Origin of the sequence: Gluconobacter sp. P1C6_b (genome assembly GCF_018811945.1) — a bacterium.
Lineage (GTDB): Bacteria > Pseudomonadota > Alphaproteobacteria > Acetobacterales > Acetobacteraceae > Gluconobacter.
Genome location: NZ_JACRVU010000001.1, coordinates 114424 through 172094, shown reverse-complemented (window position 1 = coordinate 172094; position 57671 = coordinate 114424). Strand labels below are relative to the sequence as shown.

The window sequence follows — 57671 nt, the reverse complement described above, 5'->3', positions numbered from 1 at the left end:
CCCTGTCTCTGGGTGGCGCGGCTCTCTGGATCTCGGCCTGTGCGTTCGTAGGGTCGCTGGAGCGCGATTTCCGGTCCTATGGGGCGCTTCTGGCAGGCTATACGGTCGCGCTGGTGGCCATCCCCACGATGGATGATCCGCAGAACATCTACCCTGTCAGCATCGCGCGTGCCTCTGACATCGCCATCGGCGTCGCGTCCATCGCCGTGGTGAACATCCTCTCCGGCTCTCCCGAAGCCTGGCGCAGACTGTCCACGGCCATGGAGACGCTGTCCCATCGCGTGCGGCAGACCGGCAAGTCCGCCATCATGGGCGAACCGATTGCAACGCCGGAAGAGATGATCGGGCTGAGCGGCGAGATTCTCGCGCTCATGACCCAGATTTCCTATGCGCGGACCGAAGTCGAACGCGGACGCCTGCGGATGGCGGGAGCGCGGCTGGGCATCATCGGCATGCTGACGGTTCTGACCACCAGCCGTGCGATCGCATGGCTTCTGGAAACCGGCGGCATTTCCGACATTCTGGTCCGTCACGTCCGGGCCTGGCACGAGCGCTCCGAGGACGGCACAACACGTCTTGAAACGATGGACACGATTCTGGACGGCATCCGCAAGGAAGACCCCGATTTCGTCCCTTCGGCGCGGGAAGCCTGGTTTTTCGAGCGCTGCTCGACGCTGCTCAGTAACCGTCTGCACATTCGAACCGGTATGAACACGCTTCTGCGCGCCACCCCGGCGGGCGATGCGCTCAAGCTGGCCCATCTCGAGAGCAATCCGGACTATGTGACGGCGTTCATCAACGCGATGCGCGTTCTGCTGGGCTTCAGCGTCGCGGCGGCGCTCTGCCTTGCATCCAGCATCCCGGCCTCTGTCACTGCCCTGTCCCAGACGGCGCTGGTTCTGACGCTGGCGTCCACGGCCATCGATACGGCGCAGTTCGGCAAGGGCGCGATCATTGGCATGCCTGCGGGCATTCTCGTGGCAGCGTGGCTGGATTTCATGATTCTGCCCCATGTTGAAAGCATGCTGGGTCTGGCGTTGGTGCTTTTGCCGCAGACTGTCATTTCCTGCCTGTTGCTGATGAATCCGAAAACGAGCGCCATCGGCTTCAATTACGGCGTGTTCTTTCTGGTGTTCATCGGGCTCGGCAATCACCACAATTACGACCCCCTGGCCTTCATCACCCGCAATACCTTCTATGCGATGGCGGCTGTACTCTCCTTCGTGCTGCTGGTCCTGCTCTGGCCTCCCACGGCGCGGCGGCACCGGTTCCGGCTGGCGGTTTCTATCGCCTATGATCTGGAGACGCAGCTTGCCGGGCATGGCGAGCGGATGGGGCCGCCGCTTCTCAGCCGGAAATACGAACGTCTGAGCCAGTTCCTGATGTGGACGGACCGGATGCACGATCCCGGTCTGCGCTCCCGGCGTGTCTTCAACCGCTTCGTCGCTCTGGAGGACTTTTCCAGTACGATCGCCCGCGTCCGGCACTATCTGGATCAGGCGGGGCATCTCCATGGCCTCAGGCCCATGGTCCGTCATGTCCGCCGCCTGCTGGCTCATGACCGGCTCGGCCTTCTGGAAGCCGAAATTCCCGAACTTCAGGCCATGTTCTTCGAGCGCCTGTCCGACGGTATCCGCGAAGAGCAGTCCATGATCATCAACTGTATCGGTGGTCTTGAAGCAGTGCGGACCATGGTGCGCCTGAACCGTTCCGCCGTGCATCATTATGGAATAGGACGCAAACGATGGTGATGACACAGGTTGTCGATCTCGATGGCGTGCTGGTTTCGGCGTTCGTCATCAATCTGGCGCTGGCGCTTCTGACGCTGGCCATCCTGCGCTGGATCATGGGCTGGTTCGATCTGTGGCGTTTCGTCTGGGATCCGCCACTGGCCCAGTTCGGTATCCTGATCTGCCTGATCGGTATCTACACACTGATCCTCTGACCCCTTTACCCCCGCTTCGAATTCCTTTTTCCGAAACCAAGGTGACCGTCCCGTGCTTGCCAGTGCCCATCGCCTGATCCGCTTGACCATCACGCTCTCCATTCTCGTGGTGGCGGCTCTCGTGGTCGTCATTCTGTGGGATTACTACACGGCCTCTCCCTGGACCCGGAACGGACAGGTGCGTGCACAGGTCGCCAACATTGCGCCCCGTGTGTCGGGACAGATCCTCGACGTGCGGGTGAAGGATAACCAGTTCGTCCACAAGGGGGACGTGCTCTATGTCATTGATCCGTTCGACTTCAAGGTGGCGCTCGATACCGCCAAAGCCCGTGTGGCCGAACGCAAGGCCGATCTGGAATTCCGCGTCGTTCAGGCCCAGTGGCGCAAGGCCATTCCCGGCACCGCCGTCTCCGTCGAGGAAAAGCGGCAGTACGAGGCCCTGTCCCAGCAGATGCAGGCCCAGTACGATGCGGCGCAGGCTGCCGAACGTCAGGCTGAGATCAATCTTGAACGAACGGAAGTCCGCAGTTCCATCGACGGCATCGTGACCAACCTCATCATGCGTCCCGGTGATTTCGCAACCGCTGGCGTGGTCAACATCCACATCATCGACACCAGTTCCTACTGGGTGGACGGCTATTTCGAGGAAACCAAGGTTCATGACCTCGACGAAGGTGATCTCGTCCGCATGGATCTGATGGGCTATCACGACCCGCTTTTCGGTCATGTCGAGAGCATCACCCGTGGTATCGCCAGTAATAATGCGCTGGTGAACAAGCAGGGCCTGCCGGAAGTGGACCCGGTCTATACTTGGGTGCGTCTGGCGCAGCGTATCCCGGTCCGCGTGAAGATTGACAAGATCCCCGATGACCTGACGCTCGCCGCAGGCATGACGGCCACCGTGACGGTCGTGTCGGAAGAAGGCAACCGCCGTCATCGCTCCACCCATGCCGCCTTCCAGCACTTTGGCGACGACATCCGCCACCTGTTCGGACACAGATAAGGATTTTGGAATAAAAGTTTTTGGTGAAGCTTTTTTCAAAAAGCTTCGAAGCTCTCCACCTTTTGGGAAAAAGGCGGAACCCAAAAACTCTTATTCACGGGTTCTGTTTCAGGCTCTGTTGATGGCCCAGATGGCGAAGGCCTGGACGAGCGCGACTTCTTCCAGCCTTTTAAAGCGGCCGGACGAGCCGCCGTGTCCGGCTTCCATGTTGATGCGGCACAGGAACGGGCCGCCGGACGTCACTTCCCGCAACTTTGCGATCCACTTCGCGGGCTCCCAGTAGGTCACGCGCGGATCGGATAGGCCACCCATTGCCAGAACCGGCGGATAGGTTTTGGCTTCGATGTTGTCATAGGGCGAATAACTGGCGATCAGGTCATAGGCGGCGGGATCTTCCAGCGGATTGCCCCATTCCGGCCATTCCGGCGGTGTCAGCGGCAGGGAGACGTCGGACATGGTGTTGAGCATGTCCACGAACGGCACCTGCGCGGCGATACCCGCGAACAGCTCTGGTGCCATGTTTGTGATTGCGCCCATCAGCAGACCACCGGCCGAGCCGCCCTGCGCGACGATGCGTCCGGCCGAACCATAGCCTTCCGAAACGAGATGCCGGGCGCAGGCGATGAAATCGATGAAGGTGTTGGGCTTTTTCGTCCCGCGCCCGTCCAGAAACCAGTTCCAGCCTTTTTCGGACCCGCCGCGGACATGGGCGATGGCATGGATCCAGCCCCGGTCCACCAAGCTGAACACGGTCGTGGAGAAATCGGCGTCCATGGCGATGCCGTAGGAGCCGTATCCGTACAGCAGCAGCGGCGCAGAACCATTCAGAGCCTGCCCTTTGCGCATCAGGACCGTAACGGGAACCTGCGCGCCGTCCGGAGATGTTGCAAACAGGCGGCGTGTCTCATAGCGGCTCGCATCATGGCCGGATGGGACTTCGCGGATCTTGCGCAGAACGCGCTCACCGCTTGCCATGTCGTAATCGTACCAGTGCGCCGGATTGGTCGGCGACTGGTAGATGTAGCGCAGGATAGGGGCATCGTATTCCAGCGTGCCCAGCATGGTCAGGTCATAGGCCGGTTCGTCCATGCCGATGGCTTTGGCCTGCGCGCGGATATCGCCTTCCGTGCCCTCGGGTACGACGAAAATATGGATGTTTCCGTCCCGCCGCTCGGCCCAGGCGAGATGCCCGCGTGAGGCGCTGGCCCCCAGCAGATAATGCCCTTCGCGATACGGCACGAACGGCGTCCAGTTCTCGCGTCCCGTGGCCGTGTCGGGCGTCTGCATGAACTGGAAGTCCACGGCCCCGCCCGCATTGGTCAGGATGATGAAGCGGTCGTTCCAGTGCGTCAGGGAATAGCGCTCGCCTCGCACCAGAGGGGCCGCCACGACCGGCAGGGCCGTCGGGTCGGAGGCGGGGATGAGCAGCGTCTCGTTCGTATCATGGTCGCCGCGCTCGATGAGGATCCATTTGCGGGATGCGCTGACGCCGATGCTCAGGAAGAATCCCGGATCGGTTTCGTCAAAAATCAGAACATCCTCGCCTCCCGTCAGCGGACGACGATAGATCTTGGACGGACGGCCATTGTCATCCCGGTAGATCCAGAACAGCCACTGGCTGTCGGGCGAAATGGCGAAGCTGCCCGTCGTGCTCGGCACTGGTGGAGCGCAGAGTTCGCCCGTCTCCAGATCTTCGACCTGAATGCGATAGACCTCGGAGCCCTGAATGTCCTCCGCATAGACGAAATAACGGTGATCGGGGGAATGGTCGGTCTGAGACAGTGCATAATAGTCGTGCTGCTTCGCCAGAGCATCGGCATCGAGCAGCACCTGCTCCTCGCCACCGCCGCGCGGGCGACGGACCCGCAGCGGGTGCTGCGCTCCGTCCTCGAAGCGGACATAATATTCCCACTTTCCGTCCGGGACCGGCACGGAAGACTCCGCCGGCGGGATGCGGCCGATCATTTCCTGAAGCAGCGTCTCGCGCAGCGGTTCCATGTCCGCCAGCACGGCCTCCGCATAGGTGTTCTCCGCTTTCAGATGCGTGGCGATGTCCTCGCGCAGAACGGACGGGTCCCGCAGGACCTGCTGCCAGTTCTCATCTTTCATCCAGGCATAGGAATCCGTGCGCGTCCGGCCAAGCTGCGTGGTGGTCAGCGGCTCACGGCGGGCGACGGGAGGAACGGGTGTGGCGGAGGGAGCATCGGGGGTCTGTGACATGGGGAAACTGTGACGCAGAAACTGCCGCCGTTCAATGCGCTCCTGTGGGGAAACAGACGTCTGTGATGCGTTCGGTAAAACGTGATGATCCAAAAGTTCCCGCATGGCGGCCATGAGGAAAAAGGACTGCTCCAAAGAAACCACGTTGGGTCTCGAGTGTTACTCAAGGCAACGGAGCATCCTTCACGATGTTCCAGACCGGATGATTTCTGTATCTCCTTCTCAGGGGCGCAGAGGACATCCTGTATATGGAAAGAAGAGTGCCATGATTTCGAACAAGTATTTCGCTGTTCTTGCTGCTGCTGGCCTGACCATTTCGGGTGCAGCTGTTGCCCAGACGGTACCGCCGATCCCGCAGAGCAGCCCCGTCCCGACGATCCCGGCCGGAACGCAGGCGACCCTGCCCTCCGCCAATCTTCAGGCCGTTGCCGGTGGTAAGAACATTCTGACCGCCGCATCGCCGGGCACGCTGGGCGCGGATGGTCTTCCGTCCATCGAAAACGCACAGGCCGGCAACGTTGCGGGGCTGAGCTACTACTGTGTGCAGCAGAAGCTGGTGCTCGGCACGTCGCCGATCGTGGCATCCCGCACGCTGGCAAAACGTCCGGACGTCCAGAACGACCAGTTCTATTCGCTCGGTGGCAAGGGTCTGCTCCAGACGGCTGGCGGCAATGTCTTCGACATCAGCACCCTGCCCAAGGACAAGCGCGTCACGACGTGTAACGACGTCATCAAGAAGGCTCAGTCCCTCGGCGACTCTGCCGTTGTCGGACACTGAGGCTTCATCGTCTCAACGAAAAACGCCCCGGCTGTCATGGCCGGGGCGTTTTTTTATGCCGTAAAGCGCTGCGGGTTTCAGGCCTTGAGCTGCTCCATGAGCTGGATGCCTTCGGGATTTCCCAGCACGGCGGCCTTTTCCTGACGTGAAAGGCGCTCCAGCGCGACCTGCAGGGATGGTGCCTCCCTCAGCTTGACCAGCCCGACAAGAAGATTGGCATCGATCGGACTGCCCGGCTTGCGGGGCGGGGGCAGGGCGCCTTCATGGGCTGCGAGAAGAGTGGCGTTCTGGCGGAGTGCGGCAAAAGCCTCTTCCGGCGGAGCGTTCGGCGCATGGGCCGCGCGTTCCCGTGCCGCGTCATTGGCCGCAGCGAGCTGAAGGATCGGCGGAGGTGCTGTTTCCTCTTCGATCAGCAGCAGCCCGGCCCGGCGCAGGCCCAGCCCGACATCCCGGCTCGCTGTCAGCGCGGCCAGCGGAATGGCAAGCACCAGTCCCAGCAACACCGGCGTCATCCACAGGAACAGCGCCTGCGAGACCGACCAGGCCGCGACCGCCAGAAGCAGCCCGAACACTGTGTAGATCCAGTAACCGTGCGCCACTTCCTTCAGCGAGACCCGGCCATCGTCACGGTTCTGGGCATTCCAGCCGGAATCCCGGCCCAGCAGGATCGAAATAACGCCGGAGGTCTGGATCAGCATGGCAATCGGCGCGATCAGGCCGCCGATCAGCGTCTCCAGCACGATGGAAACCGCCAGCCGGAAAATGCCGCCCGATCCACGCAGGGCCGCGCGGTCGAATATCATGGCGATGAATGCGAGAGCCTTCGGCGCCAGCAAAATCCCCATTGTTCCGATGAAGACGAGCTTCGCCTGGACCGGGTCGACGCGCGGCCAGTGCGGATAAAGCGTGGGTTTCGTGCCGAAATATTCGGGGTGATAGAAATGGGACTGAAGCGAGATCAGGATGCCGAACAGCAGGAACAGCAGCCAGAGCGGCGACATGATGTAGGAGCCGATACCGGTCAGCATGTGTACGCGGCTGACCCAGTGCAGGCCTTTCGTGCCAAGGATCTTGCTGTGCTGCAGATTGCCCTGACACCAGCGACGGTCGCGGATGGCGACATCCGTCAGGGACGGCGGGCTTTCCTCATAGGAACCGAACAGGCCCGGCACCATGTGAATGGCCCAGCCCCCGCGACGCATGAGCGCGGCTTCCACGAAGTCATGGCTCAGGATGTGACCACCGAATGGAGCACGGCCCTTCAAATGCGGCAGACCAGCCTGTTCCGCGAAAGCCTGCGTACGGATGACGGCGTTATGGCCCCAGTAATTGCCTTCCGAACCGTGCCACCAGGCAATGCCATGCGCGATCAGCGGCCCATAAACGCGGCCTGCGAACTGCTGCATCCGGGCAAAAAGTGTGCGGCCCCCCACGATAACCGGCAGGGTCTGGATCAGGCCCACACCGTCATGCTGCTCCATGGCCGCCGTGATGCGGACGATCAGGCTGCCATCCATGACGCTGTCTGCATCAAGCGTCAGCATCTGCTGATAGGCCGAGCCGAACCGCGTCACCCAGTCGCCCAGATTGCCGGCCTTGCGATCGACGTTCTTGTGACGGCGACGATAGAAGACCCGCTTTTCGCCATTCGTGGCTTTCCGGAACTCCAGAAAAGCCCGCTCTTCCTGCACCCAGACATCCGGATTGGTCGTATCGGACAGGATGAAAAAATCAAAAGCGTCGATCTGGCCCGTTGCCAGAATGCTGTCATGGATGGCGCGTAGACCGGCGAGAACCCGCGTGGGGTCCTCGTTATAGGTCGGCATCAAGACGGCGGTGCGGCTTTTCAGCTCCGGCAGCGGTCCCGTGCGATGGATGCCAAGCCCCAGTCCGCCCCGCCGGATCAGCGAGACGAAACCACCCAGGCAGGACGTGAAGGACAGGGCAATCCAGAACGCGAGAATGGCGAACAGGACCAGAATGATGACGCCCAGTGCCGAGACACCGAGCGAATTGAAGACCTGGTTGATCCTGTACATGCCGTAGCCCGTCAGCAGCAGCGCACCGCCAAAAACGAACAGGCGGCGCAGCCACAGGAAGGACGGCGTGGTCGGCAAGGTACGGAAAGATCTGCCGTGACGGTCCGGCTGCTGGTGGAGGTTCTGCGCCTTCATGGCCAGCGGCGCTTCCGGCGGCAGGAACGGGGCTGCGGCCGGCCCGGCGGAAGGGGAGAATTCGGTCACGGCGTCCAACGATACATCCATTTTTCTGAAATCGGACCCTGATCGCCGGCGAGCTGGGCCTGGAGTTCACACATTTTCGCATCCCCGGGCACGAACTCGAAGGTTGTGCGCCAGCCCTGGATTTCGGGGTTGGGCTCGACCACGACATTGCGGATCGTGCCGGGTGTGGCCTGCGAAATCAGATGGAAGTTCGTGCCCTGCGGCACGTTCTGAAACGGCGCGCCGGTAAAGTCGATCGCGAAGAACCGTGCATCGGCATGGTCGGTCACCCCACCGATCCGCGTTGCAGCAACCCGGGCCATCTGGGTCGGCCATGGCGTGTCCCAGCCCCAGTACATCCGGTAGATGTAGCTGTATTCCTGCCCGCCCTTCATGGGCTGCTTGGGACGCCAGAAGGAGACGATGTTGTCGTTCACCTCGTTGGGCGTCGGGATCTCCACGAGATCGACGGCACCATCGCCCCAGTTGCCGATGGGCTCGATCCACAGCGACGGACGCTTCTGGTAGTTGAGCGCCAGATCCTCGTAGTCGTGGAAGGACCTCTTGCGCTGCATCAGGCCGAAACCGTGCGGGCTGCTGTCGGCAAAGGCCGAGAACTGAAGGTCGGTCGGGTTGATGAGCGGCCGGTAAAGCTGCTGCCCCGCACCCGTCCAGATCTGAAGCGCCTCGCTGTCATGAGCGGCAGGGCGCCAGTCATCGACGTGATTGCGCTCGTTGGCGTCGAAATAGAACATGCCCGTGAGCGGTGCGATGCCGGATTCCGTGATGTCCTGACGCGGGAACAGCGAGGACTGGACGTCGAAGACGGTCGTATCGCCCGGACGGATGGTGAAGCGGAACGCGCCGGTTAGAGACGGGCTGTCGAGCAGCGCGTGAATGACGATGGATTCCACGCCCGGCTCCGGCTTTTCAAGCCAGAACTCGCGGAACAGGGCGAATTCCTCGCCCTTCGGATTGCCCGTGCCATCTGCGAACGCACGGGCGGACAGTCCGTAATTCTGGCCCTTGGCCACGGCGCGGAAATAGGATGCGCCGAGGAAGACGGCACATTCTTCCATGACGCCCGGCGTGTTGATCGCATAGCGCAGACGCAGGCCCGAGAAACCGAGATCATCCGTGACGCGCAGGACGGGGTTGGAATAGGTGAAGAGATCGGGATCGTAGGGAATGGGCGTGGACTGTCCGCCCGTGACCTCGTTCATGCCGATCCGCGGCTTGTACAGGAATCCACGCGGAAAGAACTCCACGTCGAACGCCAGATTCTGGTCGTGCCACAGGGCCTTTTCGGGATTGAAGGTAATGCTGCGGAACTGGTCGAAATCCATGTTCGCAATTGCAGCGGGCAGCGTCGGAGACGGCGGAGAATAGGGCTTTTTCGACAGGCGCTGCGCCAGAATCCGGACAGTGTCATTGTCAAAAGGCGCCGATTCCGGCGCGGAAGGCCCGGTCGGTGGAGAGGGCGTTGTGGCTGTGGACTGGGCATGGGCCATACGGGTAGCTGTTCCCAGAAGGGTCAGTCCGGCCCCAAGCTTGACCAGATCACGGCGCAGGATACTCATACTTTTCCCAATATCCCAGTTTCTGTCGGCGTCTCCGAAACGAAGACCGGTCTTTCAGCGATACGCTGGAAGACTTTCGTTGCGAAGAGCCCTTCTATGATGAGGATGCCATTTCACAAGGGCTGGCGCGGCCTTTTTATGGCATGCGCTCAGAATGACACATTATTGTGAAATCTGTTGCTGCAAGACATCAAGTAACGGAACATTGCCAGACAATCCGGCGACAGATGTTTCCGTTATTGCGTCGAGATGCGGAACCCGGAACAGGATCTGCGTTTTGCCAAAGCGCGAAATGTCCCGTTCATTGCCGGAATTCGGCGGTCCGACAGGCACCACGCCCGCCACGGGAATACCGCGCCGCCGCAGCGCTTCAAGGCTCAGAAGCGTGTGATTGATTGTCCCTAGTCCGCTGCGTGTGACCAGCACGACCGGCAGGCCAAGGCTTTCGATCAGGTCCACGATCATCATGTCTTCACGCACCGGCACCATCAGGCCGCCCGCGCCTTCCACAACCAGTGGCCCCTGCACCTGCGGGAGGACAAGCCGTCCCGGATTGACGGTCACGTTTTCCAGATCGCCCGCTGCGAGCGGGGCAAGCGGGGCCTGAAATGCATAGGCAGGGGGGATGATACGCGTAGGAGACAACCCGGCAAGGTCCCGGACGGTGGGCGTATCGCCTTCCTCATCCGCAAGACCGGTCTGAAGTGGCTTCCAGTAGGTGGCGTTCCAGGCGCGGCACAGAATGGCGCTGACCAGCGTCTTGCCGATCCCGGTATCCGTTCCCGTGACGAAAACCCCGCGTTGAAAATTCATGGCTCTGTCCTTTCCGTTTTCACGCCGGATTTTACGAATGACCCGATGCCGATCTGATAGGTCACGCTGGAACTCGTACGGTCAAAATGCCGCATGGCCCGGCGCAGGGCCGCAGTGCTGGCGGGGGAGCTATCGACGCGCGGAACCGATGCGCCGATCTGCCGCAGACCCCGCAGGAACATACGCGCGCTATCGACGGGATCATGCAGCGTCAGCACTTCCCATGTTCCTGCGCCACCGGGAGGCCATTCGGTTTGCACCGTCTGCGCGGATGGATAATCCGGCACCCCACAGGGCGCGCCTTCCGCCAGACAGGCCTGTTTCCATTCGTCCAGACTGTCCTGCAGCAGTGTCGTGACCATCAGCCGGCCCTGTGGTGCCAGCAGGTCGCAAAGCCGCCGCAAGCCGTCGCTCCGGTTCGAGAACCATTGCAGGCACAGGCTGGAGGCAATCAGATCGAACGGACCGGACGTATCCGGGTGTTCCGCGTCCATGACGTGAAAGCGGGTGGCCTCTCCCGAGAGTCGCTGACGTGCCCGCGCGATCATGCCGGGCGCCAGATCGGTGGCCAGCAGGCTGGCCTGCGGGAAATGGTTCGCCAGCTGCGCCGTCAGGAAACCGGTGCCGCAGCCAAACTCCAGAATGGACGTGGGTACATGATCCGCCGTCGCGGTCTGGATGCGGTCCATCAGCGCCGTAGCGCAGCGGCGCTGGATATGAGCGGCGGCGTCATAGTCCTCGGCGGCGTCAAATCGCGCGGCAATGCTGTTGCGGCGCAGAATGTCGTTGGGAGTATCAGCGCAGGTCATCGAGCCACCGCCGTATGAAATCTGCGCAGAGTCCGGGATGGGTGAGGGGCAGCAGATGCCCACCCTCAACCTGTTCGCCTGCTGTCGCAAAACCCGTCTTCGCCGCGCCGAACGGATCGTCGGTGCCCGTCATCCAGTGTAGCCGGTCTTTCCAGTCCGCAGCCTGCGAGCGATGGTCCAGAGTCTGAAGCGCGTCCAGTCCACGATCCAGTGCATCCACATCTGGCGTACCGGGAAGAGACGCATCCGTTCCACAAAGAGCGCGGAAATCATGCAGAACGGCAGCAGGATCACGTTTCAGGCGAGCCCGCATCCGGGTCAGAACTCGTTCAGGCGTCCCGTCCGGGAAATCTGGCGCGGCTGTGAAACGCGGAAAGCCGTTGAGAAAAACCAGCCCCTCACATCCCGGCAGCTCCTGTCCCAGCAGCGCTAGCGATCCGGCTGAATGTCCGACAGCCAGATAGGGCGTCTGCGGCAGGGCAGGGCGATGTTCCGAGCCAAAATACCCGCAATCCACGACCTGCGCGCTTACATCCGGCAGATGTGCCAGCATTGGCACCCAGAAGGAGGCGTCAAAGCCCCAGCCATGCACAAGATAAAGTGCCCGTGTCATGCGACGTCTCTTATCAGAGCGATGACGGCCTGCCCCAGACGGTCGATTTGCGCATCGCTCAGCCCGGCATGGAGCGCCAGACGCAGGCGCGCGGTTCCGGCTGGCACGGTCGGCGGGCGGATTGCGACTGTCAGGAAGCCCGCCTCTTCAAGCCCGGCGGCCACAGCCATGGCGCGTTCGGATTCCCCGATCAGGACAGGAACGATCTGTGTTGTGGAGTCTGCCGTGGACAGTCCAGCCCCATGCAGCATGGTCCGAAGCCGCTCGGCCTGCTCCAGCAGCACGGCGCGCTCGCCATCCAGACTCGGAACGACATCCAGTGCTGCGTCAATCGCGCCCAGAACCGCAGGGGGCAGGGCCGTGCTGTAAATAAAGCCCGACGCATGGTTCACCAGATAGTCGCAGAGCGGTTTCGAGCCCGCGATATACGCGCCCATCCCGCCCAGCGCCTTGCTGCATGTTCCCATCGTCAGATCGGCCATCCCGCAGGACAGGCCGCGACCCTGTGGTCCCAGAACACCGGTCGCATGGGCTTCGTCCACGTAAAGGAATGCTCCTGCCCGGTCCGCCAGCGCGCGGAGGGCCGGAATATCGGCACGGTCTCCGTCCATGGAGAACACGCTCTCCGTCACGATCATACGCAGGCCGGGTTTTTCGGCCTCACGGGCCAGCAGGCTTTCCAGATGGGACAGATCGTTGTGCCGGAACCGGATCTGCCGCACACCAGCCGCCGCGCAGCCATGATGCAGGCTGGCATGGTTCAGCCGGTCCGAAAATACCAGCATCGGTGCGCCCGTCCGGGCCACGGACAGGGCACACAAAGCCGGCATGACGGACGCATTGGCCTGCCAGCCCGAGGCAAACAGGATCGCGTCCTCGCAGCCCTTGAAGGCGGCCATTTTCGTCTCGACCTGCCGGTGCAGGTCCAGCGTGCCGCTGACCAATCGGGAGGCGCGCGCACCGGTGCCGAAGCGCAGCGCCCAGTCCGCCGCGCGTTCGCGCAGCAGCGGGTGATCCGCCAGCCCCAGATAATCGTTGGACGACACATCCAGCATCCGCCGCCCGTCGCGGACAATCATCCCGTCCTGCCGGACCACAGGGCGCAGGCTCCGGCGTGTTCCGACGGCCTCGCGGTCAGTCAGGGTGGCCGTGAAATGGCTGTCGAACAGGCTCATGCGCCCTCCCGCAGAACGTCCACGATGGCCGTCGTCAGGCATGTCAGTTCTTCGGGCGTGATTGTGAAGGCGGGCGTCAGATAGACGATGTTGCGGAACGGCCTGATCCAGACGCCACGCTCCACGAAGGCCCGGCGGAGCGCATCGGGATTGTCCAGCGTCTCAAGTTCCACCACGCCGATTGAGCCGAGAATGCGCACATCCCTGACGCCGGGCAGGGTGCGGCATGGCTCCAGGTCCCGCGCAAGCTGGGCCGAAATCGCCGCGACCTGCTCCAGTCGCGGCTCGGATTCGAACAGGTCCAGCGATGCATTGGCCACCGCGCAGGCCAGCGGATTGGCCATGAACGTCGGTCCATGCATCAGGGCGTGCCCAGCGCTGTCGGACAGGAACGCCTCGAAGACACCCCGCCGGGCCACAGTAGCGGCCAGTGCCATGGTTCCGCCCGTCAGGGCTTTGGAGAGCGCCACGATATCCGGCACGATCCCGGCCTGCTCGCAGGCGAACATCGTCCCGGTGCGTCCAAAGCCGGTGAAGATTTCATCGAGGATCAGCAGAATCCCGTGCCGGTCGCACAGTTCGCGCAGACGCCGCAGCACCTCGGGGTCATGGAACAGCATGCCCCCTGCGCCCTGAACCAGAGGCTCCGTGACCATCGCCGCGACGCTGTTGCCGCGTTCCGCCAGAAGGGCTTCAAGCCGCGCCAAGCTGTCCGCATCCACGGGCAGATCGGCCAGAACCTGTTCGGGCAGGACCCCCGCGAACAGGCTGTGCATGCCTTCCTCGGGGTCGCAGATGGACATCATGCCCAGCGTGTCCCCGTGATAGCCGCCGCGGAAAGACAGGATCTTCGTCCGGCCTATGGTGCCCCGGTTGATGTGGTACTGCAGCGCCATTTTGATCGCGACTTCCATCGCGACCGATCCGGAATCGGTGAAAAAGACCCGTTCCAGATCGCCCGGCAGTATGGTCGCCAGCCGTGCGGCCAGACGGATGGCGGGTTCATGCACCATCCCGCCGAACATCACATGCGGCATCCGTTCCGCCTGACGGACCAGCGCTTCATGAATATGCGGATGGCTGTAGCCGTGACACGCCGTCCACCAGGCTGCCACCCCGTCCACAAGCTCCCGGCCGTCCGCAAGCGTGATCCGGCTGCCGGACGTGCGTACGGCCTCGACGGGGAAGGGGGCGGTCTGCATCTGGGTGTAGGGCAGCCACAGATGTGGCAGGTCAGCGGCGGTCAGGGGAGGGGCGGAAGGAGCGTTGCGAGACATGATTTGCGTTTTCCCGCATGGCTGGGGGTGAGTCCATCCCCTGCCCCTTATGGAGCCTTGGGGAAGGGGCAGGATCGTTCCGCAGACGGCACGCCGTATCATAAAAAGGTCACGTTTTGTCAGGCAACGATGTGGCATCACCCCCGTTAGTGGAGCGTTCCTGACTAGTGGAACCCTGAACAGGGGTAAGTGTGGAACGTGGAAACATTTTGAGCTCCCGACGCGGGAGCCATGACGAGGTTGAAGACCAATGCTGAGTTCCAAGGTCATTCATGTTGATGGCGTCTTTCTGGGAACGGCCATCATGAGTGGAAGCCTGAACACCCTGCGTTTCTATGCCACGCATGAGAGCGTGCGTGCGCTTCACAATGCCTGCATGCCGGATTTCGGCGCGCTGTATGCCCAGGTCAGAAGCCTGTTCAACCGCAGCCGCCTGCTGACGCCGAAAGTCGCCTGATCCGGCCGTTCTGATCCTTATCCCCTGCGGCGCGTCAGGTGCCGCAGAATGTATTCATGACCCTTTCATGAGGCGCCGGGGGCATCCCGAACCCGTCTGCCGCATCATCAAACGGGTGTGACAGCGCCTCAACCAGACGGTGGAATGGCGCATAATCGCCTGCCACGGCCGCCTGGATCATCTCTTCGATCCTGTGATTGCGCGGAATAATGCGGGGATTCGTGGCCTGCATGTCCGTGTAACAGGTCTCGGTCGGGCGCTCTTCCCGACCCAGCCGCGCCTGCCAGTCCCTGATCCAGTCTTCAATTCCCGAACCCGGCCCGAACAGCGCCACGAGACTGTCCGTCTGTCCCGTCCGAACCACGTCGCCAAGCCGTCGGAATGTCAGCGTGAAATCTGCTTCTCCGCGATGCATGGCCGTCAGCAGGCGTCCCGTCAGCCGGGGATCTCCGTTTTCTTCCCGCCCCAGACCGAGCTTCCGCCGCCAGCCGCCGAGATAGGTGCAGTTGAACACTTCATCAAAGCGCACCAGCGCGTCCTTGGCCTGTTCGATCGCCTTCTCGCGATCGCTGTCGAGCAGGGGCAGGAGTGCTTCTGCCAGGCGCCCAAGGTTCCACAGCGCCATGTCGGGCTGGTTTCCGTAGGCATAGCGTCCGTTCTGGTCGATGAAGCTGAAGACCTTCGCCGGGTCATAGGCATCCAGAAATGCGCAGGGCCCGAAATCAATCGTCTCACCTGCGATGGACATGTTGTCCGTGTTCATGACGCCATGAATGAACCCGACCAGCATCCACCGCGCCACCAGATTAGCCTGCCGCGCCGTCACGGCTTGCAGAAGCGCCAGATAGGGATTTTCAGCCTCTGCCAGTTCCGGATACAGGCGCCCGATCACATGGTCCGCAAGAATGCGCACCCCTTCGATATCGCCCTGCGCTGCGAAATACTGGAACGTCCCGACCCGCACATGGCTGGAGGCGACCCGCACGATGACGCCGCCGGGCTGCATCGTCTCGCGGGCGACGCTCTCGCCTGTTGTCAGGGCCGCGAGCGCGCGTGTTGTGGGAATGCCGAGCGCATGCATGGCCTCGCTGACCACATATTCGCGCAGAACCGGTCCCAGAGCCGCCCGTCCGTCTCCGCGTCGTGAAAATGGCGTCGGTCCGGACCCTTTGAGATGAATGTCCCGCAGGCGCCCGGAGCGATCCGTCACTTCACCGACCAGCATGGCCCGCCCGTCCCCGAGGCTCGGGACGAAGTGCCCGAACTGATGCCCGGCATAGGCCATGGCCACAGGCGCGGCGCCGTCCGGTCGCAGGCCCTGGCTCAGAAAGGCGATCCCCGCCGGGCTGCGCAGCCAGTCCGGGTCCATCCCGAGTTCATGCGCCAGAGGCTCGTTCAGCGCCACGATCTGTGGATTGCGAAACGGCGCCGGGGAGAGGGGGGCAGAGAAACGCTCGGGCAGGGAGGCATAGATGCGGGAGAGCTGCATCAGAAATCCAATCGGGACTTGTGGAGTCTGTCTTCAGATGGGCCAGAGAGCCGCAAAAGGGAAGGGCAGCAGCCACTTTCCGGGTTCAGCTTTCGGCATCTCTGGGAAAACAGTGCGTGTCCAGAAGCCCGGTCAGCCAGTCCGTAAAGACTTCCAGCCTGCGGGAGAGATGTGTCCGGTGCGGGTATAACAGCGTCATCGGAAGCGGGGCGGCCCGCCATTGCGGCAGGATATCAACGAGTTCACCCCTGCGGATGTGGGGAAGCACGTCATAGGCGGGAAGCTGCGCCAGCCCCAACCCTGCCAGGCAGCAGGCCACGGCTCCTTCCGCGCTGTTGACTGTCACGCGTCCCCGGACCGGTCTGCTGTCTTCCCGGCCATCGTGCTCCCATTCCCAGTCTTCGATACGGCCCGTGGTGGGCGAGGCGTAGAGCAGCGCCTGATGCGCCGACAGATCGGCGGGAGTCTGCGGGGTGCCATGCTGCGCCAGATAGGACGGGCTCGCGACATTGAAGACCGGCAGCAGCCCCAGTTTCCGGCCAATCAGGCTCGAATCCTGCAAAGGCCCGACCCGCAGCACACAGTCCGTCCCGTCTTCGGCCAGATTGATGCTGCGATCCGTCATGCCAAGCTCGATGTCCAGCCCCGGATAACGGTCCAGAAACTCAGGAAGGGCGGGCGCGACGATCAGCCGTCCGATCCGGCTGGGAAGATTGACCTTCACATGCCCGCGCGTCTGGGAACTGTGGAGCCGGAACTGATTTTCAGCGTCTTCGAAGTCCCCAAGCAGCCGCAGGGCAGTCTGCTGGAACATCCGGCCATCATCCGTCAGCCGGACCGATCGCGTGGTGCGCGCCAGAAGACGGGTGCCAAGCCGGTTTTCCAGTTCCTGCACGGCGGTCGAAACCGTGGAGCGGGGCATCTGAAGCGTATCGGCCGCATGCGTGAAGCTGCCACTTTCCGCGACCCGGATGAAAATGCGGAGCAGGTCGATGCGGTCCATGATGTCTCCGGCATGCTGGGGGAGGCTGTTCGTTAATCCTGATAGATGATGTCAGGTTTTCATGCTTTTTCCGGATTGTCTGACAAATCATAGTCCCTGTCATCATCCATACAGCGCGAGGAACTCCTCAACATGGCCGATCACAGCATCAAGGGAAAAACCGCTCTCATCACGGGCGGTGCCAAGAATCTGGGCGGGCTGATCGCTCTCGATCTCGCCGCTCAGGGCGCAGCCGCCATCGCTGTTCATTATAACAGTGCCGCCACCCGAGCGGATGCCGAGGCCACGGTTACGGCCCTGAAAATGCAGGGCGTGCGGGCACAGGCCTTCCAGGCCGATCTGACGACGGCTGCCGCGAATGAAAAACTGTTTGCCGACGTTGTCGCGGCACTGGGAAAACCGGATATCGCCATCAATACGGCGGGCAAGGTTCTCAAGAAGCCGATTTTGGAGACGTCCGAGGACGAGTATGACGAGATGTTCGCCGTCAACGCCAAGGCTGCCTATTTTTTCATCAAGGAAGCCGGGCGGCACCTGAACGACAACGGCAAGCTCCTGACCATCGTGACGTCCCTGCTCGGTGCCTATACGCCGTTCTATTCGACATATGCCGGCTCGAAAGCCGCCGTCGAGCATGTGACGCGTGCGGCGTCAAAGGAGTTCGGTGCGCGGGGTATTTCCGTCAATGCGATTGGTCCGGGCCCGATGGATACGCCGTTCTTCTATGGTCAGGAGGCCCCGGAAGCTGTGGCCTATCACAAGACGGCCGCCGCCCTGTCGTCCCTGAGCAAAACGGGTCTGACCGATATCGAGGACATCGTACCCATCGTCCGCTGCCTGGTTTCGGACGGCTGGTGGATGACCGGACAGACCATTCTCGTCAACGGGGGGTACACGACGAAGTAACGGTCCCTGAAGGGGAGGAGAGGAAAGCCAACACTTTCTGAAAAGCCCAAACCCCGTGACGAAAAGGGAAAAGACAAAACACCCGCTCCGGAATAACAGGACACGGGATATGGTTTTCTCTGATCATATCCCGTGTTTTCAATAAAACGTCCTCGTGACGAGGGTGTTTATGCTTGAAGGTGTTAATGAGTTTTTGATCTGTCTGGAGTATGCTGGCATCAGGTATTTTTCAGTTCCTGCCTGCAGGGGTGGTGACGGAAAAGGGAGTCTTCTCTATTCATGAGAAGATGAACTGGCGTTCCTGCCTTTGGTGCCGCCCTTTGGTCCGCCTTGGCGCGACAACAGCATAGAGGACATTTCGTGGAGCATACCCAGAGCTTGTCAGGCCCCGACGGAAGAGTCAGTCCAACCGTCATCCGGCTTTACGCTGTCCTGGCCGCAGCCCGCTATCACGGCCTGGAACTGGATATCCGCGATTTTGCGGCGGAGCCAGGTGAGGATTCGCCGTCTCCCGCCACTCTCGCGCGCTGGCTGAACGAACAGGGCGCCGTTGCCAAGGGCATGCGCCTGCGGTGGCGTTATCTCGTCAAGATCCGCAATTCCCCGCCTGTTGTCCTGATGTTCAAGGATGGCTCGGCCGGTCTGATGGTCCGCGCCGATGCCGAAAAGGGCGTGGTATGGCTCCGTGATCCGATGGGTGGCGAGGGCGATACCCCCGTTCCCGTCGACGAACTGCGTCTCATGCAGGTCTGGACCGGCGATGTGCTGCTGGTCAAACGCCGGCGTGACGAATCCGAGGCGGACGCCAAGTTCGATCTGCTCTGGTTCGCGAAGATGGTGCTTCGCGAAAAAAAGGTGATGCGGGATATCGCCTTTGCGTCGCTGATTTTGAGTATTCTGCAGATCTTCCCCGCCCTTATCGTCATGCAGGTTGTCGATCGGGTGGTGAACTACCACTCCATGGCGACGCTGGTTTCCCTGAGCGGTTTTGTCATCATTCTCTCGTTCTATGAAATCCTGCTGACCTACGCCCGGCGCGAGCTGTCCCTGATCCTGTCAACCCGACTGGACGCCCGTATCTCGTTGCACGCTTTCAACAGGCTGCTTGCCCTGCCGCTCGAGTTCTATGAGCGCGAACAGACGGGTGAAATCCTGGGTCGTTTCATGGCCGTCTTCAAGGTCCGGGACTTCCTGACCGGGCAGCTGATGAGCACCCTGCTGGATCTCTTCACCCTGATCGTGGTCCTGCCCGTCCTGTTCGTGATGAGCCCGACTCTCGCATGGATGACGCTGGCCGCTGCCGGATGCATCGGTCTCATTGTGGTGGTGTTCCTGCCGCCTGTCACACGTGTCATTGGCCGGCAGGTGCTCGCCGAAATGAAGCGTGGCTCCATTCTCTATGAGACGGTTGCCGGCATCCGGACAGTCAAGACCCTGGCCCTGGAAACGACGCGGCGTGAACTGTGGGATGAACGTACGGCAGATGTGGTGCGCTGGAAACTTGCGGCCGGTCGTATGGCCAGCTGGCCCCAGACCCTGGTCATGCCATTCGAGATTTTCATCAACCGCGGCATCATCCTGGTGGGCGCCTATCTGATCCTGACGAATGCGAGTTCCATGCAGGCCGGTGCTCTCATGGGCTTCATGATGCTCGGTGGACGTGTCGCCAGCCCGCTCGTCAACCTTGCCAAGCTGATGGAGGCCTTCAACGAGGTCAGTGTCTCCCTGAGCGAAGCCGGAATGGTCCTGAACCAGCCGACGGAAACCAAGGCGCTGACAACGGGCATGCGCCCTGTCGTCAAGGGAGCGCTGTCGTTCAATCATGTCGACTTCTCCTACCCCGGTTCGACAACCAAGGCCCTCAATGACGTCACGTTCGATATTCCTGCCGGAACGATGCTGGGTCTCGTCGGGCGCTCAGGATCCGGTAAATCGACGATCACCCGCCTTCTTCAGGGTGTGAGTCGGAACTACACGGGGTATCTGCGTCTTGATGGCGTGGATCTGCGTGAAATCAACCTGACCCATCTGCGCCGTTCCTTTGGCGTAGTACTTCAGGACAACTTCCTGTTCCGTGGAACGATCCGCGACAACATCACGGCGGGCCGTCCGGGACTGACGATCGATGACGCGATCCGCGCCGCGCGTCTTGCCGGTGCCGAAGAGTTCATTGAGCGCATGCCGGCCGGGTATGATACCTGGATTGAAGAAGGCTCGACCAACATCTCGGGTGGGCAGCGGCAGCGGCTTGCCATTGCCCGTGCGGTCATCAGTGATCCGAAGCTGATGATTCTGGATGAGGCCACATCGGCGCTGGATCCAGAGTCCGAAGCACTCGTGAACGCCAATCTGCAACGGATCGGCAAGGGCCGGACGATGGTGATCGTTTCCCACCGTCTGTCGTCTCTTGTAAACTGTCACCAGATCGCGGTCATGGATCAGGGCAAGCTGGTCGATATCGCACCTCACCGGATCCTTCTGGAGCGCTGTGAAATCTATCGCATGCTCTGGCTGCAGCAGAACCGGCACATGACAGATAACGACGTTCCCGGTTCTGCCGGGCAACTGACGGAAGGAGAGTAATCATGAGCTCTTCCGACATGATCCCCAATGAGGGCCAGCCTTCCGGCCAGTCCGATGAAGACTTCAACCAGCATGTTCCGCGGACAGCTACCGATCCTTTCGCGCCCAACGACATGCCGCTGGCGTTGCTTGAATTCCATTCACCAACGGCAGGACTGATCAATCTTCCGGCTACCCCGGCCGCGCGTTACATCATTCTGCTGATCGGCGGCCTGTTCCTGGCCTGTCTTGCGGTCATGGCCCTGTTTCCGATCAATCGGGTCGTCTCCACACCGGGCCGGCTGATTTCGACACAGCCGACCATTGTCGTGCAGCCGCTTGAAACCTCCATCATCCGTTCCATCGATGTGCATGTTGGCGATTTCGTGAAAAAGGGTGATGTGCTTGCCCATCTCGATCCGACCATCACCGAGGCTGACATCACGAACATGCATCTGCAGCGTGATGCCTATCAGGCGGAATATGACCGTCTGAAAGCGGAAGCCGCGGGGCAGGACTATCATGTCAATCTGAACGATCCTGCGTCGGTCGAGCAGGGCGCCGCTTTCCTGCGCCGCAAGACCGAATACCAGGCGCATGTCGAGAACTATGCCCAGCAGATCGCCAGTCTTGAAAGCGATATCCAGGGCTACAGGGCCAATGCGGCCATGTATGGCAGCAAGATGCGCGTCGCCTCCGAGGTCCTGCAGATGCGACAGCGGGAACAGGCCGATCAGGTCGGCTCCCGTCTTTCAACCCTTGGCGCGCAGACCGAACTGATGGAAGCCGAGCGCGCGGAGATCGCTGCCCAGCAGAGCGCCAACTCCGCAGAGAAGAAGCTGGCCGCCATGAAGGCCGAGCGTGACGGATATATCGGGAACTGGCAGGCCAAGATCTATTCGGACCTGACCGAAGCCGGGCATCATCTGGCCGAATACCGCAGTTCCTATGAAAAGGCGCGTCTACGTCAGGATCTCGTTCTGCTGCGTGCACCGGAAGACGGTATTGTCCTGACCATCGCACAGGGCTCTGTCGGCTCTGTTCTTCAGTCCGCCGGACAGTTCATCACCCTCGTTCCCACGGGCTACGGTCTTGAAATGGAAGCCGTCCTGCGCTCGCAGGATATGGGCTTTGTTCAGGTCGGCGATCATGCGCTGCTGAAATTCGCGACCTTCCCGTACGATCAGTACGGCGGTGCGGAAGCGACGGTTCGCGTCATCAGTGCGGATGCTTTCACGCCCTCCTCGCAGAACGCCGGTGGTGGCAGTAACGGAAATACACCGTCTGATGATGCTACTGCTTCGGGGGTCTATCGTGTCCGTCTGCGGATCGACCGTTACACCCTGCATGGGCAGCCCTCCTTCTTCCATCCGATGCCGGGCATGTCCCTGACGGCTGATATCGATGTCGGAAAACGGACCGTGCTGCAGTATCTGTTCAACAAGATTACGCCGGCACTTACCAATGGTATGAGAGAGCCATAATAAAAGCACGGAGCGTCCCCAGAAGCGCTCAAAGGAACGCCCGGTACAGACCGGGCGTTCCTGTATGACAGTTATTCAGGACCTGTGTCGCTCATGTCGTTCAAACGTCGCCTTTCCGCTCTTCTTTCCTCTCGGGGAAAGCTGGAATATGCGATCCATCTCACGGAAACCGGTCAGGCTGTTCAGGGGTTCGCGCTTCTCAGCCGCCTCGCCGCCACAGGAGACGCAGAGGCTGTGTTCCGGGTCGGACGCGCCTATCTGGACGGGCTTGGGGTTCCGCCCAGTCTCGAAGATGGCGCTCGGTGGATCTATCAGGCCGCCGAGGCAGGGCATATCGAAGCGGCTTTCGTGCTGGCCACCCTTTATACGGTCGGCCTGCCCGAAGGATTTGAAATCCGTACGGCCAGCGAGGGGCTGGATCTCTCGCATGTGCCGCAGGTAGGCCCAAGACATCCGGATTTCCACCTTGGTCTGCGCTGGGCCAAAATCGCTGCGGATGCCGGCTCCCCGGATGCACAGGCCCTGTTGGGATATATCCTGACCAATGGACCGGAAGACCTGCGCGACCTGACGCAGGCCCGGTCCTGGTACGACCGTTCCGCGGCCGCGGGGTGTTCGCAGGGCCATCTTGGTGTGGCGCTTTCCATTCTCCAGGAGGCCCATTCAGACGAGGACCTGTCTGCCGCCGCCCGGCATCTGATCGAAGCGACAAAAGGTGGTCTCGGCACGGCTTTCGATATTCTGGGCAGGATGTACGAATCAGGTTCGGGCGTGCCCCGGGATCTCGGGAAGGCCGCCAGTTATTTCCATCAGGCGGCGGAACGCAACATCGTAACCGCTCAGGCGCGCTACGGACTGATGCTGCTGGAAGGAACGGGCACGCCCCGGCATTACGGCCGGGCTGAAACCTGGCTGAAGCGTGCTGCGGCGAATGGGGATACGCAGTCCGCCGCCCTGCTTGGTGATCTGTGTGCCAATGGCGGCGATCTGCCTCCCAATCTGATGGAAGCCTCCAAATGGTACCGCCTGGCTGCCGAGCAGAAACACGCCGGCGCTGCACGGGCCCTGGGGCTTCTCTATCTGACAGGAAATGGCGTCCATCAGGATCCCGATGTCGCGGCGCACTGGTTCAGGGTCGCGTCGGAAGCGGGGGATGCGCATGCGGATGCGGATTTCGGGAACCTGATTCTCGCCGGAGCGTCCGCCACCCCTGATGAAAAGCAGGCTCTGCATGCCCGTTTCGAAAAAGCCGCCGAAAAGGGGGATCTGGTCGGGGCCTATAATCTGGGTGTGTGCTTTGCCGAAGGCGTGACGGGCACGAAGGATGGACGTGAAGCGGCCCGCTGGATGCAGAAAGCTGCCGATGGTGTCGTCAACGCGCAGTACTGGTACGGCAGGATGCTGCTGGAAGGGCGCGGCGTGCAGCCCGATCCCACGCAGGCGCTCTACTGGATGGAAAAGGCTGCCGATGCGGGCATGTCCGAGGCGCAGGTTACCGTAGCGGGGCTTCTCGTGGACGGGAGCATCAACGGCCGTCAGGATCATGAGAAAGCCCTGACGCTGTACCGCAAGGCCGCCGAGAGCGGCAACGTGGACGCCATGTTCTCGCTGGCCGCGATGTATGGCGGCGGCCATGATGTCCCCGAGAACCGCCCGCAGGCGCAGCTGTGGTTCCGCAAGGCCGCCCAGCGTGGAAACGGCCTCGCCCAGATGATGCTCGGCCGCTATCTCGTGCGCGGACTGGCTGGCGTGACGGACCCGGTAGAAGGTCGCATCTGGCTGGAGCGTGCGAAAGCGCAGAATATCAGGGACGCTGAAGTGGAGCTCGCCCTTCTGGACGAAGCGCAGCCGGACGACGATGACTGATCTCCGTGTCTGCTGATCGTCCTCCCTCCGGTCCGAAGACCCCCGCTGCGGCGTTCGCGGGGTTTGGACGGATCGTCAGCGACGAGGACCGCGCCCTGTGGCGTGAGGCCATGAGCCGCAGGGCGCAGGAAGCCTTTGCCCGGGGGCATGCCGCCTTTCAGGCAGGCAACACATCGCTTGGCCTGTTTTGGCTCGAGCGGGCCGAACGGATGTCGCGGCATAACCCCAATCTGAAGTGGTCTGTCGGGCTGGCCTGTCTTTCCGCGGGCAGGCTCATGGACTGCCTGGTCCGCATGGAGGATCTGCGCCAGGATTTCGGGCTGCGGGAAGCGGCGTTTCTGGAAGTCGTCTGTCTGGCGCGGCTGCAGCGCATGGAGGACGCCACAGCCCGGATGCAGGCAGCCCTGTCCGTCTTTCATGCGACCCCGGAAACCTATCCTCTGGCGGAACAGATCACAGTTTCCGCAGGGCTGCCGGGATGGATGACGGCATCCAATGCAGGCACCGTCCATATCGGCACGTCCCGTCCGTTCCGTCTGTTTCTTGATGGGCGGGAAATTGCACAGGGTGCCTCGGGCGGCCGATATGACCTTCCGGAAGGCTGGCGCTCAGCACGGCATCTGGCGGTCCAGGTCGGACGCCGGCATGTTCTTGGCAGTCCGCTGGATATAGCCGCCCTGACCCGCTGCGAGTCCTTTGTGAAAGCGGAGGCGGATGGCTTGAGAGGCTGGATCTGGACGCCGGCCGAACCCGCGCATGTCCCTGCAATCACACTCTGGAACGGCTGCGTCCTCCGGGCCGAAGCCTTCGCGCAGGATGTGGACAGCGACGTCCCTCTGGCGCGCTACCGGGTGTTTCACGTTCCGGCCAAAGAGTGCCCCGACCGCGATGAGGGGCCCCTCGATTTATGGAACGAAAACGGCCGTCTTCTGACGGGTGCTCCCGTTGATCCTCTGGTGGGGAAGCTGGTTTCGGGACAGACACGGGATCTGCCGGCACGGTTACGTCCTTTGAAGATCCGTCCGGGCAGGATGCGTCCGCATCTTCCGCGCCAGAGTCCAGGCTGCGCGGTCGTAATCCCGGTCTATGCCGATCGGGTCCGGACCATGGCATGCCTGCGGACCGTTCTTGCGACATGCCCGGCGGATGTACCGGTGATCGTCGTGGATGATGCGACCCCGGAGCCACCTTTGGCCCGGGCGCTCGATCAACTGGCGGAGGACGGACGGATGACCCTGATCCGTCACGACCGGAACCGGGGCTTTCCGATTTCCGCCAATGACGGAATGCGGGCGGCGGCAGGACGGGACATCCTGCTGCTGAACAGTGACACGCTTGTCCCGGCTGGCTGGGTCGAGCGGCTGCGGGCAAGGCTTGCAGGAGCCGATGTCGGTACGGTCACGCCGCTTTCCAACGATGCCACCATCCTGTCCTACCCGTCCACGGACCGTCCCAACCCGGTTCCATCCCTTGCGGAAATGCGCGCGATGGACCGGCTGTGCCAGAAGAATGGGGCTCTCTCTACGGAGATCGACCTGCCCACTGCCCACGGGTTCTGCATGGCGATTTCCGCGGACTGTCTGGCCGAAACGGGCCTGTTCCGCGAAGACCTGTTCGCCCAGGGCTATGGCGAGGAAAATGATTTCTGCCTCCGCGCCACGGCCAGAGGATTCCGACACCTCGCTGCGCCGGAGCTTTACGTGGCCCATGTCGGATCCGCATCATTCGGAACAGCCAAGAACGCTCTCGGCGTGCGGAATCTGGATATCCTCAATGCCCTGCACCCCGGCTATCATGACCTCGTGGCGCGTTTCATCACCGCCGATCCCCTGCACGCAACACGTCGCAGACTGGATGCTGCACGGCTGATGCGGCAGGGCGCGGGGCGGCCTGCCATTCTCATGGTGCAGCATGACGCCGGTGGCGGCGTCGGGCGTGTCGTGCGTGAGCGTTCAGAGGCTTTCGAGGCGGACGGCGTTCTGGCTCTCGCGTTTCGTCCCCATGAAAGCGGCTGCCTGCTCGAATACGCCCTTGATGGAAAACGCTTTCCCAACCTGAAATACCGTCTCCCGGATGAACTGCCGTCCCTGCTGGACCTGCTCGCCGCCCTGCGTGTCCGGGCGGTGGAGTGGCACCATCTGATCGGGCACGCGCCCTGCATCCGGACCCTGCACGAGGCGCTCGGCGTTCCGTATGACGTCTTCATCCATGATCATGTCTGGTTCTGCCCGCGAATCTCGCTCTGTGACGGGGCAGGGCGTTACTGTGGGGAACCGGACCCAGCGGGATGTGAACTTTGTGTGGCACGATGGGGAAGCTATCTCGGCGAAGACCTCTCCATTGCCGCCCTTCTGGCCCGCTCTGCCCGGGAACTATCCGGCGCGCGCAGGCTCATGGCGCCTTCCGACGATACGGTCCGGCGCATCTGCCGACATTTCCCCGGTCTGAGCATCGAAGCCCTGCCGCTGGAAGATGACGCGGCGCTGCACAAAGACATCCTGCTGCATCGTCATGCGACCCGCGGAGAACCGCTCAGGGTCTGTGTCGTGGGAGGGATCAGCCAGTGGAAAGGGTATGACGTCCTGCTGGCGCTGGCGACCGAGATCCAGACCCATCGCCTGCCCATCGTGCTGTCTCTGGTGGGCCATACCCATGACGACGATGCCCTGATCTCGCGGGGTGTCCGGGTAACGGGAGAATATCGCGAAGACGAGGTCCAGGCCCTGATCCGCCAGCAGCAGCCGGATGTGGGACTGATTCCTTCCATCGCGCCCGAAACATGGTGCTACGCTCTGGGTCAGGTCTGGCGCAGCGGGTTGGAAGCGGTCTGCTTTGATCTGGGCGCGCAGGGTGAACGGGTCAGAAGAAGCGCGACCGGTCTTGCGGTGCCCCTCGGTGTCGCACCCTACCAGCTTGCCATGATTCTGTTGGGGCGATGGGGGGCAGTATGATGACGGGTGATTTACCTTTTTTATCGAAACAGCCCACTATAATGCCGAAAGAGAAGCCGGTATTTATGAAAACTGGTGCAACGCATCGTCGGGCTGCTGCTTGTAACTGTCATGACCACTCGTGACAGTTTATGAAACATGCCAGTATTATTGCCCGCAAGAACGGACGCAATTGGGAGTAGGGAATGTCTAACGCCGCCGAAGCACCACGACAGAACCGGGTCATCGACCTCAAGGCCGGTGCACACATGATGGTTCTGGATGCAGGTATTTTCTGCATCTTCCATGCTGCCGGCCAGGCGCCCGCGGGTCCGGCCGGACTGCCAGGAGTCCGGATTTCGCGCGCTCCGGGGACGGCGCCGGGGATCGTGACGATCAGCACCTTCGAGGAGGATGGCTGGATCGGCGGTTCGAACGGCGCTGCGCTGGTCCGGGTGATGCGAGGCCCGGCCGCTGTTCTCGTGACGACCTATCAGGAACCGGGCAGCACGCATGCCGCACCGCGTCTGCAGGTGGCTCAGCTTGCCGGTCCCGTGACCCCGGCTCCCGCACAGCCTGCACCCCAGTCGGCCGCGGCTCCGGCCCCTGTGGCCGCATCGGTCGTCGCTGAAGCGACTGAGACCGTTGCGGAAAAGATCTCGAAGGATATTTCCGCCCATATCCAGCGCCGTGGCGATGTCACGAGTGGCATCGGACACTGGATGGGTGTTCCCGGCAGCCAGAGCTGGATCGAAGGTTTCAGTGTCGCTCCCGAAGAGGGTATCCCGGCGTCGGACATCGAATACCAGGCCGTTCTCGGCAAGGGCTGGCTGTCTCCCTGGGCTGAAGGTGGCCAGTACTGCGGTTCACGGGGCATGGCGCTCCCGATTCTGGGCCTGCGCGTCCGCCTGAAAGGCAAGTCCGCCGAGACGCACCGGATCCGCCTGACGGCGACGTTCACGGACGGCACGCGTCTTGGACCCGTGGACGGTTCCGAAGCGCTGGAAGCCGAAAGCCTGGCGCCGCTGGAAGCCTTCCTGCTGGAAATCCTGCCTGCAGGTGAGGAAACCGCAGCGCCCAAGGCCGCCCCCAAAGCGACCCGCGCCAAGGCTCCGGCGAAGCCCCGCGCTTCGAAAGCCGCAGCAGCGCCTGCCAAGGCGGCATCTCCCAGAAAGCGCAAGTCCACCCCGGCATCCTGATCCGTCGCTGATGCCTGACCAAGTGACCGGCGAGGGAACTTTCCCTTTCCGGTCGTCTTTGAAAACCGCTGTCATCTGCTGTCCTCTCCGTGCGCGAACAGGAAACCGCAGAGGCGTCCTGTCGCTCCGGAGAAGACGTGCGTTATCTATTCGTTCACCAGAATTTCCCAGGACAGTTCCTGCATTTTGTCCGCCATCTTCTGGCGCAGGGTCATGAGATCGTCTTCATCTCCGAAGCGAACAGCAATCATATTCCCGGTGTCCGCCGCGCCATTTACCGCGTACCGCGCCTGCCTTCGATGGAAACCCACCGCAGCCTGAGGGAATTCGAATACGGCCTGCTCCGGGCCGAAGCCGTCGCAACGGCAGCCCGGACGCTCAAGGGGCTGGGGTATGAGCCTGATATCATCATCGGCCATCACGGCTGGGGTGAACTGCTCAATCTGGTCGATGTCTTTCCGGACTGCCCAATTCTCGGATATTTCGAGTTCTTCTATCACGCCGACCAGAACGACGTGGGGTTCGACCCGGAATTTCCGCCTTCACCGGAGCTCGCCGCTTCCGTGCGGGTCAAGAACGCGATCAATCTGCAGGCACTCTGCCTGGCGAACGGATATGGGCAGTGCCCCACGCAGTTCCAGCTCGGAACCTATCCTGTCTGGGCGCAGGAGAAGATTTCCCTGTTGCGCGAAGGCGTCAATCTGGAGCTCTGCTCCCCCGAACCACAGGCCAGACGGCGCAATCTTGTCATCAAGGATGTCCGGATCACGCCCAAAACCCCGCTCGTCACCTATGTGGCCCGTGACCTCGAACCCTATCGCGGCTTCCACGTCATCATGCGTGCGCTCCCCCGTATTCTTTCCGAACGCAAGGACGCGCATGTCATTCTCGTCGGCGGCGACAGCGTCAGCTATGGCACGCTACCGCCGGATGGCGGAAGCTGGCGCGAGGTGATGCTCCGCGAACTGGGAGACAGGCTGGATCTTGAGCGTGTGCATTTTGTCGGCAAGGTTGAATACGATGATTTCCGTGTCCTTCTGCGGCGCTCGGATGCCCATCTGTATCTGACCTATCCGTTCGTCGCCTCCTGGTCCCTGCGCGAAGCCATGGCCACAGGCTGCCCGATCATCGGAAGCGACACGGCGCCGGTGCGGGAGTTCATTACGGATGACGTTACGGGCCGGCTTGTGCCGTTTCTGGAGCCCGAAAAGATCGCCGAAGCCACGCTTGCGCTTCTGGACGACCGCAGGACGGCTCGTCGTCTGGGGCAGGAAGCCCGGCGTTACGCCGAGGCTGAACTCTGTCTGAACGACTATCTGCAGCGTTACGACGATCTGGTCGAGCGGATCACGAAAACGCACCGGTCCTGAAAGAGGAAACAGGAGGGTTCAGGCCCTTCTGTTGCCTCAGGCGCTATGCCAGCTTGCGCCGAGATTTTTGTAAGTGACCTCATATTCCTCGACCGTTTCATTGAACTGGTGCTGGTCGTCAATCTGAAGGTCGCAGAGTGGTCTGTGGCTCTGCAGCGCATTGTAGATCGCACGGCTGACAGCCCTGTTGAGGACGCCGGGGCCGGTCTTGAAGGCAATATACAGCCCGCAATGCTCAAATGTGTTGACCAGCGCCATCATGGCGCCGTTGGAAACGATGCCATTGCTCGGCGCGGCACCGAAGAAATCATTATGCAGCACGTAATTATGTGTCGTGAAAAGATGACACTCCTTGATGCTGCCGGTCGTGAGCTTCTTCCAGGCATCCAGGGAACGGATCCGTAGATCGGCATCAAGCCACCATCCGCCATTGGCCATGAGGACATACAGGCGGAGCAGATCGGCGCCTTCCGCAGGGTGGCGGACCTTGCGAAAGATCTCGGAAATTTCCTTGCCGTAATGATCATAAAGCCATTTCATAGCTGACTCGCGATCGAAGATCGTAAACCGGGTTCCGAGCATTTCCTGATGATAGCGGATGTTGTCCCTGATTTCCTCCGGTGGGTTACAATCCCAGTACATGTAAAGATGGGAGGGGATCGGGTTCGGACTGGCGATATCTTCCCCGCTCCTGAGGCCGACGGGCGGGTACCGCAGGGCCAGTTCCAGATAAAGTCTGTCTATTTCTTCTCCGGAATGAAATATTTCAAAAGCATTTCCGATGAGATCAAGGCCCTGTCCGACTTTCCCATCCTGCCATGCGATCTGGATGCCCCGAATATAATTGGCGAGTGCAGGTGAATATGTCGCCAGTTCCTCAAGTTCTTCCGGTGGCGGCACATTAGAAGATTTCAGGAGACACAGCAGTCTGACCTGAAGAAGAGACTGGGGCAGGGGAAATTCCGTCTGCGTCTTGCCGTGCAGATCAAAAGCCACCCTGTAGAAATAGGAAGCTTCGAGAACCTTGCTGTGAATATGAAGAATATTGGCGATGGCAAAGGCGTGCTCGACTGTCGACGCCCCATGTTTCTCATAATAGGCAACCGCCTGATGGTCATGGCAGGCATGAAGTATATTGACATACGTCGAATCTGATGAGCTAATGGCTTCTGAATTAAGCATTTATTAACCATTTATACTATAATGTCTGCGGGTATCTGTCGTTAATCATAATGTAACGCGATTGTATTTATCAATAGTCTTGGTGTGATTTTGGATATTTCCCGTCTTTTTCACGATTTTTCTGTAGTTCGAAGATTCAACCGACTGACGTCCGGACAGGGAATCGGGCAAAATGAGGCAGGGAGAAGCTACAATGGTGAATGACGTTGTATCGGTTTTGAAAAGCGCTCTGGGCCGCTGGGTGTGCAGAAAAGACGTGTCATCCCATCCGTCCCTGCTTACGGAACCGGATCTTCATGCTCTTGCAGTGGCGACACAGGCAGGGATGTCGAGCCCGCCCTCACCGGAGGGGGAACGGGAATGGGGCAATCTGAGGGAGCTGACGAAGGACTGGATCGTCCAGCAGAAACCGGGCGTCGCGCCGGGGCCGTTGCAGACCCGTGATTTCGAACATCTGGCTGCCCTGATCTCACCGGTACTTCCAGATGGGCCGGCACCTCAGGCGGCCCCGGAGCCAGCCGTGCCCCAACAAAAGCCGCCACAGGTCGATATTCAGCCGCAGCCGGAGGTGGGGGAACGCTGGACGCGCGAGGCCCCGGAACTGGTGTTTGCCCGCGAGCATCTCGAACGCTGTCTCTGAACAGAAAAATGCCCCGCAGGAGACCTGCGGGGCGCTGGAAGTCTCAGTCGATGCCGGGGGTGATCAGCTCCGGCTGCCCTTGTGATCGCCGTCGCGCATCTGGCCCGTCGGCTCCTGGACATGGGCCTCAAGGAACCAGAGATGCTTGTCGAGGCCACGGGACACTTCCGTAAAGACGTCGGCCGTATCGTCATCGCCAGCTTCGTCCGTCACCTTGATGGACTCACGCATGTTGTTGGCAACCGTCGCATAACGGTCGATCAGCGCCGCCAGATGGTCGGCCACGCGATAGATGTTGTTCGGATAAGGCTTGCAGGCGCTGTTTTTGGAAACATCCTGCACGGTCCCCAGTGCCGTTCCGCCAAGCTGGACAGCGCGTTCGGCGACCGTATCCGAAAAACCGTCAATGCTGGAGCGGAAGCCGTCGAGCATTTCATGAACGCCGATGAACTGCGGTCCCTTGAGATTCCAGTGGGCCTGCTTGGTGATCAGCGCCAGATCGATCAGGTCGGAAAGACGGGCGTTCAGCGTCTCGATGGAAACATTTTTGGTGTTGTCCGCCGTGTTGTTCTGCGTCACGTGGCGGTCGGTTCTGGAAACCATGGGAATACTCCTGAACATCGGAATGCGACCCGAAGACGGGATTCAGGTCGTGAAAATCTTCTCGTGCCCCTGACTGTTCCGGGGCCGTCGCTCATTTAAACGTGTCATCCGTGCCACGGTTGCGTCGCGAATTCAGGTTCGGGTCGGCAATTTCATGATCTGTTGCCGGGTGAGGTGTTCGGAGCTGTTGCCCGCGCCTTCCATTGACCGTTCACGGCGGTTTGTAACGGCCATGGCCTGTGGGGATGACATAAATCTTTCATCCCGTGTCGTTCCTGTTCCGGTTGTTCTTCCATGACAGGACGGCTAATGCACTGGTGTGGTGGCTGTAGCTGCCGGATAACGCCCGTTTTTCAAGTCAGAGCTCCTCACGCATGACCCTTGCCACAGCCACGCAGCCCGAAGAGGCCCGCGACAAGGCCGGTGTTTCCCACAGTGGAAGCCGCCGCAGCGGGCCCGATACCGCATTTCACCTTCTGGTCGCTGCTTCGGCGCTCCTGGTTCTGGTGGTGCTGGGTGGCCTTGTGGTCCTTATGGGCGTGGGAGGCAGCCAGGCTTTCCGGACATTTGGTCTGGGGTTTGCCTTCCATGATGTCTGGAACCCGGTCGCCGACCAGTACGGGGCCTGGGCACCGCTGTTCGGTACCATCGTCAGCACGCTGATTGGTGTGGCGATTGCCCTGCCACTGGCGTTCGGGACGGCGTTCTGGCTGACGGCGATGGCTCCCCCCCGGATTGCCGCGATCGTTGGCACGGCCGTGCAGCTTCTGGCGGCCGTGCCCTCCATCATCTTCGGTATGTGGGGCTTTTTCACGATCGTCCCCTTCATGGCCCGGACGGTTCAGCCCTTCCTGACCCACCATTTCAGGCATGTTCCGGGGATCAGATTCATTATTCATGGCGCCCCCTTCGGCACTGGCCTCATGACGGCCGGGCTGGTGCTGGCCGTCATGATCGCGCCCTTCATGACGGCCGTGATGCGCGACGTGTTTGCCGCCATGCCCGCCATGCTGCGGGAAAGCGCCTATGGCCTTGGGGCCACGCGATGGGACGTGATGTGGAAGGTCGTAGTTCCCTGGTCCAGGACGGGCATGATCGGTGCGATCGTCCTTGGGATGGGGCGTGCCCTGGGTGAAACCATGGCCGTGACCTTCGTGATCGGCAACGTGACGGCTGTCGGCTGGTCGCTGTTTGCGCCCCGCAGCACGGTGGCGTCGCTGATCGCCCTTCAGTTCCCGGAAAGCCCGGCCGGGTCGCTGCGTCTGTCCGCGCTGCTGGCGCTGGGCTTCATCCTGATGCTGCTGTCCTTCGCCAGTCTGGCGCTGGCGCGGATGCTGCGGGGAGATACGAAATGAGCGAAACCGTCGTCTCCACAACCGGCTGGAAGCCCAACCCGCGGGCTGCCCGTCGGCGTCGCGCCGATCATCTGGCGACCGCTTTTGGCATGGTGATGGCCGGCATCCTGGTGCTGGTGCTGGCATCCATTCTGTGGACGCTGCTGTCACGCGGACTTGCCGGTCTGTCTGCCGCCGCGATCATGAAGCCAATGGGACCTCCCGGCTCGTCCTCGGGGCTGGCGAACGCGATCGTGGGCAGCCTCATCCAGACCTTCATGGCGCTGCTGATGGCAACGCCGCTTGGTCTCGGATGCGGGATCTATCTTTCGGAATACGGGACAGAAACCAATAAATTCGCGTCCTGCGTCCGTTTTGTCTCCGACGTGCTGATGTCGGTGCCGTCCATTCTGGTGGGCCTCTTCGTCTATCAGGTTCTGGTGGCGCCGTTCGGGCATTTTTCCGCGCTCGCGGGTTCTGTTGCACTGGCGATCCTGGCGGTGCCGATCATCGTGCGTACGACCGAGGATATGCTGCGGCTTGTCCCGACCTCCATGCGCGAGGCCGGGGCAGCTCTGGGCGCGACGCGCTGGCGGGTAACGCTTTCTCTGTGCCTGCGTTCTGCCAAGACGGGCGTTCTGACGGGTATTCTTCTGGCTCTGGCCCGGGTGAGCGGTGAAACGGCGCCTCTGCTGTTCACGTCGCTCGGCAACCAGAACTGGTCTTTCAGCCTCAACCGGCCGATGGCGAGCCTGCCGGTGACGATCTACCAGTATGCCGGTGCATCCTATGAAGACTGGGTACAGCTGGCCTGGGCCGGCGCGCTGCTGGTGACGATGGGTGTGCTGGCCATCAACATTGCCGTCCGCGTTTCGGCGCGACGCGGATGACCCCGGGAACAAGGCAGGGGATGATACAGGATTCCATGATGACCGAGACTGATCCGCAGGTGGCGAAAAGCCCTGAAGTGGCGCTGGCTGTCCGCAACCTGAATTTCTACTACGGTGAAAACCACGCCCTGCATGACATTTCGATCGATTTCCCGGCACGCCGTGTCACGGCCATGATCGGGCCGAGCGGATGCGGTAAATCGACGCTGCTGCGGGTCTTCAACCGCATGTACGACCTGTATCCCGGCCAGCGTGCGACGGGCGAGGTGATTTTCGACGGACGCAATGTTCTGGAGCGCGATCTGGACCTGAACATCCTGCGTGCCCGCGTGGGCATGGTGTTCCAGAAGCCGACGCCGTTTCCGATGTCGATCTACGACAACATCGCCTTTGGTGTGCGGCTGCATGAGAAGCTGAACAAGGCCGATATGGATGCGCGTGTGCAGGACGTGCTGACGCGTGTTGCGCTGTGGAATGAAGTCCGGGACCGTCTGAATGCACCGGCTTCCGGTCTTTCGGGTGGTCAGCAGCAGCGTCTGTGCATCGCCCGTTCGATTGCGACGCGTCCGGAAGTGCTGCTGCTCGACGAACCGACCTCGGCACTGGATCCGATTTCCACGGCGCGTATCGAAGAGCTTCTCGACGAACTTAAGGAAGAGTTCACGATCGCGATCGTGACCCACAACATGCAGCAGGCTGCGCGTTGCGCGGACCAGGTGGCATTCTTCTACATGGGACGGCTGATCGAAGTGGACAGCGCGGACCGGATGTTTACCAATCCGAAGCAGCAGCAGACCCAGGACTACATCACCGGCAGGTTTGGATAACGCGTCATGGCTGACAGATCTCACATCGTCAAAAGCTACGAGCAGGAGCTGGGGCAGCTCCGCTCCATGATGGCGCAGATGGGCGGCATCGTGGAAAACCAGGTGGCCCTCGCGCTTTCCGCCATTGCGGACCGCAACGAGGAAGCCGCGGATGCGGCCGCGCGTCAGGACCCGGAAGTCGACCAGCTCGAACGCGAGGTCGAAGGCCTTGCGATCCGTCTGCTGGCCCTTCGCAGCCCCATGGCAGGCGACCTGCGCGAGATCGTGGCCGCCCTGAAGATCACCGGCGATCTGGAACGTATTGGCGATTACGCCTCGTCCATCGCGCGGCGCTCTCTGCGGATCCGGATGCCGGAAAACCAGATTTCGCTCTCGGGACTGCGCAGCATGGGGCGTCTGGTGCAGGAAAACCTGCGTCGGTCGATCGATGCGATCACGCAGCAGGATTCCAACCGCGCCATGGAAGTCTGGCATTCGGATCGCGCCGTGGACGAGTATTACACGGCGCTGTTCCGCGAACTCGTGACGTACATGATGGAAGATGCCCGCAATATCCGCGCCTGCACGGAACTGCTGTTCATCGCCAAGAACCTCGAGCGGATCGGCGATCATGCGACCAACATCGCCGAACGCGTCTTCTATGCCGTGACTGGCGAGAATCTTCCGTCTCTTCGTCCTCGCGGAGCTCCGGCGTCGGCCCTGACGGTGGCAGAGACGGTGCAGGAGCCTGACGTCCGGTGAAGGGGCCATCGCTGGCGCGCGCCAAGGGACTTGTGCTTCTGGTCGAGGATGATCCGGCCCTGCTTCTGATGACCTGCTACAATCTCGAGCAGCGCGGATATCGCGTCGAGACGGCGGAAGACGGGGAAGCGGCCCTTTTGGCGCTTGAGACGGCCCGTCCGGATGCCGTGGTGCTGGACTGGATGCTTCCGGGCCTGTCCGGGCTGGATGTGTGCCGCCGGATCCGCGCCAATCCCGCATTGCGCGACGTTCCGGTCCTGCTTCTGACGGCGCGTTCGGCCGAGCAGGATGCGATCCGCGGGCTCGATACGGGTGCGGATGACTATCTGATGAAGCCGTGCAGCATCGATACGCTCGATGCGCGCCTGCGGGCGCTGCTGCGGCGTCACCAGTCTTCCTATGACCGGCTGTCCTTTGCGGATATTACGCTGGATCCGGAGACGCATCGCGTGGAGCGGGCCGGGCGGATGCTCTCCCTTGGACCGACGGAATACCGCCTGCTGGATCTGCTGATCCGCAATCCGCGCAAGGTGTTCTCCCGCGAGGATCTGCTGCGCCGGATCTGGGGCCAGAACATCCATGTCGAAATCCGGACGATCGACGTGCATATCCGGCGTCTGCGCAAGGCCATCAACGGTCCGGGAGAAGTCGATCTGGTGCGGACCGTGCGCGCGGCCGGGTATGCCCTGGATGACGGCCCAACGACGGACGGCGGCTGACGCGTGCCGCCGGGAGGATTGCCGCCTGCAGCGGATACGCTGCCACTGCAGGTGGGCATGGTCCTCGTCTGCGTGGCTCTGGCGGGATGGGTGCTGGCGGTCTGGCTGCTTCTGCGCCAGCCGCGGGTGCCGACGTCCCCGCCTGACGATTATCTGACACCCGTGTCGCCGGCCGACCTGCCGGTTGATCCGCTGCCAGCCTGCGCCGTGGTGCTGGACGGGCTTGGAGCGATCGTTCAGGTCAACGAGGAAGCCGCGTCCCAGTTCGGGGAAACGGTTGGCGCCATCCTTCGCCATCCAGCAGCGCGCGCTGCACTTTCTGCGGCGTTGCGGGCGCCGGTCCCGGCCGGTCCATCAGGCAGCATCAATCGGGGGGATCTGCCGCCGGTCTGCTCCACGACCTTTACGCTCGATGTGCCGGTTCCGCGCACGCTTCACCTGATGCTGCGCCGGCTCCCGGGCGGGAAGGGGCAGGACAGGCGTGTTCTGGTGGTGCTGACCGACCGGAGCGAGGCGCAGGCTGCGGACAGGATGCGCATGGATTTCGTGGCTCATGCCAGCCACGAACTGCGCACGCCGCTCGCCTCGCTGAGCGGATTCATCGATGCGTTGCAGGGGGCTGCCGGGGAAAACCCGGTCATGCGGCAGCAGTTCCTCGACATCATGCGCCAGCAGTCCGAGCGGTTGAAACGTCTGATCGACCGTCTGCTGTACCTGTCGCGCGTGCAGGCGCATGAGCATCAGCGTCCCCGGGACGTGGTGGACGTGGCCGATCTCATGGCGGTGGTGCTCGGGGAAGTTGCGCCACGTTTCGAGCAGGAAGGGCGTAGCCTGAAGCTGGAGATCGAGGACGACCTGCTGGTCCGCGCTGACGAAGATGAGATGGTTCAGGTTCTCCTCAACCTGATTGAAAATGCCCTGCGTTATGGCGCGCAGGAGGGCGATCCGCTGACCATCACCCTGTCTGCGCGGCGCGCGGCCAGCCCGGATGATCGCTGGCCTGCGGATGGAGGCGTCATTCTCGGGATCGAGGACAATGGCTGCGGGATGGAGGCGCATCATCTGCCGCGCCTGACCGAGCGTTTCTATCGCGTGGGCGCGCCGACGGACGGGGCGGGACAGGGGACGGGGCTCGGTCTGTCCATCGTGCGACATATTCTGGACCGGCATGGCGGACGACTGCGGATTGCCAGTGCTCCGGGAAAAGGGACGACCTGTCTGGTCTGGCTGCCGCCTGCGGGGGCGACACTTGCAGTTTCGATGGTGGAATGACAGTTTCCATCTGAAACAATCAGAAGGTGTTGTGACAGTGAGAGTTCTCCGCAGTTTCCGCCGTGCCGGTCTGGCCGCTCTGCTGACGGGCAGCATGTTTACGCCGCTTCATGCAGCCGATGCGCCCGACACCATCCCCGCCTGGCTGAGCGATATCAACGGCGCGCAGGCCATGTCCTGGGTGAAGGCACAGAACGACAGGACCCTGCGTCTTCTGGGTCATGGGCCGCTGTATCAGGGGCTGTACAACACATCGCTTAAACTGCTTCAGACTCACGACCGTCTGGCGTCGCCGATGCAGATTGACAGGATGATCTACAATTTCTGGCGTGATGACCGGCATCTGCGGGGCATCCTGCGCCGGACGACACCGGATTCCTATGCGTCTGAACATCCGGAATGGACGGTGGCGCTGGATCTTGATGCGCTGGCGGCGAAAGAGAAGCGCAACTGGGTCTATGGGGGCGTGGACTGCCTGCACAGCCAGCAGAATCTCTGCCTGCTGCATCTTTCGGATGGGGGTGAGGACGCCAAGACCGTACGGGAGTTCGATCTGCGGACAGGAAAGTTTGTCGAAGGCGGGTTCAGCCTGCCCCATGCCAAGCAGGATTCCAGCTGGCTGGACCGGGATACGCTTCTGGTCAGCTATCCCTGGACGGATGCCGATGTTACGGAATCGTCCTATCCGTATATCGTGAAGCTGCTCAAGCGCGGGCAGTCTCTGGCCGAGGCGCAGACGGTCTTTGCCGGCAATCGCAGGGACGTCGAGGTCGGACCGGAGGTCCTGCATGACGGGGCCGGACATCAGGTGACGCTGATCCGCGAAGGTCTGGACGCGTTTTCGGCCAAAGTGTTCCTGTATCGCGATGGTCAGGTAACGCCGGTCGCCATTCCCCTGAAGGCGGACGTTGCGGGGCTGTTCAATGGCCGTCTGGTCGTTCAGTTGAAGGAAGACTGGAAAGTCGGGACGCAGACTTTCCCGCAGGGGAGTGTGGTGCTGGTCGATCCGGTCGCAGCAACCGCCGCGCCCCAGCTTCTGCTCGCACCGACCGGGAAGCAGATGATTGAGGAAGTCTCTACGAGCCACGGCCATCTGATCGTCACGCTTTACGACAACGTGCGGGGTCGGATTTCGATCTATACGCCGTCCAGTACGGGCTTTACGCTTCGGGATCTGCCTCTGCCGCAGAACATGTCCGTGGATCTGGTCAGCGTCGATGAGGACAGCCCGGTGGCCTATGCCGTCTCGACCGGATTTCTGAGCCCGACCACCCTGTGGGAAATCAACAGCGATACGGCTTCGGTGCAGAAGCTCCATACGCTGCCGGCACAGTTCGATGCCTCGGACATGACGGTGGAGCAGCAGGAAGTGCGCTCGACCGATGGAACCAGCGTTCCGTATTTCATCGTCCATCGGCGGGACATGAAGCTGGATGGCACCAATCCGACGCTGCTTTATGCCTATGGCGGGTTTGAAGTGCCGCTTTTCCCGTTCTATTCGGCCGGGATCGGCAATAACTGGCTGTCGCGTGGCGGCGTGTATGTTCTCGCGAACATCCGCGGCGGCGGGGAGTTCGGCCCAGCCTGGCATGATGCGGGTCTCAAGACTCATCGTCAGCGGATCTATGACGATTTCGCTTCCGTCGCGAAGGACCTGATGGACCGGAAGGTGACGTCCCCGCAGCATCTGGCGATTCAGGGTGGTTCCAACGGCGGGCTGCTGATGGGGGTCGAGTTCACGCAGCATCCGGATTTCTGGAAGGCTGTTGATATCGAAGTCCCGCTGCTCGACATGATGAATTACGAGCACATGTCGGCGGGTGCGTCCTGGGTCGGTGAATATGGGACGGTTTCCATCCCGGAGCAGAAGGCGTTCCTGCGCGGGATTTCGCCGCTTCAGAACCTGAAGCCGGATGTGAAATACCCCGTACCGTTCATCGAGACGACCACCAAGGACGATCGCGTTGGCCCCGTTCATGCCCGCCGTTTTGCGTGGCGCATGAGTGAGCTGAAGCTGCCGTATTATTACTGGGAGCAGGTGGCGGGCGGTCATGGTTTTGGTGCCAGCCAGAAGGAAATCGCCCAGACGCAGGCACTGAGCTACGCCTATCTGTGGTCCGAACTGGGCCGGACGCATTGAGGCTTCGCGTCATGCGGACATGAAAAAGGGCGCTCTCAGGAGCGCCCTTTTTTGTGCCGGGAAAGAGGATCAGCCGGGGCGGCGACCGCGATCCAGCAGACACCAGCCACCAATCAGGATGGCGCCGATCAGGGGGATGGCGCCAATCGTGATCGTGCCGTCCGGGTAGTCGAAAGCCATCATGATCAGGACGAAGCCCAGAAAGCCGAGGGTCGCCCAGGTTGTGTAAGGCGCGCCGGGCATGTTGAAGCCTGTGGGCGCGATGTCACCGCGGTTGATCGCAGCCCGCAGGCGGAGCTGGCACAGCAGGATGAAGCCCCAGGTGCTGATGATGCCCAGCGCCGAGAAGTTCAGGACGATTTCGAACACGCGTGACGGGATGAGGTAGTTCAGCATCACGCCCACCAGATAGACACCCAGCGTCGTAAGGATGCCGACATAAGGCACGGAGCTGCGGTTCAGCTTGCCCAGAGCCTTCGGGCCGGAACCGCCAAGGGCGAGGGCGCGCAGGACGCGGCCTGTGGAATACAGGCCGGAATTGAGGCTGGAGAGCGCGGCGGTCAGGACCACGATGTTCATGATGGTGCCGATGCCGGGGATGCCGAGCGCCTGAAAGAAGGTCACGAACGGGCTGGTCCCGGCATGATATTCGGTCCAGGGCAGCAGGCAGACCAGCAGGATCACCGAACCGACATAGAACAGGGCGATACGCCAGATCACGCTGTTGATGGCGCGGGGCAGAATTTCGCGGGCGTCCTCGCATTCACCGGCGGCCGTGCCCAGCAGTTCAATGCCCGAATAGGCGAACACCACGCCCTGAAGCAGCATGAGGGCCGAGAACAGGCCATGCGGGAAGATTCCGCCATTTTCGGTAATCAGGTGAAAGCCGGTCGTATGGCCTGCCACCGGCATGCGTGTCCCGAGAATGATGGCACCGGCAATGAGAAAGAGCGCCAGCGCCACGACCTTGATGAGGGAGAACCAGAACTCCATCTCGCCGAAATAGCGCACGCCGATCATATTCATGGTGCCAACGATTGCCAGGGCCGCAAGCGCGAAGGCCCATTGCGGAACCGGCAGGAACACCGCCCAGTAATGCATGTAGAGCGCCACGGCGGTGATATCGACGATGCCGGTCATGGCCCAGTTCAGGAAGGACAGCCAGCCCGCCATATAGGCGGCCCGCTCGCCAAGGAACTCACGCGCATAGGTCACGAAGCTGCCGCTGGTCGGGCGGTACATGACCAGTTCGCCCAGCGCGCGCAGGATCAGGAACGAAAAGACGCCGCAGATCGCATAGATGATCGCAAGGGACGGACCAGCCACCTGAAGGCGGGAGCCCGCGCCCAGAAACAGCCCTGTTCCGATGGCGCCACCGATGGCGATCATCTGCACATGACGGCGTCCGAGGTCCTTGTGATAGCCTTCCTCACTGATGGCCCCTGCATGGGTCGGGGTGTGATCGGGAGCCGGGCTTGTCGTCATCTGCGCGTCCTGGGAAGTCGTCGTAAAAGGTGTCGGTAAAGCTGCATGGGGCCGCATGACGAGAGGCCGGGCCGTGAGGGCCTACGCTTCATGCGCGTCAGCTATGTGTGGCATGCATGGGAACATAGGCGAAAGTGACCGCATTGCCAACGCGGATTGCTTCTGAGGCCGAAACTGTTCCCCGGACTGTGCCTTCAATGTCCCGGCGGGACAGCCATGCAGGCCATTCCCTGTCCGGAAAGAGTCGAGCAGGCCTGAGCCGCTCCGACACGGCTGATGCCTGTTAGACGGGCCCGCCAGACCGTGGTGCCATGGCTGGGGGTGGGATGAACTTCGATTCGGGCGGACTGAAGTGACGTAAAGGCAGCCTGTCGCGCCATGGTGGCGGCAAACTTCGCCTGTCCGATGCTGCCGAAGGCACCCACCTGAACCGCCCAGGGGCCATAGCTTCCAGGGCGCCTGTAGCCGACAACCATGGTGGTCGATTCTGTCGGCTGTGTCGGCAGCGTATGGGGCGTCGGAATGGCGGGGGCAGGCGGAAGCGGCCGGGAAGAAACCGGTTCCTGAATGGTCAGCGTATCGCCAGCAGGCCCGGAAACAAAGGTCGGAGACGGTGCGGCGAGGGGAGGCGTGCTGACGGGCTGGACGGCACACGGCACATCGGGATCGTAGGCATCGTCCGGGTTGCACGGAACAGCGCTGGGGGCTGCGATGGGTGTCTGGGCGGCGACACTCGTGACATGCCGGCTGGCCCAGACCTGCCCCACACTGCGGGCTGACGCCGTCATGACCGGCGCAGGCGCTGTCTGGGCCGGGGCCAGGCCTGCGAGGGCCGTGCCGGACTGCGAGGCGTTCAGCTGATCGGCGGTGGCATAGGCCGCCAGCGGACCCGTCAGGGCGACCTGGGTGCCAAGATGCGGAGTGATGCTTGCAACGTAATTGACGGTTTCGTTGGGCAGTTGCCGCCCTTCGTAGAGATAGTCCTCAAGCCGCTGCGGACCGGCATTGTAAGCGGCCAGAAAAGCCGGAGCGCCGTATTTCCGGGCGAGGATGCTGATATAGCCCGTGCCTGCCATGATGTTGTCATGAGGCTCGTAAGGATCCGAACGCAGACCGTAGCGCGAGCGCATGTCGGCATAGGTCTGGGGCATGAGCTGCATCAGGCCCATTGCTCCGGAATGGGAGGTGATGGGCCGCCCGTCCAGAAACTGGTGACCGCCCGATTCCTGATGGATCACGGCACGGATCCAGTCCTGGGGAATCGAGAAGCGGTTTGCGGCCTGAATGATGTACGGGCCCCACGGATCGCTGGCCGGACCGGGCGCGCGATAGGCGCCGCTTGAGGAATAGTACCGGTTGTACGGAGAGCGCTGGGACGCGCAGCCTGCAAGGGCCGCAAGGCTCAGGATGATGGTTCCCGTCTGAAGGAAGACTCGCCTTTTCCTGAGCATCATAAACCCACTGTTAATCTTTTATGCCGATGATGAGCGTTGTCCGAAAGAGAAGGCAGACAAACGGTGACGACGGAGACTCCGGAAAACGAAACCCCGGTCAAGAAGGGGGGTAAGCGCAAGATCATCATCCTTGCAGTGCTGGCATGCCTGCTTCTGGCTGGTGGTGGAGCCTTTGCATGGAAGCATTTTCATCATGCGGCAACCCCGGTCGCCAAGACTGCTCCTCAGCCGGTGAAGTGGACCACCATCACCATTCCAACCATTCTGTCCAATCTCGACTCCGGTACGGATCGCACGCGATACGTCCGGATTGGTGCCCGGCTTGAGGTCGAAGACGGCAAAGACGCGGCAAATGTCGCGTCTCTGATGCCGCAGATTCAGGATGCATTCCAGACCTGTCTGCACGGAATGCAGCCTTCGGAGCTTTCCGGCAGCGGTATCTACCGTCTGCGGGAAACAATGCTGGCACAGATCACCAATATCGTGGCGCCCCTGCGTGTAAGGGATCTCTTTTTCGTAGAGGTGCTGGTGCAGTGAGTGACGACCGACAGGCTGATACCGCTTTCGCGGACCAGGGCACGGACATACCCGCCGCCGCCTTTCCCCTGTCTGGGCAGGGAATGGTCGGGCTGGGCGATCGCAGCGACGAAGACCATGTTCTCAGCCAGGCCGAGATCGACAGCTTTTTCGGCAAGGATTCTGTGGTCACGGGCGCTGCTGACAGCAGCGGTATCGAGCGCGTGGTCAGCACATCGGGTGTTTCGTCCGAGCGGCTGCCGATGCTTGAAGTGGTCTTCGACCGTTTTACCAGAATCCTGACGACAAGCCTGCGCAATTTCACCAGCGATAACGTCGAGGCGTCTATGGATCGCCTGGGCTCGCAGCGTTTTGGAGATTATCTCGAAAACGTGCCCGGACAGGCCATGTTCGCGGTCTTCAAGGCGGAAGAGTGGGACAATTACGGCGTCGTCGTGCTGAGTTCCTCTCTGATCTACAGCATTGTCGATGCCCTTCTCGGGGGGCATGTCCGCGGTGACAGCGCTCTCACCCCTCCGGCCAGCCGCCAGACCGGGCGGCATCATACTGCCATTGAGCGCGCGCTGATCGAGCCGATGGTGAGGATCATCCTTGATGATCTGGAAACGAGCTTCAGCCCGCTCTGCGCCGTCAATTTTCATTTCGAACGCCTGGAAATGAATTCACGTTTCGCAATGATCTGCCGGGCTGGAAACGGGGTGGTTACCGCACGGTTCGGCATCGATATGGAAGGCCGCGGCGGAGACGTGGATATCGTACTGCCCCACGCCACGCTCGAGCCTGTGCGAGACATTCTGCTGCAGCAGTTCATGGGCGAGAAATTCGGTCATGACGGCATCTGGGAAAACCATCTCGCCCGAGAACTCTGGCAGACGGATCTGACCCTGGATGCCGTTCTGGAAGAGCAGACCATGAATCTGAAAGATATCATGAAGCTCGCTCCCGGGGATCAGCTGGTCCTGCGCCGCAAGCCGGATGCTCCCGTCAGTCTGCGTTGTGGCGAACACGTCCTTTTTACGGGGCGGGTCGGGCGGAAGCAGGGGCAGGTCGCCGTCAAGATCGAAGACGTTCTTAACCAGAAACCCGGCACGGATCGTGCCACATCCTATAGCTGAGCGGAGCATATTTCATGGACAGATTTCAGCTTGGGATCGAGATCGCCCTGTCAATGCTGTTGCTGGTGACGATTTTCTACAGTCTCTATCTGGGGCGTGCCCTCTCCGTCCTGCGGCGTGACCGTGGACAGCTCGATGCCCTGATCGCCAGTCTCCAGTCCAGCAGTGCTCAGGCGCAGTCCGGCATTGATCATCTGCGACAGACGACAGAACTCGTCGGACGTGCCCTAGGGAAAACCGTTGAGTCCGGCAAGAGCCTGAAGCGGGATCTGGCCATGCTGTGCGAACGCTCCGAGACGCTGGCCCAGCAACTGGAATCTCTCCTTCCCGCCGGACGTGTCGCTACCGCAGGCATGAAGGCCTCTTCCCGTGTTGAGGAACGGCCCGAGGAAGCCCCGTTCCGCTCCGCGCTTCGGCTGAAGCCGGACGAAGTGCGGACCATGAAGCCCAGTGGCAGCAAGAGTGCTGCCGAGCGTGAACTTCTGCGTGCTCTTCGGCAGAAGCAGGGATAACACGTCATGTTTTTCCGTATCCTGCACCTTGCCTGCGGTCTCATGATCGTTCTTCTCGGGGTCAAGATCTACGCGATCGCGGGTGATCTGATGGGCGACGCGGATTCTCCCTCTTCGTCTCTGACAACTGTTGCGATGGCTCAGCCGCAGCCGCAGCCGCAGCCGCAGCCGCAGCCGCAGCCCGCTGCGCCGACAGAAGCCTCACCGGCGCCATCCACGCCCACGGGAGCTGCACCCACCCTGGCGATGGCTGTTCCGAAAACGGATGATCTGTGTGCTCATGGGGGCTGCAAGGGACCCGTGCCCGCAGCGCCAGCACCAACGGTGCAGCCCGCAGATCCCGCACTCGTGGAACAGCTTGCTGCCCGGGAAAAGGAGCTGGATCGGCGTGATGCAGCATTAAATGACCGCCAGCGCCTTGTTGATGCGGCTGAGGAAGAGTTGCAGCGACGGATGACAGCGCTGGAAAATTCCCGGACTGCCCTTGAGAACAGCGAACAGCAGACGGACCAGCTGCGCAATGATGATGCAGCCAGGCTGGTCAAGATCTATCAGGCGATGAAACCCGAAGATGCCGCAGCAATCTTCAATATTCTTGATCTGCGTGTTGGCGTAGCGCTGCTCAACAGGATGAATCCGCGCAAGGCGTCCGCAATCATGGAGGCCATGTCCCCCCAGCGCGCCATTCTTGCCACGCAGCTCCTTGTGAACTCTCATGCACGGCCTGCCACCCGGATCGGTGGTAACGGATGAAACGGGCGTTTCTGCTCACTGTACTGAGCCTGTCGCTGCTCGACACGGCTGTGGCCGCGCCCATAACCGTGCGCACCAAACCTGAAAAGGTAGAAACTGGCCCTGCAAAAGCCGCTGATGAAAAGCTGTTGCCTGCGGGCTGGGCTTTCCTGAACGACCCGTCGCCGCTTTTTCCGCATCCCGAAAAAGCAGTACAGGAAAAACGGGTTTCTGCTGGGCCGGCATCAGTCACCGGAGCTCAGTCACAGGCGACGACAGCTCCCACTTATGGAACGTCCGTGCAGGTCCCCGGCGCAACCGGACTGTGGCTGCCTCTGGGTGAACTGACGCCTGTTGCGGCGTTCCGCAATGGGCCGAATATCGTACTCGTGGCGGCAGGGCGGCATGTTCTGGATACGATGGGTTTGGCCGGGATCGGGCCTTTCAAATCTGTTTCCAGCCGAATCCTGTCAGATGTGACAGTCATTACCGTAACGTTGTCCGACGAGCGCGATCCTGTTCTTCGTCCTGTCGGGGCTGGGTGGACGCTGTCAGTTGCGGCGGATGTAAAGCCTCAGGCCGATATGCTTCTTGGGCAGGATGCAAACGCCTTGACGTTCACGCCGCCGGTTGCGGAAGGTCTGCCGCAGGTTGTCGCGCTGGATGATCCTGACTCAGGGCGAAGGCTGCTGCTTGGAATGACGCGCTCAGGCCGCATTCAGCAGCCCATGCGGCGCCTGGGAACAGGGTTCGCGGTTCGGGGCAGTCTGATTGGCGTCGTGGTTGCGGCTGATTCCGACACCGTAGAGCTGCGTCAGGCAGGTGGGAAACTGATCCTGGATACGATGGGGCCGGACAGTTTTCCACTGATGGCATCCAACCGGCTTCAACCCTATGGTTCGTCCCTGAGCGGTGTCAGCCTGGGGGCGGGAACCCCAGAAGAGCTGCGTGAGGCGCTCAGGCGGAGTGTAGCCTCTGCTGCCATGGCGTCTTTGGGGGATCGCTTTGGTGCTCGGATGCGGGTTGCGCAGGCGGCAGCACGGGCTGGCAATGGCCCGCTGCTGGGTGAAGTCATGGACGTGGCTTTGCAGGACTGGCCCGAGGGTGTGGAAAAGCCTGAAGCACGCCGGCTCCAACAGATATCGGCGGTACTCAATGCCCGGCCAGGCTCTTCCTCGCTGGCAGAAGATGGCGGGAGTACGCCGGAAGACCAGCTCTGGCGCGGAATGATGCGTATGCTTCTGCCGTCTTCCCGTCGGGTTGGACAAAGCGCATCAGGATCTCCGGAAAACGACCGTCTTCAGACGGCGGATCTGATTGCGACAGGTCTTCCTGTTCTTCAGGCGTATGCAGTTCCGCTGAAGGAGCGGCTATTGCCTTTGGCGAGCCAGTGGATCGCGCGTTATGGAAGCGATGGCGCCACGAAAGTGCTCGATCAGTTTCCGGACAGCCCACAGGTGGCTCTGGCGAAGGCCCTGCTGGCGGCGCGGCGGAATACGCCGGATGCAGAAGCAAAGCTCTCTGTTCTTGCACATGACCCATCGCCGTTGATCTGGCCGGTTGCTCGTGAAGCTTCTCTCCGGCTGGCACTGGAAAAAAAGACTCTCCCGCCGCAGGCTGTGGCGGATCAGGTGGATGGCATCCTGCCCGCTCTTCGGGTTGCGGAACGCGAGAAGGATGGGCGTCTTCTACAGATCAAAGCCCTGATGGAAGGCGGAAACCTCGAAGGGGCCGCTGCGGCGGTGCAGGAATGGGAGCGTCTGTATCCGGATGATGCTGCCAGGGTCGCTGTGCAGGAAACGGACATTATCCGGCAGATGGCCCGGTCTGCGTCTTCGGGCGCGCGGCAGAACATGAACGAAGTTGCCTTTCTGAAAGATGCGCTCCTTAAAGCGTCAGACAGTGCCGTGCGCGGTGATATTCTCGATGGTCTGGCTCGTCGTTACGAGGCACTTGGCCTGCCGGATCAGGAGCGTGAGGCCCTGCGGGATCTTCTGGCGTCCGGGAGTAATGCCCAGGAGACGAATGTCCGGATCCGGCTGGCGACGCTTGAGCTCAATATGGGAGACCTCAAGGCGGCACGACAGGATCTTGGGGTTTTTGCCGAGGGATCTCCGGATGCTGCGCTGGCACTTCCTGGTGGAAGCAGCAGCCAGTCCGTGGAGGTGGCGCTTTTGAAAGCGCGCATTGCACTGGCGGATCATCATCCGGAGGAAGCGGTGTCAGAGCTGGCGACCATTCGCGATCCGCGTGCCTGGACCTTGCGGGCGCAGATGGCTGAAAAGGCCGGGGACTGGTCTCATGCGGTTGAGGCGCTTGTGCCCATGCTGGACAGTCTCCCCGGAGCCGGTGGTGCTTCGAAAGAAACGCTTTCGCCAGAACAGCAGGCTCTTGTCCTGCGAATTGGAGGAGATGCGTCGAGGGCGCAGGATCAGCAGACGCTTAAAAACCTGCAGACACGGTTTGGGGTACTGATGAACGGGACGCCGTCTGGAGGTGTTTTCCGTCTGCTGACAGGAAGTCGTGAAGACGCCTCGCCGCCGGTTTCCGCAGGGGGGTAAGTCTTCTTCAGGCCTGAGTGACCGGACGATGGCCTTCGAGGAAAACCCTGATTCCATACGCCATGAATTCTTCGAGGTTTTCTTTTGAGCGATGGGGTTTGCAGTGGGTGAGCCGTCCCAGCATGGGGCCGCCAAGCGTCATGCCGAAGAGTAGATCCGAAGCTTCGGTAATGTCGGGAATATCCAGTCTGCCGGCTTCGGACTGTGCAGCCAGCCAGTTCTGGATTGGCAGGACACGGCCCGAAAGCTGGAAGAGGTCTGCGACGAGTTGGCGGACGGCCGGGTTGCGGCTGGTTTCCGTGATGACGGAGCGGAGCAGGCTCAGGCGCTCGTCGCAGAACATGCAGGCTGCGATACTGGTCATCAGGCCCAGAAGCTGCTTCTCCATGGGATCTGTGGGAAGCGGTGTATAGTCTATGGGGGCGAAAAGCCGTTCCAGGATCAGGGTCTCGAAAAGAACTTTCTTGGAGTCGAAAAACTGATAGAGGGTTTTTTTGGACATCCCCGAGCAGGCTGCGATGCTGTCCATCGACGCGGCATGATAGCCGTGGGTGGTCAGAACCGCACTGGCCGCATCCAGGATCCGGATGCGTCTTTCGGCTTCATCGAGCTGCGCTGGACGGCCACAGCAGGGCTGTTTCCGGTCTTCGGATTGGCTGCTCGACGGACTGTTCAAGATTAACTCCGATATTATTTCACAGACTGAATTGACGTCTGTCAAAGAAACCCGCTAGTTTCCGTCCTCGCGGGAAACTAGCGGGTTTCTGTATCACAGGATAGCGGCCGTATCATGCCTTCTTTTCAGAAAATGTCTTTGAATTCTTCTGCCGCCCTGTCTGCGGTCGGTCCGTGGGGTGGGAAGGGAACTTTTCTGGTGTCGCTTCTGGCACTGCCGCTGCTGGTGGCAGGATGCCAGAAAAAAACTCCTCCTCCCCAGATGCCGCCGCAGCCTGTTGACGTGGTGACGCTGAAGACGCAGCCCGTTACGCTTGAGACGTCCCTGCCGGGTCGGACGGATGCCTATGAACAGGCGCAGATCCGGCCGCAGGTGAATGGTGTCATCGTCTCGCGTGATTTCGAACAGGGTGCGGACGTTAAAGCGGGGCAGCAGCTCTTCCAGATCTATATTGCGCCCTATCAGGCGGCTTACGATCAGGCGAAAGCCCAGCTTCTCAATGCACAGGCTGCCGCTGCGCGGGCGAATGGTCAGCTGAAGAGGTATCGTCCGCTGGTGGCAGCCCATGCCGTGAGTTCGCAGGATTTCGACAACACCCTGGCAACCGCGCGTGAGGCAGAAGCCCAGGTGGCCCAGGCCAAGGCTGCCGTGGAAGCGGCGGCGGTCAATCTGAACTACACGCATGTTCGCGCGCCAATCAGCGGCCGGATCGGCCGTACGCTCTATACGCCGGGTGCGCTGCTGACGGCGGGGCAGACCCAGCCGATTGCGGTCGTGACGCGGCTTGATCCGATTTATGTGGACGTCAATCTGGCGGCGGCTGACATGTTGCGTCTCAAGCGGGAGCTGGCGAATGGGCAGGTCGAACGCAGTGGTGCGGATGCGGCGGCTGTCAGCCTGAAGCTGGAAGACAGCTCCGATTATCCGACGCGCGGCAAGCTCCAGCTTTCCGAAGTCACGGTTGACCCGTCGACCGGAACGCTTGTCATGCGGGCGGTTTTCCCGAACCCCGATCATCTGCTGCTGCCGGGTATGTTCGTGCATGCGCATATTCAGGAAGGCATTGATCCGAATGGTCTGCTGGTGCCGCAGGTTGCCGTGGCGCGTGATGCCAAGGGCAATCCCTACGTCATGATCGTGGATGGTGAGAACAAGGTTGCCCAGCGCTCCATTCAGGTCTCGCGGACGGTGGGGGATTCCTGGCTTGTTTCAGACGGGCTGAAGGCGGGGGAGAAGGTGATCGTGAACGGTCTGCAGAAGGTGCAGCCGGGTGCGAAAGTCACACCTCACGATGTCCCGGCTGACGCCCCTGCGGGAAAGGCGGAGTAACCCCGCATGTCATTGTCCCGCTTCTTTATTGACCGGCCCATCTTTGCGTGGGTCATTGGTCTGATCATCATGCTTGTCGGTGCTGTTGCGATCACGCGCATGCCTATCGCACAGTATCCGAGCATCGCCCCGCCACAGATCGCCATTTCGGTCATGTATCCGGGTGCATCTGCCGAGACGGTGAACAACACGGTTGTGCGTCCGATCCTGCAGCAGATGTATGGTCTGGATCATCTCGAATATCTGTCCGCTTCGTCTTATGCGAGCGGCCAGATGGAGATCGACCTGACCTTCGAGCAGGGCACGGATCCTGACATCGCGCAGGTTCAGGTCCAGAACAAGCTGCAGCTTGCCCAGCCGCGTCTGCCCTCGGAAGTGACGGCCCAGGGCCTGAGCATCACGAAGGCCACCAAGAACTTCATGATGGTTCTGGCCTTTATTTCCGAAGACGGCAGCATGTCCGGGCAGGACATTGCGGATTATGTGGCGTCCAACATTTCCGATCCGCTGTCGCGTGTGTCGGGCGTGGGCGATCATACGCTGTTCGGCTCGGAATATGCGATGCGTGTCTGGCTGGATCCGTCCAGGCTGTACAATTTCGGCCTGACGGTCGGGGACGTGCAGGCGGCGATTTCTGCACAGAACATTCAGGTCTCATCGGGTGAGCTGGGTGGTCTTCCGGCCAAGAAGGGCATCGGTTTTGATGCCACGATCATTGGTCCGACCCGCCTGAGCACGCCGGAGCAGTTCAAGGAAATCCTGCTCAAGGTGCAGCAGGATGGCAGCCAGGTGCGTCTGAAGGACGTGGCGCGCGTCGAGCTTGGAGCGCAGAGCTACGCACTCGGGTCTGTCTATAACAACCATCCCGCATCGGCGATGGCGCTCAAGCTTGCGCCGGGTGCGAACCAGCTCAAGACCGAAGCGGCTGTCCGCGCGCGTCTGAACGAACTGAGCCGTTATTTCCCGCAGGGTCTGAAGCTCGTCTACCCGCTGGATACCGAGCCGTTCATCACGCTGTCGATCCATGAAGTGGTCCAGACGCTGATCGAGGCGATTGTCCTCGTGTTCATCGTGATGCTGATCTTCCTGCAGAACTTCCGCGCGACGCTGATCCCGACGATCGCGGTACCGGTGGTGCTGCTGGGAACGTTCGGGCTGATGTCCATTCTGGGCTACAGCATCAATACGCTGACCATGCTGGCCATGGTTTTGGCAGTCGGTCTGCTGGTCGATGACGCGATCGTGGTGGTTGAGAACGTCGAACGTGTCATGACGGACAAGGGGCTGTCTCCCAAGGAAGCGGCCCGCGTCTCCATGGACGAGATCTCGGGTGCGCTTGTCGGCATCGTTCTGGTGCTGACGGCGGTGTTCCTGCCGATGGCGGCGTTCGGTGGCTCGACGGGTGTGATCTATCGCCAGTTCTCCATCACCATCGTCGCGGCCATGTGGCTGTCGGTTCTGGTGGCGATGGTCATGACGCCTGCGCTTTGCGCCTCCATGCTCAAGCCGACGCACAAGGGCCATGAACGTGGTCCGGCCGCCTGGTTCAACCGGACGTTCGATCGTCTGACCAACGGCTATATCGGCGGTGTGAAGTGGATGATCCGCGTGCCGGTCGTCAGCATGATCGGGTTCGCGCTGCTGACCGGGCTGGTTGCCTTCCTGTTCATGCGGGTGCCGGGCGGGTTCCTGCCGGATGAGGATCAGGGGATCATCTTCGGCCAGGTCACGATGCGCAACGGGGCAACGCAGGAGCAGACGGCCGCCGTCAACCGCAAGATCACCGACTACGTGCTCAAGACCTACGGCCAGTATGTTGAATCCGTCTTCACCATGACGGGCTTCAGCTTTGCGGGGCAGGGGCAGAGTGCGGGCGCGTTCTTCATCCGGATGAAGCCCTGGGACCAGCGGCCGGGCTCTGCGCATACGACCATGACGGTGTCGCGCGAGATCATGATGCATTTCTGGATGGATCCCGAAGCGCAGATCTTCGCGGTCAATCCGCCGGCCGTGATGGAGCTGGGCAATGCGACCGGTTTCGATCTGGAGCTGGAAGATACGGGGCATCTGGGCCACGACGCCCTGCTGGCCGCGCGAAACCAGATCCTGCGTGAAGCAGCACAGAATCCGCTGCTTCAGGCGGTTCGTCCGCTGGGTATGGAAGATGCGCCGCAGTTCAGTCTGGACATCAACCGTGAGCGTGCCAACGCCCTCGGTCTGACCAACGCGGACATCAACACGACGCTCGAAGGGGCTCTGGGTTCGATCTACGTCAACCAGTTCATGCGCAATGACCGCGTCAAGCAGGTCTACATTCAGGGCGAGCCCTGGGCACGCATGACGCCGGAGGATCTGAACCGCTGGTATGTCCGCAATGCGATCGGGACGATGGTGCCGTTCAATGCCTTCGCCTCCGGGCATTGGGTCAATGGTCCGCAGAAGGTCGAGGACTATAACGGTCTGAACTCCTACGAAATCCAGGGTCAGCCGGCCGTGGGCGCAAGCTCGGGCCAGGCCATGGCGGAAATGGAGAAGCTTCTGGCCAAGCTGCCGCGCGGCATTGGTTATGAATGGACGGGTCTGTCGTTCGAGCAGCTTGCTTCAGGTGGCTCGACCGCACCGCTCTATGGACTGGCCGTGGTCGTCATCATGTTCTGTCTGGCTGCGCTGTATGAAAGCTGGGCCATTCCGTTCGCGGTGCTGCTGGTGCTGCCGCTGGGTGTGCTCGGTGCCATTGCAGCGACACTGGGACGCGGGCTTTCCAACGACGTCTATTTCCAGGTGGGTCTGCTGACGACGGTGGGTCTGTCCGTGAAGAACGCAATCCTGATCGTGGAATTCGCCAAGGCCTTCTTTGAAAGCGGTGAAAGTCTGGAGGACTCGGTTCTGGAAGCCGGGCGCGAGCGTCTGCGTCCGATCCTCATGACCTCGATTGCCTTCGTCTGCGGTGTGTTTCCGCTGGCGATTGCGACGGGTGCGGGATCGGCGGCGCGTGTGGCAATCGGCACCTGCGTGGTGGGCGGCATGCTCTCCGCGACGCTGCTGGCGATCTACTTCGTGCCGGTCTTCTTCGTGGTGGTGCTGCGTCTGTTCCGGGTTGCGCGGGTGCGTGACCGCAAGGACCCGTACGCCCATCTGGACAACAAGGCGGCACCTGTCGCCGAAGGGGAGCACGGCGCATGAAGGCCCGTCTCGGATTTACTCTCGGGCTTCCCGGCCTGCTTCTGGTGTCGGGGTGCAATCTGGCCCCTACCTACCATCAGCCGACCCAGGCCACACAGAACAGCTATCCTGCCGATACGGGCGCGAAGAATGTTGCGGCGGCTGCCAAGGTCGCCGATCTGGGGTGGGAGGATTTCTATACCGATCCACGTCTGAAGGCGCTCGTGGAGCTTGCGCTGCATAATAACCGCGATATTGCGGCGCAGGCTGCGGCCGTAACAGTCTCGCGCGGTCAGTACGAGATCCAGAACGCGTCCCTTTTCCCGATCATTTCGACGGGTGGACAGGGTATGTTCCTCGGCCCGTCCGATACGGCGGGTTTCTCGTTCGCACCAGGGCTGGGCACGAACGTCTCGACGCTGCGTCTGTATCAGACGTCCATCGGGTTCTCGTCCTATGAGGTCGATCTGTGGGGGCGTATCCGGAACCTGACACGCCAGCAGATGGAAGCTGTGTTGAACAGTGTGGAAAATACCCGCAATGTCCTGCTCACGACCGTCTCGCAGATTGGCACGACCTACATCCAGTGGCTCGCGGATCGTGAAGAGCTTCGGGTGACGCGCGATACCCTGAAATCCGAGCGTGACACGCTGCGTCTGACGCAGCTTGCGTATGACAACGGGGAAGCGGACGCGCTGACGCTGGCGCAGGTCAAGACACAGGTGGAGCAGGCGTCTGCTTACGAGGCGCAGTATCTGCGTGCCGTGGCGGACGACGAGCACGCGCTTCAGCTTCTGGTGGGGACACCTCTGCCGACCAATCTGCCTGAACCTGCACCGTTCGGGGCGCAGACCATGATCGGCGATCTGCCGGAAGGCCTGCCCTCGGATCTGCTGGCGCAACGTCCGGACATTCGGGCGGCCGAACATACGCTGATCGGTGCGAACGCCAATGTGGGTGCGGCGCGTGCGGCGTTCTTCCCGCGTGTGACGCTGACAGCATCCGAAGGCACGAGCTCGCTGCAGTTCCGCAAGCTCTTTACGCCGGGTGCCGAGACATGGACGGTCTCGCCATCAATCAGCCTGCCGATCTTTACTTGGGGGCAGAGTGAGGGAAACCTCATGATGGCGAAGGGGCAGAAGCTGCAATATGCCGCGCAGTATGAAAAGGCGGTGCAGACGGCGTTCCGTGAAGTCTCCGACGCTCTGACGGCGCGGGAGACCTATACGGCGCAGGACCGCCACATGGGGCAGCTGGTCGAGCAGTCCCAGAAGGCGTTTGATCTGGCCATGATGCGGTATCGGGCTGGAATTGACAGCTACCTGACGACCCTGACGCAGCAGCGCACGCTGTTTCAGGCGCAACAGAATGCCATCACGGTCAAGGCCGCGCGGTTCCAGAATATTGTGACATTGTATCGCGCGCTCGGAGGTGGGTGGAGCCAGAAGACGGTTTCGCCTAAAGTGCCCTCACAAACGCACTGACCGGAGAGCCTCATGCGCAGGTTGATTGTCCCAGTACTGGCCGCCCTTGCCGTTTCAGGCGCGGCCCTTGGCACGGCTGTGGCGCAGGATGCGGATGACGGTCCCAAGAAGCCGAGCATGCACGACCTGTATCATAACTCGTCGCTGCCCAAGAGCCATGCCGACTTCAGCCGCTACCGCTATCGTCCGCCAGGGGACAAGGTGATCGAGCAGCCGGACGCGTTCCGGCTGCTGTTCCAGACGAAGGACGGCCAGCCCGATGGCTATGCCGAGCGGCGCGGAACTTCGGTTTTCTATTATGACCGCTACGGAAAGCTGCGTCAGATCCAGCCCCTGCCGGAAGATGCGACGACCGACTGATGCCCCGCTGCCGTGACCTGACGTCCGGCATGGGGAGTCCGGCCCGGACGGCATGTCTGCCCGGGAGGTGGGTTTTTGCATCTGGTGCCGTCAGGTATGCGTCATGAGTCTTGCTTCGATGCGGGATCTTCTGGAGCAGCGTCAGATCGCGCTGTATTTTCTTGCCGTTCTTCTCGGCGGGACAGCGGCTGCTCTGGTGACGGGAACCGCATTCTGGGACGTGGTCATCAACCCTGTTCTGGGCCTGATGCTGTTCGTGACCTTCCTTCAGATCCCGCTTGCGGAACTGGGGCAGGCTTTCCGCAAGGTCCGGTTCCTCGCAGCGCTTCTGGTCACGAATTTCGTGGCTGTCCCTGCTCTGGTGGCCCTGCTGCTTCCGTTTGCGCCAGCAGACGGAATGATCCGGCTCGGTATCCTGATGGTTCTTCTCTGCCCCTGTATCGACTGGGTGGTGACGTTCGCCCAGATGGGGCGGGCTGATGCTGCCCTCCTTCTCGCGTCCACGCCCGTCCTTCTGGCGGTGCAGATGGTGATGCTCCCGCTCTGGCTCCATCTCTTTCTGGGCGAGGGCGTGTCACGGCTGGTGCAGGCCGGGCCTTTCCTGCATGCGTTTCTGTGGCTGATCGTCATTCCGCTGTGTCTGGCATGCCTTGTCCAGTTCGGGGCACAGCGAAGCCCGGCGGGGGCGCAGGTCGCTTCGGCGCTGGGCCTGCTGCCGGTTCCGGTGACGGCCTTCGTCCTGTTCATCGTCATTGCGGCCATGCTTCCGCATCTCGGGCACGAGACAGCCGTCGTGCTTCATGTCCTGCCGGTCTATGTGGCCTTTGCGCTGCTCGCGCCCTGGCTGGGCTGGGGGATTTCGAGACTGTCCGGGCTGGATGCGCCAGCCGGCTGGGCGCTTGCTTTCAGCGGGGCGACGCGGAACTCGCTTGTCGTTCTGCCGCTTGCGCTGGCCGTGCCCGAAGGTGCGCCCCTCCTGCCGGCCGTGATTGTCAGCCAGACCCTGGTCGAGCTGGCCGCGGAACTGCTGTTCATCCGGGCCATTCCACGGCTCGGGCGGTCTGCCGTCAGTCCTGCTGGAGGCGGCGGGGAAACGCAGCGGGATTAAACGCTGCGAGCAGGATGCCGCCCAGCGCGATCACGACGGATGCCGGGCACAGCACTGCAAAGCCCAGCGTGCTCAGAAGATGGCCGCCGATGGCAGAGCCCAGAAGGATGCCGAAATTGCTGCTGCTGTTGATGGCCGCGCCTGCCACATCGGCGCTGGTCGCCCGCGCGCGGATCGCGCCCGACATGACGAAGGGGATGATCGCAGCGTAACCCATGCACCACAGCCCGACGGCCCCCACGCTCGGCCATGCGGAAATCAGGTGTCCGTAAACCAGGATCATGCCCGTGAGCATGGCCAGGCCGCCGCCGAACAGTCCGGCTGCCGGCCAGCGGTCCACGACCTGCCCCGCCCCCCACAGACCGAAAATGCTGACGCCACCAGTAATCAGGAGCGCGACACTCAGCAGGTGCTCGGGCAGGCCATGCTCCAGCAGAAGCGGGGAGACGTAGGTGTAGAGCAGGTTATGCGCGAAGAAGAACACGGCGTTCACGCCGATCACGACGCCGAAAATGCGCGCGGCCTGTGGGGAGCGGATGGTCGGAACCTTGAGCGCCTTGGTGTCCGCCCCGCGAACGGGCGGCAGATAGAGCGCAATGAAGATCGTCAGGAGGGCCGCAAGCCCGGCAATGACGTAAAGCGCGACCCGCCAGCTTGCGAAATGGCTGATCGCAGCCGCGCCCGGAACGCCCAGAACCGACCCCAGCGATGTGCCGCCAAAGACAAAGGAAATGGCGCGCCCCGTCATGCGTTCGGGCACCAGATGGGCGGCATAGGCGGCGGCAATGGACATCATCAGTGCGTGCGACAGCCCGCCCAGGGCGCGTCCTGCACAGACGATGGCGAAGTTCGGCGCCATGGCGGAAATCAGATTGGAGATGACGTATCCGGCCAGGCAGAGCAGCATGAGCATCTTGCGGTCCATGCGGCTCGTGGCGATCGTGATGGGCACGGCCCCGAATGCGACGAGCAGCGCATAGGCGCTGACCGCCAGCCCGGCATGACCTTCCGTAATGTTGAAGGATTTGGCCATGTCGATCAGCAGACCAACCGGCGCGACCTCGGTCGTCACCGCAATGAAGGTCGAGGCGAACAGGGCGCAGAGGC

Annotated in this window: 46 protein-coding genes (2 of these 46 only partly in view); 30 read left to right on the top strand and 16 right to left on the bottom strand. The window is 61.6% G+C overall.

Translation table 11 applies throughout. The features are described from left to right. The 3 genes in view from KP701_RS00755 to KP701_RS00745 are tightly spaced (at most 52 nt apart) and all read left to right on the top strand, a layout consistent with a single transcriptional unit that may run on beyond the window. A protein-coding gene (locus tag KP701_RS00755) for an FUSC family protein (protein WP_215745270.1) crosses the window boundary here: on the top strand, positions 1-1751 show its 3' portion. Its footprint begins 259 nt before the window's first position; 1751 of the gene's 2010 nt are visible here — the last part of the coding sequence; its start codon lies beyond the left edge, outside the window; it ends in the stop codon at positions 1749-1751. Further along, positions 1745-1945, top strand: a complete 201-nt coding sequence (locus KP701_RS00750) for a DUF1656 domain-containing protein (protein WP_011252304.1) — start codon at positions 1745-1747, stop codon at positions 1943-1945. The genes KP701_RS00755 and KP701_RS00750 overlap by 7 nt, the downstream gene beginning before the upstream one ends. A 52-nt stretch (positions 1946-1997) precedes the next feature. Continuing rightward, entirely contained in the window at positions 1998-2948 is a 951-nt protein-coding gene (locus tag KP701_RS00745; protein ID WP_215745269.1) for an efflux RND transporter periplasmic adaptor subunit, read from the top strand. Positions 2949-3056: 108 nt separating this feature from the next. On the opposite strand, the gene KP701_RS00740 is transcribed toward KP701_RS00745, so the two are convergent. Continuing rightward, positions 3057-5168 carry a S9 family peptidase gene (locus KP701_RS00740; RefSeq protein WP_215745268.1) on the bottom strand — a complete coding sequence of 704 codons (2112 nt, stop codon included), beginning with the start codon at positions 5166-5168 and terminating at the stop codon, positions 3057-3059. Positions 5169-5433: 265 nt separating this feature from the next. Here KP701_RS00740 and KP701_RS00735 point away from each other — a divergent pair, with 265 nt between their 5' ends. Further along, positions 5434-5946, top strand: coding sequence for a DUF2501 domain-containing protein (locus KP701_RS00735; protein ID WP_215745267.1), 513 nt, complete (start codon positions 5434-5436; stop codon positions 5944-5946). A gap of 77 nt (positions 5947-6023) precedes the next feature. Here KP701_RS00735 and mdoH read toward each other — a convergent pair whose 3' ends face one another. The 7 genes from mdoH to KP701_RS00700 all read right to left on the bottom strand — a co-directional run bounded on the left by mdoH (position 6024) and on the right by KP701_RS00700 (position 14435). Continuing rightward, positions 6024-8210, bottom strand: a complete 2187-nt coding sequence (mdoH, locus tag KP701_RS00730) for a glucans biosynthesis glucosyltransferase MdoH (RefSeq protein ID WP_215745266.1) — start codon at positions 8208-8210, stop codon at positions 6024-6026. Then, the gene (locus tag KP701_RS00725; RefSeq protein WP_215745265.1) at positions 8186-9748 is read right to left on the bottom strand and encodes a glucan biosynthesis protein; all 1563 of its coding nucleotides are present in this window, start codon (positions 9746-9748) and stop codon (positions 8186-8188) included. Before KP701_RS00725 ends, mdoH begins: the two co-directional genes overlap by 25 nt. 162 nt (positions 9749-9910) lie before the next feature. Continuing rightward, a complete protein-coding gene (gene bioD / locus KP701_RS00720) occupies positions 9911-10561 on the bottom strand; it encodes a dethiobiotin synthase (protein ID WP_215745264.1) in 651 nt (216 codons plus the stop codon). Then, positions 10558-11370 carry a methyltransferase domain-containing protein gene (locus KP701_RS00715; protein ID WP_215745263.1) on the bottom strand — a complete coding sequence of 271 codons (813 nt, stop codon included), beginning with the start codon at positions 11368-11370 and terminating at the stop codon, positions 10558-10560. Before KP701_RS00715 ends, bioD begins: the two co-directional genes overlap by 4 nt. Then, positions 11357-11983, bottom strand: a complete 627-nt coding sequence (locus KP701_RS00710) for a biotin synthase (protein ID WP_215745262.1) — start codon at positions 11981-11983, stop codon at positions 11357-11359. The genes KP701_RS00715 and KP701_RS00710 overlap by 14 nt, the downstream gene beginning before the upstream one ends. Beyond that, positions 11980-13158, bottom strand: a complete 1179-nt coding sequence (locus KP701_RS00705) for an 8-amino-7-oxononanoate synthase (protein ID WP_215745261.1) — start codon at positions 13156-13158, stop codon at positions 11980-11982. Before KP701_RS00705 ends, KP701_RS00710 begins: the two co-directional genes overlap by 4 nt. Beyond that, positions 13155-14435, bottom strand: a complete 1281-nt coding sequence (locus KP701_RS00700; RefSeq protein WP_215745260.1) for an adenosylmethionine--8-amino-7-oxononanoate transaminase — start codon at positions 14433-14435, stop codon at positions 13155-13157. Before KP701_RS00700 ends, KP701_RS00705 begins: the two co-directional genes overlap by 4 nt. A 250-nt stretch (positions 14436-14685) precedes the next feature. Between KP701_RS00700 and KP701_RS00695 the strand changes: the two genes are divergently transcribed. Then, positions 14686-14892, top strand: a complete 207-nt coding sequence (locus KP701_RS00695) for a hypothetical protein (RefSeq protein ID WP_215745259.1) — start codon at positions 14686-14688, stop codon at positions 14890-14892. A gap of 34 nt (positions 14893-14926) precedes the next feature. On the opposite strand, the gene KP701_RS00690 is transcribed toward KP701_RS00695, so the two are convergent. Both KP701_RS00690 and KP701_RS00685 read right to left on the bottom strand, forming a co-directional pair. Beyond that, positions 14927-16381: a YdiU family protein gene (locus KP701_RS00690; RefSeq protein WP_215745258.1), complete on the bottom strand. Its 1455-nt coding sequence runs from the start codon at positions 16379-16381 to the stop codon at positions 14927-14929. An 85-nt stretch (positions 16382-16466) separates the two neighbouring features. After that, positions 16467-17384: a LysR family transcriptional regulator gene (locus KP701_RS00685; protein ID WP_215745257.1), complete on the bottom strand. Its 918-nt coding sequence runs from the start codon at positions 17382-17384 to the stop codon at positions 16467-16469. Between the two features lie 132 nt (positions 17385-17516). Here KP701_RS00685 and KP701_RS00680 point away from each other — a divergent pair, with 132 nt between their 5' ends. The 7 genes from KP701_RS00680 to KP701_RS00650 all read left to right on the top strand — a co-directional run bounded on the left by KP701_RS00680 (position 17517) and on the right by KP701_RS00650 (position 29701). After that, positions 17517-18290, top strand: coding sequence for an SDR family oxidoreductase (locus tag KP701_RS00680; protein ID WP_215745256.1), 774 nt, complete (start codon positions 17517-17519; stop codon positions 18288-18290). Between the two features lie 432 nt (positions 18291-18722). Further along, positions 18723-20873: a peptidase domain-containing ABC transporter gene (locus KP701_RS00675; RefSeq protein WP_215745445.1), complete on the top strand. Its 2151-nt coding sequence runs from the start codon at positions 18723-18725 to the stop codon at positions 20871-20873. Between the two features lie 2 nt (positions 20874-20875). Beyond that, positions 20876-22336 carry an HlyD family type I secretion periplasmic adaptor subunit gene (locus KP701_RS00670; RefSeq protein WP_215745255.1) on the top strand — a complete coding sequence of 487 codons (1461 nt, stop codon included), beginning with the start codon at positions 20876-20878 and terminating at the stop codon, positions 22334-22336. A 93-nt stretch (positions 22337-22429) separates the two neighbouring features. Continuing rightward, a complete protein-coding gene (locus KP701_RS00665) occupies positions 22430-24202 on the top strand; it encodes a tetratricopeptide repeat protein (protein WP_215745254.1) in 1773 nt (590 codons plus the stop codon). Between the two features lie 5 nt (positions 24203-24207). Next, the gene (locus tag KP701_RS00660; RefSeq protein WP_371818857.1) at positions 24208-27153 is read left to right on the top strand and encodes a glycosyltransferase; all 2946 of its coding nucleotides are present in this window, start codon (positions 24208-24210) and stop codon (positions 27151-27153) included. A 185-nt stretch (positions 27154-27338) separates the two neighbouring features. Next, positions 27339-28331, top strand: coding sequence for a hypothetical protein (locus KP701_RS00655; protein ID WP_215745253.1), 993 nt, complete (start codon positions 27339-27341; stop codon positions 28329-28331). Between the two features lie 137 nt (positions 28332-28468). Further along, the gene (locus KP701_RS00650; RefSeq protein WP_215745252.1) at positions 28469-29701 is read left to right on the top strand and encodes a glycosyltransferase family 4 protein; all 1233 of its coding nucleotides are present in this window, start codon (positions 28469-28471) and stop codon (positions 29699-29701) included. A gap of 36 nt (positions 29702-29737) precedes the next feature. Here the strand turns inward: KP701_RS00650 and KP701_RS00645 are convergent, their stop codons facing one another. Further along, complete coding sequence (locus KP701_RS00645) at positions 29738-30883, bottom strand: hypothetical protein (RefSeq protein WP_215745251.1); 1146 nt, start codon at positions 30881-30883, stop codon at positions 29738-29740. 193 nt (positions 30884-31076) lie between these two features. On the opposite strand from KP701_RS00645, the gene KP701_RS00640 reads away from it, so the two are divergent. Continuing rightward, a complete protein-coding gene (locus KP701_RS00640) occupies positions 31077-31523 on the top strand; it encodes a hypothetical protein (protein WP_215745250.1) in 447 nt (148 codons plus the stop codon). Between the two features lie 63 nt (positions 31524-31586). Here the strand turns inward: KP701_RS00640 and dps are convergent, their stop codons facing one another. Beyond that, positions 31587-32126 carry a DNA starvation/stationary phase protection protein Dps gene (dps, locus tag KP701_RS00635; protein ID WP_215745249.1) on the bottom strand — a complete coding sequence of 180 codons (540 nt, stop codon included), beginning with the start codon at positions 32124-32126 and terminating at the stop codon, positions 31587-31589. A 374-nt stretch (positions 32127-32500) separates the two neighbouring features. Between dps and pstC the strand changes: the two genes are divergently transcribed. From pstC to KP701_RS00600, 7 genes are read left to right on the top strand one after another with little or no spacing between them, the layout of a single operon-like run. Then, on the top strand, positions 32501-33481 hold the full coding sequence (pstC, locus tag KP701_RS00630; RefSeq protein ID WP_041112639.1) for a phosphate ABC transporter permease subunit PstC: 981 nt from the start codon (positions 32501-32503) through the stop codon (positions 33479-33481). Further along, positions 33478-34350, top strand: a complete 873-nt coding sequence (gene pstA / locus KP701_RS00625; protein ID WP_011252280.1) for a phosphate ABC transporter permease PstA — start codon at positions 33478-33480, stop codon at positions 34348-34350. Before pstC ends, pstA begins: the two co-directional genes overlap by 4 nt. A gap of 38 nt (positions 34351-34388) precedes the next feature. After that, positions 34389-35177: a phosphate ABC transporter ATP-binding protein PstB gene (gene pstB, locus KP701_RS00620; protein ID WP_215745443.1), complete on the top strand. Its 789-nt coding sequence runs from the start codon at positions 34389-34391 to the stop codon at positions 35175-35177. Positions 35178-35183: 6 nt separating this feature from the next. Further along, positions 35184-35918 carry a phosphate signaling complex protein PhoU gene (gene phoU, locus KP701_RS00615; RefSeq protein ID WP_215745248.1) on the top strand — a complete coding sequence of 245 codons (735 nt, stop codon included), beginning with the start codon at positions 35184-35186 and terminating at the stop codon, positions 35916-35918. Continuing rightward, positions 35915-36637 carry a response regulator gene (locus KP701_RS00610; RefSeq protein WP_041111315.1) on the top strand — a complete coding sequence of 241 codons (723 nt, stop codon included), beginning with the start codon at positions 35915-35917 and terminating at the stop codon, positions 36635-36637. Before phoU ends, KP701_RS00610 begins: the two co-directional genes overlap by 4 nt. An 18-nt stretch (positions 36638-36655) precedes the next feature. Further along, the gene (locus tag KP701_RS00605) at positions 36656-37909 is read left to right on the top strand and encodes a cell wall metabolism sensor histidine kinase WalK (protein ID WP_252345306.1); all 1254 of its coding nucleotides are present in this window, start codon (positions 36656-36658) and stop codon (positions 37907-37909) included. A 37-nt stretch (positions 37910-37946) separates the two neighbouring features. Beyond that, complete coding sequence (locus KP701_RS00600) at positions 37947-40049, top strand: prolyl oligopeptidase family protein (protein WP_371818856.1); 2103 nt, start codon at positions 37947-37949, stop codon at positions 40047-40049. A gap of 69 nt (positions 40050-40118) precedes the next feature. On the opposite strand, the gene KP701_RS00595 is transcribed toward KP701_RS00600, so the two are convergent. Further along, positions 40119-41534 (bottom strand): amino acid permease, encoded by a 1416-nt coding sequence (locus KP701_RS00595; protein ID WP_215745247.1) that lies wholly within the window; start codon positions 41532-41534, stop codon positions 40119-40121. Positions 41535-41728: 194 nt separating this feature from the next. Continuing rightward, on the bottom strand, positions 41729-42988 hold the full coding sequence (locus KP701_RS00590) for a lytic transglycosylase domain-containing protein (protein WP_215745246.1): 1260 nt from the start codon (positions 42986-42988) through the stop codon (positions 41729-41731). Positions 42989-43051: 63 nt separating this feature from the next. Here KP701_RS00590 and KP701_RS00585 point away from each other — a divergent pair, with 63 nt between their 5' ends. The 5 genes from KP701_RS00585 (at position 43052) to KP701_RS00565 (ending at position 48445) form a co-directional block, all read left to right on the top strand. After that, the gene (locus KP701_RS00585; RefSeq protein ID WP_215745245.1) at positions 43052-43525 is read left to right on the top strand and encodes a flagellar basal body-associated FliL family protein; all 474 of its coding nucleotides are present in this window, start codon (positions 43052-43054) and stop codon (positions 43523-43525) included. Positions 43526-43608: 83 nt separating this feature from the next. Further along, on the top strand, positions 43609-44640 hold the full coding sequence (gene fliM, locus KP701_RS00580; RefSeq protein WP_215745440.1) for a flagellar motor switch protein FliM: 1032 nt from the start codon (positions 43609-43611) through the stop codon (positions 44638-44640). Positions 44641-44654: 14 nt separating this feature from the next. After that, entirely contained in the window at positions 44655-45152 is a 498-nt protein-coding gene (locus KP701_RS00575; protein WP_215745244.1) for a DUF6468 domain-containing protein, read from the top strand. A gap of 6 nt (positions 45153-45158) precedes the next feature. Then, positions 45159-45905 (top strand): MotE family protein, encoded by a 747-nt coding sequence (locus KP701_RS00570; protein ID WP_215745243.1) that lies wholly within the window; start codon positions 45159-45161, stop codon positions 45903-45905. Further along, entirely contained in the window at positions 45902-48445 is a 2544-nt protein-coding gene (locus KP701_RS00565; RefSeq protein ID WP_215745242.1) for a lipopolysaccharide assembly protein LapB, read from the top strand. Before KP701_RS00570 ends, KP701_RS00565 begins: the two co-directional genes overlap by 4 nt. Positions 48446-48452: 7 nt before the next feature. On the opposite strand, the gene KP701_RS00560 is transcribed toward KP701_RS00565, so the two are convergent. Next, positions 48453-49121 (bottom strand): TetR/AcrR family transcriptional regulator, encoded by a 669-nt coding sequence (locus KP701_RS00560; RefSeq protein WP_225197490.1) that lies wholly within the window; start codon positions 49119-49121, stop codon positions 48453-48455. A gap of 132 nt (positions 49122-49253) precedes the next feature. Between KP701_RS00560 and KP701_RS00555 the strand changes: the two genes are divergently transcribed. From KP701_RS00555 to KP701_RS00535, 5 genes are all read left to right on the top strand, one after another. Next, complete coding sequence (locus KP701_RS00555; RefSeq protein WP_371818863.1) at positions 49254-50450, top strand: efflux RND transporter periplasmic adaptor subunit; 1197 nt, start codon at positions 49254-49256, stop codon at positions 50448-50450. A gap of 6 nt (positions 50451-50456) precedes the next feature. Continuing rightward, positions 50457-53633, top strand: a complete 3177-nt coding sequence (locus KP701_RS00550; protein WP_305798390.1) for an efflux RND transporter permease subunit — start codon at positions 50457-50459, stop codon at positions 53631-53633. Then, the gene (locus KP701_RS00545; RefSeq protein ID WP_215745241.1) at positions 53630-55096 is read left to right on the top strand and encodes an efflux transporter outer membrane subunit; all 1467 of its coding nucleotides are present in this window, start codon (positions 53630-53632) and stop codon (positions 55094-55096) included. Before KP701_RS00550 ends, KP701_RS00545 begins: the two co-directional genes overlap by 4 nt. 12 nt (positions 55097-55108) lie before the next feature. Continuing rightward, positions 55109-55456, top strand: coding sequence for a hypothetical protein (locus KP701_RS00540; RefSeq protein WP_024716630.1), 348 nt, complete (start codon positions 55109-55111; stop codon positions 55454-55456). A gap of 103 nt (positions 55457-55559) precedes the next feature. After that, positions 55560-56564 carry an arsenic resistance protein gene (locus KP701_RS00535; protein WP_215745240.1) on the top strand — a complete coding sequence of 335 codons (1005 nt, stop codon included), beginning with the start codon at positions 55560-55562 and terminating at the stop codon, positions 56562-56564. Here the strand turns inward: KP701_RS00535 and KP701_RS00530 are convergent. Then, on the bottom strand, positions 56524-57671 hold the 3' portion of the coding sequence (locus tag KP701_RS00530; protein WP_215745239.1) for an MFS transporter. 34 nt of this gene lie beyond the right edge of the window; 1148 of the gene's 1182 nt are visible here — the last part of the coding sequence; its start codon lies off the right edge, out of view; its stop codon occupies positions 56524-56526. The two genes, KP701_RS00535 and KP701_RS00530, sit on opposite strands and share 41 nt — an antisense overlap.

Coding starts and splice junctions, on each gene's coding strand:
- KP701_RS00645 (WP_215745251.1), bottom strand. CDS start 30,883: ATGCTTAATTCAGAAGCCATTAGCTCATCAGATTCGACGTATGTCAAT.
- KP701_RS00705 (WP_215745261.1), bottom strand. CDS start 13,158: ATGAGCCTGTTCGACAGCCATTTCACGGCCACCCTGACTGACCGCGAG.
- KP701_RS00670 (WP_215745255.1), top strand. CDS start 20,876: ATGAGCTCTTCCGACATGATCCCCAATGAGGGCCAGCCTTCCGGCCAG.
- KP701_RS00690 (WP_215745258.1), bottom strand. CDS start 16,381: ATGCAGCTCTCCCGCATCTATGCCTCCCTGCCCGAGCGTTTCTCTGCC.
- KP701_RS00700 (WP_215745260.1), bottom strand. CDS start 14,435: ATGTCTCGCAACGCTCCTTCCGCCCCTCCCCTGACCGCCGCTGACCTG.
- KP701_RS00695 (WP_215745259.1), top strand. CDS start 14,686: ATGCTGAGTTCCAAGGTCATTCATGTTGATGGCGTCTTTCTGGGAACG.
- KP701_RS00750 (WP_011252304.1), top strand. CDS start 1,745: ATGGTGATGACACAGGTTGTCGATCTCGATGGCGTGCTGGTTTCGGCG.
- KP701_RS00555 (WP_371818863.1), top strand. CDS start 49,254: ATGTCTTTGAATTCTTCTGCCGCCCTGTCTGCGGTCGGTCCGTGGGGT.
- KP701_RS00655 (WP_215745253.1), top strand. CDS start 27,339: ATGTCTAACGCCGCCGAAGCACCACGACAGAACCGGGTCATCGACCTC.
- KP701_RS00735 (WP_215745267.1), top strand. CDS start 5,434: ATGATTTCGAACAAGTATTTCGCTGTTCTTGCTGCTGCTGGCCTGACC.
- KP701_RS00545 (WP_215745241.1), top strand. CDS start 53,630: ATGAAGGCCCGTCTCGGATTTACTCTCGGGCTTCCCGGCCTGCTTCTG.
- KP701_RS00570 (WP_215745243.1), top strand. CDS start 45,159: ATGTTTTTCCGTATCCTGCACCTTGCCTGCGGTCTCATGATCGTTCTT.
- KP701_RS00680 (WP_215745256.1), top strand. CDS start 17,517: ATGGCCGATCACAGCATCAAGGGAAAAACCGCTCTCATCACGGGCGGT.
- pstC (WP_041112639.1), top strand. CDS start 32,501: ATGACCCTTGCCACAGCCACGCAGCCCGAAGAGGCCCGCGACAAGGCC.
- KP701_RS00725 (WP_215745265.1), bottom strand. CDS start 9,748: ATGAGTATCCTGCGCCGTGATCTGGTCAAGCTTGGGGCCGGACTGACC.
- KP701_RS00715 (WP_215745263.1), bottom strand. CDS start 11,370: ATGACCTGCGCTGATACTCCCAACGACATTCTGCGCCGCAACAGCATT.
- KP701_RS00640 (WP_215745250.1), top strand. CDS start 31,077: ATGGTGAATGACGTTGTATCGGTTTTGAAAAGCGCTCTGGGCCGCTGG.
- pstB (WP_215745443.1), top strand. CDS start 34,389: ATGACCGAGACTGATCCGCAGGTGGCGAAAAGCCCTGAAGTGGCGCTG.
- KP701_RS00590 (WP_215745246.1), bottom strand. CDS start 42,988: ATGATGCTCAGGAAAAGGCGAGTCTTCCTTCAGACGGGAACCATCATC.
- KP701_RS00595 (WP_215745247.1), bottom strand. CDS start 41,534: ATGACGACAAGCCCGGCTCCCGATCACACCCCGACCCATGCAGGGGCC.
- KP701_RS00685 (WP_215745257.1), bottom strand. CDS start 17,384: ATGGACCGCATCGACCTGCTCCGCATTTTCATCCGGGTCGCGGAAAGT.
- mdoH (WP_215745266.1), bottom strand. CDS start 8,210: ATGGATGTATCGTTGGACGCCGTGACCGAATTCTCCCCTTCCGCCGGG.
- KP701_RS00550 (WP_305798390.1), top strand. CDS start 50,457: ATGTCATTGTCCCGCTTCTTTATTGACCGGCCCATCTTTGCGTGGGTC.
- KP701_RS00575 (WP_215745244.1), top strand. CDS start 44,655: ATGGACAGATTTCAGCTTGGGATCGAGATCGCCCTGTCAATGCTGTTG.
- pstA (WP_011252280.1), top strand. CDS start 33,478: ATGAGCGAAACCGTCGTCTCCACAACCGGCTGGAAGCCCAACCCGCGG.
- bioD (WP_215745264.1), bottom strand. CDS start 10,561: ATGAATTTTCAACGCGGGGTTTTCGTCACGGGAACGGATACCGGGATC.
- KP701_RS00535 (WP_215745240.1), top strand. CDS start 55,560: ATGAGTCTTGCTTCGATGCGGGATCTTCTGGAGCAGCGTCAGATCGCG.
- phoU (WP_215745248.1), top strand. CDS start 35,184: ATGGCTGACAGATCTCACATCGTCAAAAGCTACGAGCAGGAGCTGGGG.
- KP701_RS00540 (WP_024716630.1), top strand. CDS start 55,109: ATGCGCAGGTTGATTGTCCCAGTACTGGCCGCCCTTGCCGTTTCAGGC.
- KP701_RS00565 (WP_215745242.1), top strand. CDS start 45,902: ATGAAACGGGCGTTTCTGCTCACTGTACTGAGCCTGTCGCTGCTCGAC.
- KP701_RS00710 (WP_215745262.1), bottom strand. CDS start 11,983: ATGACACGGGCACTTTATCTTGTGCATGGCTGGGGCTTTGACGCCTCC.
- KP701_RS00665 (WP_215745254.1), top strand. CDS start 22,430: ATGTCGTTCAAACGTCGCCTTTCCGCTCTTCTTTCCTCTCGGGGAAAG.
- fliM (WP_215745440.1), top strand. CDS start 43,609: ATGGTCGGGCTGGGCGATCGCAGCGACGAAGACCATGTTCTCAGCCAG.
- KP701_RS00740 (WP_215745268.1), bottom strand. CDS start 5,168: ATGTCACAGACCCCCGATGCTCCCTCCGCCACACCCGTTCCTCCCGTC.
- dps (WP_215745249.1), bottom strand. CDS start 32,126: ATGGTTTCCAGAACCGACCGCCACGTGACGCAGAACAACACGGCGGAC.